55 protein-coding genes, 1 tRNA gene and 2 pseudogenes (2 of these 58 cut by a window edge) are annotated in these 56730 nt (G+C 73.2%); 23 read left to right on the top strand and 35 right to left on the bottom strand.

Translation table 11 applies throughout. The annotated features are described in order from the left end of the window. A protein-coding gene (locus tag SJY06_RS00285; RefSeq protein WP_380163452.1) for a LysR substrate-binding domain-containing protein crosses the window boundary here: on the top strand, positions 1 to 340 show its final stretch. It extends 647 nt beyond the left edge of the window; 340 of the gene's 987 nt are visible here — the last part of the coding sequence; its start codon lies beyond the left edge, outside the window; it ends in the stop codon at positions 338 to 340. Between the two features lie 235 nt (positions 341 to 575). Here SJY06_RS00285 and SJY06_RS00290 read toward each other — a convergent pair whose 3' ends face one another. After that, positions 576 to 701, bottom strand: coding sequence for a hypothetical protein (locus SJY06_RS00290; RefSeq protein ID WP_380163454.1), 126 nt, complete (start codon positions 699 to 701; stop codon positions 576 to 578). Positions 702 to 992: 291 nt separating this feature from the next. Here SJY06_RS00290 and SJY06_RS00295 point away from each other — a divergent pair, with 291 nt between their 5' ends. Continuing rightward, entirely contained in the window at positions 993 to 1541 is a 549-nt protein-coding gene (locus SJY06_RS00295) for a sigma-70 family RNA polymerase sigma factor (protein ID WP_380163456.1), read from the top strand. After that, the gene (locus SJY06_RS00300) at positions 1534 to 2277 is read left to right on the top strand and encodes a hypothetical protein (RefSeq protein ID WP_380163458.1); all 744 of its coding nucleotides are present in this window, start codon (positions 1534 to 1536) and stop codon (positions 2275 to 2277) included. The genes SJY06_RS00295 and SJY06_RS00300 overlap by 8 nt, the downstream gene beginning before the upstream one ends. Before the next feature lie 116 nt (positions 2278 to 2393). Here the strand turns inward: SJY06_RS00300 and SJY06_RS00305 are convergent, their stop codons facing one another. The 3 genes and pseudogenes from SJY06_RS00305 to SJY06_RS00315 all read right to left on the bottom strand — a co-directional run. Next, a complete protein-coding gene (locus tag SJY06_RS00305) occupies positions 2394 to 3113 on the bottom strand; it encodes a class I SAM-dependent methyltransferase (protein WP_380163460.1) in 720 nt (239 codons plus the stop codon). A 47-nt stretch (positions 3114 to 3160) separates the two neighbouring features. Further along, positions 3161 to 3538 (bottom strand): nuclear transport factor 2 family protein, encoded by a 378-nt coding sequence (locus SJY06_RS00310; protein WP_380163462.1) that lies wholly within the window; start codon positions 3536 to 3538, stop codon positions 3161 to 3163. Positions 3539 to 3622: 84 nt separating this feature from the next. Then, positions 3623 to 4093 (bottom strand): annotated as a pseudogene (locus SJY06_RS00315) (methyltransferase domain-containing protein); the annotation flags it as partial. Positions 4094 to 4514: 421 nt separating this feature from the next. Here SJY06_RS00315 and SJY06_RS00320 point away from each other — a divergent pair. Together SJY06_RS00320 and SJY06_RS00325 are read left to right on the top strand one after the other, a co-directional pair. Further along, positions 4515 to 5669 (top strand): MFS transporter, encoded by a 1155-nt coding sequence (locus tag SJY06_RS00320; protein WP_380169656.1) that lies wholly within the window; start codon positions 4515 to 4517, stop codon positions 5667 to 5669. Between the two features lie 360 nt (positions 5670 to 6029). Continuing rightward, positions 6030 to 7553: an IS30 family transposase gene (locus tag SJY06_RS00325; RefSeq protein WP_380163464.1), complete on the top strand. Its 1524-nt coding sequence runs from the start codon at positions 6030 to 6032 to the stop codon at positions 7551 to 7553. A 241-nt stretch (positions 7554 to 7794) separates the two neighbouring features. Here the strand turns inward: SJY06_RS00325 and SJY06_RS00330 are convergent, their stop codons facing one another. After that, positions 7795 to 8127 carry a hypothetical protein gene (locus tag SJY06_RS00330; protein WP_380163466.1) on the bottom strand — a complete coding sequence of 111 codons (333 nt, stop codon included), beginning with the start codon at positions 8125 to 8127 and terminating at the stop codon, positions 7795 to 7797. Positions 8128 to 8552: 425 nt separating this feature from the next. Here SJY06_RS00330 and SJY06_RS00335 point away from each other — a divergent pair, with 425 nt between their 5' ends. Both SJY06_RS00335 and SJY06_RS00340 read left to right on the top strand, forming a co-directional pair. After that, the gene (locus SJY06_RS00335) at positions 8553 to 8738 is read left to right on the top strand and encodes a hypothetical protein (RefSeq protein WP_380163468.1); all 186 of its coding nucleotides are present in this window, start codon (positions 8553 to 8555) and stop codon (positions 8736 to 8738) included. Positions 8739 to 8802: 64 nt separating this feature from the next. Beyond that, the gene (locus SJY06_RS00340; RefSeq protein ID WP_380163470.1) at positions 8803 to 9468 is read left to right on the top strand and encodes a GPP34 family phosphoprotein; all 666 of its coding nucleotides are present in this window, start codon (positions 8803 to 8805) and stop codon (positions 9466 to 9468) included. Between the two features lie 302 nt (positions 9469 to 9770). Here the strand turns inward: SJY06_RS00340 and SJY06_RS00345 are convergent, their stop codons facing one another. Then, a complete protein-coding gene (locus tag SJY06_RS00345) occupies positions 9771 to 10376 on the bottom strand; it encodes a hypothetical protein (RefSeq protein ID WP_380163472.1) in 606 nt (201 codons plus the stop codon). Positions 10377 to 10765: 389 nt separating this feature from the next. Here SJY06_RS00345 and SJY06_RS00350 point away from each other — a divergent pair, with 389 nt between their 5' ends. Then, a complete protein-coding gene (locus SJY06_RS00350; protein ID WP_380163474.1) occupies positions 10766 to 11092 on the top strand; it encodes a hypothetical protein in 327 nt (108 codons plus the stop codon). A 37-nt stretch (positions 11093 to 11129) separates the two neighbouring features. On the opposite strand, the gene SJY06_RS00355 is transcribed toward SJY06_RS00350, so the two are convergent. Further along, entirely contained in the window at positions 11130 to 11630 is a 501-nt protein-coding gene (locus SJY06_RS00355; RefSeq protein ID WP_380163476.1) for a hypothetical protein, read from the bottom strand. 203 nt (positions 11631 to 11833) lie between these two features. On the opposite strand from SJY06_RS00355, the gene SJY06_RS00360 reads away from it, so the two are divergent. Continuing rightward, positions 11834 to 12226, top strand: coding sequence for a hypothetical protein (locus SJY06_RS00360; RefSeq protein ID WP_380163478.1), 393 nt, complete (start codon positions 11834 to 11836; stop codon positions 12224 to 12226). A gap of 125 nt (positions 12227 to 12351) precedes the next feature. Here the strand turns inward: SJY06_RS00360 and SJY06_RS00365 are convergent, their stop codons facing one another. Next, the gene (locus tag SJY06_RS00365; RefSeq protein ID WP_380163480.1) at positions 12352 to 12840 is read right to left on the bottom strand and encodes a hypothetical protein; all 489 of its coding nucleotides are present in this window, start codon (positions 12838 to 12840) and stop codon (positions 12352 to 12354) included. Between the two features lie 472 nt (positions 12841 to 13312). After that, positions 13313 to 13510, bottom strand: coding sequence for a hypothetical protein (locus tag SJY06_RS00370; RefSeq protein WP_380163482.1), 198 nt, complete (start codon positions 13508 to 13510; stop codon positions 13313 to 13315). A 246-nt stretch (positions 13511 to 13756) separates the two neighbouring features. On the opposite strand from SJY06_RS00370, the gene SJY06_RS00375 reads away from it, so the two are divergent. The 5 genes from SJY06_RS00375 to SJY06_RS00395 all read left to right on the top strand — a co-directional run bounded on the left by SJY06_RS00375 (position 13757) and on the right by SJY06_RS00395 (position 25402). Further along, a tRNA-OTHER gene (locus SJY06_RS00375) sits at positions 13757 to 13841 on the top strand. A gap of 306 nt (positions 13842 to 14147) precedes the next feature. Then, on the top strand, positions 14148 to 19832 hold the full coding sequence (locus tag SJY06_RS00380; protein ID WP_380163484.1) for a PKD domain-containing protein: 5685 nt from the start codon (positions 14148 to 14150) through the stop codon (positions 19830 to 19832). A gap of 91 nt (positions 19833 to 19923) precedes the next feature. Further along, on the top strand, positions 19924 to 21903 hold the full coding sequence (gene acs, locus SJY06_RS00385; RefSeq protein WP_380163486.1) for an acetate--CoA ligase: 1980 nt from the start codon (positions 19924 to 19926) through the stop codon (positions 21901 to 21903). A 25-nt stretch (positions 21904 to 21928) separates the two neighbouring features. Continuing rightward, the gene (locus tag SJY06_RS00390) at positions 21929 to 23137 is read left to right on the top strand and encodes an ROK family protein (RefSeq protein WP_380163488.1); all 1209 of its coding nucleotides are present in this window, start codon (positions 21929 to 21931) and stop codon (positions 23135 to 23137) included. Between the two features lie 93 nt (positions 23138 to 23230). Beyond that, positions 23231 to 25402: a PQQ-dependent sugar dehydrogenase gene (locus tag SJY06_RS00395; RefSeq protein ID WP_380163490.1), complete on the top strand. Its 2172-nt coding sequence runs from the start codon at positions 23231 to 23233 to the stop codon at positions 25400 to 25402. Between the two features lie 79 nt (positions 25403 to 25481). Here the strand turns inward: SJY06_RS00395 and SJY06_RS00400 are convergent, their stop codons facing one another. Next, positions 25482 to 26666, bottom strand: a complete 1185-nt coding sequence (locus SJY06_RS00400; protein ID WP_380163492.1) for an MFS transporter — start codon at positions 26664 to 26666, stop codon at positions 25482 to 25484. Positions 26667 to 26886: 220 nt separating this feature from the next. Here SJY06_RS00400 and SJY06_RS00405 point away from each other — a divergent pair, with 220 nt between their 5' ends. The 3 genes from SJY06_RS00405 to SJY06_RS00415 all read left to right on the top strand — a co-directional run bounded on the left by SJY06_RS00405 (position 26887) and on the right by SJY06_RS00415 (position 29586). Next, a complete protein-coding gene (locus SJY06_RS00405; RefSeq protein ID WP_380163494.1) occupies positions 26887 to 27741 on the top strand; it encodes a hypothetical protein in 855 nt (284 codons plus the stop codon). 166 nt (positions 27742 to 27907) lie between these two features. After that, complete coding sequence (locus tag SJY06_RS00410) at positions 27908 to 28720, top strand: hypothetical protein (protein WP_380163496.1); 813 nt, start codon at positions 27908 to 27910, stop codon at positions 28718 to 28720. A 152-nt stretch (positions 28721 to 28872) separates the two neighbouring features. After that, entirely contained in the window at positions 28873 to 29586 is a 714-nt protein-coding gene (locus SJY06_RS00415) for a L,D-transpeptidase family protein (protein WP_380163498.1), read from the top strand. 22 nt (positions 29587 to 29608) lie between these two features. Here the strand turns inward: SJY06_RS00415 and SJY06_RS00420 are convergent, their stop codons facing one another. After that, entirely contained in the window at positions 29609 to 31015 is a 1407-nt protein-coding gene (locus tag SJY06_RS00420; RefSeq protein WP_380163500.1) for an ATP-binding protein, read from the bottom strand. A gap of 25 nt (positions 31016 to 31040) precedes the next feature. After that, complete coding sequence (locus tag SJY06_RS00425; RefSeq protein WP_380163502.1) at positions 31041 to 31703, bottom strand: response regulator transcription factor; 663 nt, start codon at positions 31701 to 31703, stop codon at positions 31041 to 31043. Between the two features lie 221 nt (positions 31704 to 31924). Between SJY06_RS00425 and SJY06_RS00430 the strand changes: the two genes are divergently transcribed. Beyond that, positions 31925 to 32689 carry a PepSY domain-containing protein gene (locus SJY06_RS00430; protein WP_380163504.1) on the top strand — a complete coding sequence of 255 codons (765 nt, stop codon included), beginning with the start codon at positions 31925 to 31927 and terminating at the stop codon, positions 32687 to 32689. Positions 32690 to 32714: 25 nt separating this feature from the next. After that, positions 32715 to 33920, top strand: a complete 1206-nt coding sequence (locus SJY06_RS00435) for an NAD(P)/FAD-dependent oxidoreductase (RefSeq protein WP_380163506.1) — start codon at positions 32715 to 32717, stop codon at positions 33918 to 33920. Here the strand turns inward: SJY06_RS00435 and SJY06_RS00440 are convergent. The 4 genes from SJY06_RS00440 to SJY06_RS00455 form a co-directional block, all read right to left on the bottom strand. Next, positions 33908 to 34102, bottom strand: coding sequence for a helix-turn-helix transcriptional regulator (locus tag SJY06_RS00440; protein WP_380163508.1), 195 nt, complete (start codon positions 34100 to 34102; stop codon positions 33908 to 33910). The genes SJY06_RS00435 and SJY06_RS00440 overlap by 13 nt on opposite strands. After that, positions 34099 to 34512 carry a hypothetical protein gene (locus SJY06_RS00445; RefSeq protein WP_380163510.1) on the bottom strand — a complete coding sequence of 138 codons (414 nt, stop codon included), beginning with the start codon at positions 34510 to 34512 and terminating at the stop codon, positions 34099 to 34101. Before SJY06_RS00445 ends, SJY06_RS00440 begins: the two co-directional genes overlap by 4 nt. A 110-nt stretch (positions 34513 to 34622) precedes the next feature. Next, positions 34623 to 35501: a non-homologous end-joining DNA ligase gene (gene ligD / locus SJY06_RS00450; protein ID WP_380163512.1), complete on the bottom strand. Its 879-nt coding sequence runs from the start codon at positions 35499 to 35501 to the stop codon at positions 34623 to 34625. After that, positions 35498 to 36445 carry a hypothetical protein gene (locus SJY06_RS00455; RefSeq protein ID WP_380163514.1) on the bottom strand — a complete coding sequence of 316 codons (948 nt, stop codon included), beginning with the start codon at positions 36443 to 36445 and terminating at the stop codon, positions 35498 to 35500. The genes ligD and SJY06_RS00455 overlap by 4 nt, the downstream gene beginning before the upstream one ends. 82 nt (positions 36446 to 36527) lie before the next feature. Here SJY06_RS00455 and SJY06_RS00460 point away from each other — a divergent pair, with 82 nt between their 5' ends. Beyond that, a complete protein-coding gene (locus SJY06_RS00460; RefSeq protein WP_380163516.1) occupies positions 36528 to 37634 on the top strand; it encodes a Ku protein in 1107 nt (368 codons plus the stop codon). A gap of 124 nt (positions 37635 to 37758) precedes the next feature. Here SJY06_RS00460 and SJY06_RS00465 read toward each other — a convergent pair whose 3' ends face one another. Further along, entirely contained in the window at positions 37759 to 37986 is a 228-nt protein-coding gene (locus SJY06_RS00465) for a BldC family transcriptional regulator (RefSeq protein ID WP_380163518.1), read from the bottom strand. 269 nt (positions 37987 to 38255) lie between these two features. Here SJY06_RS00465 and SJY06_RS00470 point away from each other — a divergent pair, with 269 nt between their 5' ends. Next, positions 38256 to 38525, top strand: a complete 270-nt coding sequence (locus SJY06_RS00470; protein WP_380163520.1) for a DUF3073 family protein — start codon at positions 38256 to 38258, stop codon at positions 38523 to 38525. Between the two features lie 109 nt (positions 38526 to 38634). Here SJY06_RS00470 and purM read toward each other — a convergent pair whose 3' ends face one another. Both purM and purF read right to left on the bottom strand, forming a co-directional pair. Further along, positions 38635 to 39789, bottom strand: a complete 1155-nt coding sequence (purM, locus tag SJY06_RS00475; protein WP_380163522.1) for a phosphoribosylformylglycinamidine cyclo-ligase — start codon at positions 39787 to 39789, stop codon at positions 38635 to 38637. Then, positions 39786 to 41348, bottom strand: a complete 1563-nt coding sequence (gene purF / locus SJY06_RS00480; protein WP_380163524.1) for an amidophosphoribosyltransferase — start codon at positions 41346 to 41348, stop codon at positions 39786 to 39788. The genes purM and purF overlap by 4 nt, the downstream gene beginning before the upstream one ends. A 58-nt stretch (positions 41349 to 41406) precedes the next feature. Between purF and SJY06_RS00485 the strand changes: the two genes are divergently transcribed. After that, positions 41407 to 42081, top strand: coding sequence for a hypothetical protein (locus tag SJY06_RS00485; RefSeq protein ID WP_380163526.1), 675 nt, complete (start codon positions 41407 to 41409; stop codon positions 42079 to 42081). On the opposite strand, the gene SJY06_RS00490 is transcribed toward SJY06_RS00485, so the two are convergent. Then, positions 42011 to 42424, bottom strand: coding sequence for a hypothetical protein (locus SJY06_RS00490; protein ID WP_380163528.1), 414 nt, complete (start codon positions 42422 to 42424; stop codon positions 42011 to 42013). The two genes, SJY06_RS00485 and SJY06_RS00490, sit on opposite strands and share 71 nt — an antisense overlap. 629 nt (positions 42425 to 43053) lie before the next feature. Here SJY06_RS00490 and SJY06_RS00495 point away from each other — a divergent pair. Further along, positions 43054 to 43410, top strand: a complete 357-nt coding sequence (locus SJY06_RS00495; protein ID WP_380163530.1) for a sterol carrier family protein — start codon at positions 43054 to 43056, stop codon at positions 43408 to 43410. Between the two features lie 12 nt (positions 43411 to 43422). Here the strand turns inward: SJY06_RS00495 and SJY06_RS00500 are convergent, their stop codons facing one another. The 15 genes and pseudogenes from SJY06_RS00500 to SJY06_RS00570 form a co-directional block, all read right to left on the bottom strand. Then, complete coding sequence (locus tag SJY06_RS00500) at positions 43423 to 44070, bottom strand: hypothetical protein (RefSeq protein WP_380163532.1); 648 nt, start codon at positions 44068 to 44070, stop codon at positions 43423 to 43425. A gap of 7 nt (positions 44071 to 44077) precedes the next feature. After that, on the bottom strand, positions 44078 to 46378 hold the full coding sequence (purL, locus tag SJY06_RS00505) for a phosphoribosylformylglycinamidine synthase subunit PurL (RefSeq protein WP_380163534.1): 2301 nt from the start codon (positions 46376 to 46378) through the stop codon (positions 44078 to 44080). Then, a complete protein-coding gene (purQ, locus tag SJY06_RS00510) occupies positions 46375 to 47055 on the bottom strand; it encodes a phosphoribosylformylglycinamidine synthase subunit PurQ (RefSeq protein ID WP_380163536.1) in 681 nt (226 codons plus the stop codon). The genes purL and purQ overlap by 4 nt, the downstream gene beginning before the upstream one ends. Before the next feature lie 153 nt (positions 47056 to 47208). Further along, positions 47209 to 47382, bottom strand: a pseudogene (gene csrA / locus SJY06_RS00515) (carbon storage regulator CsrA); the annotation flags it as partial. A gap of 33 nt (positions 47383 to 47415) precedes the next feature. Next, a complete protein-coding gene (locus tag SJY06_RS00520; RefSeq protein ID WP_380163538.1) occupies positions 47416 to 47649 on the bottom strand; it encodes a hypothetical protein in 234 nt (77 codons plus the stop codon). Next, on the bottom strand, positions 47649 to 48293 hold the full coding sequence (locus tag SJY06_RS00525) for a flagellar brake protein (RefSeq protein WP_380163540.1): 645 nt from the start codon (positions 48291 to 48293) through the stop codon (positions 47649 to 47651). The genes SJY06_RS00520 and SJY06_RS00525 overlap by 1 nt, the downstream gene beginning before the upstream one ends. After that, on the bottom strand, positions 48290 to 50056 hold the full coding sequence (locus SJY06_RS00530; protein WP_380163542.1) for a hypothetical protein: 1767 nt from the start codon (positions 50054 to 50056) through the stop codon (positions 48290 to 48292). Before SJY06_RS00530 ends, SJY06_RS00525 begins: the two co-directional genes overlap by 4 nt. Next, positions 50034 to 52076, bottom strand: coding sequence for a flagellar biosynthesis protein FlhA (gene flhA, locus SJY06_RS00535; protein ID WP_380163544.1), 2043 nt, complete (start codon positions 52074 to 52076; stop codon positions 50034 to 50036). Before flhA ends, SJY06_RS00530 begins: the two co-directional genes overlap by 23 nt. Then, the gene (locus tag SJY06_RS00540) at positions 52073 to 53377 is read right to left on the bottom strand and encodes a flagellar biosynthesis protein FlhB (protein WP_380163546.1); all 1305 of its coding nucleotides are present in this window, start codon (positions 53375 to 53377) and stop codon (positions 52073 to 52075) included. The genes flhA and SJY06_RS00540 overlap by 4 nt, the downstream gene beginning before the upstream one ends. Before the next feature lie 19 nt (positions 53378 to 53396). Next, positions 53397 to 54158 (bottom strand): flagellar biosynthetic protein FliR, encoded by a 762-nt coding sequence (locus SJY06_RS00545; protein WP_380163548.1) that lies wholly within the window; start codon positions 54156 to 54158, stop codon positions 53397 to 53399. A gap of 2 nt (positions 54159 to 54160) precedes the next feature. Beyond that, positions 54161 to 54436 carry a flagellar biosynthetic protein FliQ gene (locus tag SJY06_RS00550; RefSeq protein WP_380163550.1) on the bottom strand — a complete coding sequence of 92 codons (276 nt, stop codon included), beginning with the start codon at positions 54434 to 54436 and terminating at the stop codon, positions 54161 to 54163. A 6-nt stretch (positions 54437 to 54442) separates the two neighbouring features. Next, positions 54443 to 55321 carry a flagellar type III secretion system pore protein FliP gene (gene fliP / locus SJY06_RS00555; RefSeq protein WP_380163552.1) on the bottom strand — a complete coding sequence of 293 codons (879 nt, stop codon included), beginning with the start codon at positions 55319 to 55321 and terminating at the stop codon, positions 54443 to 54445. After that, positions 55318 to 55767 (bottom strand): FliO/MopB family protein, encoded by a 450-nt coding sequence (locus SJY06_RS00560; RefSeq protein ID WP_380163554.1) that lies wholly within the window; start codon positions 55765 to 55767, stop codon positions 55318 to 55320. Before SJY06_RS00560 ends, fliP begins: the two co-directional genes overlap by 4 nt. Further along, the gene (gene fliN / locus SJY06_RS00565; protein ID WP_380163556.1) at positions 55767 to 56573 is read right to left on the bottom strand and encodes a flagellar motor switch protein FliN; all 807 of its coding nucleotides are present in this window, start codon (positions 56571 to 56573) and stop codon (positions 55767 to 55769) included. Before fliN ends, SJY06_RS00560 begins: the two co-directional genes overlap by 1 nt. Further along, a protein-coding gene (locus SJY06_RS00570; protein ID WP_380163558.1) for a flagellar motor switch protein FliM crosses the window boundary here: on the bottom strand, positions 56570 to 56730 show its end. Its footprint extends 754 nt past the window's final position; only the last 161 of its 915 coding nucleotides appear in the window; the start codon falls outside the window, past its right edge; it ends in the stop codon at positions 56570 to 56572. The genes fliN and SJY06_RS00570 overlap by 4 nt, the downstream gene beginning before the upstream one ends.

A 56730-nucleotide genomic window follows, 5' to 3' on the forward strand; every position in this document is an offset into this window, starting at 1 on the left:
ACCCCGCCGTGGGGGGATGGACCACTTGAGCGGCAACTTGGCAGACCAGCTCTACTACTTGGCTCACAACGACTGCGCACTCACCACGCCGGCCAACTGGACGACCACTCTCCCAGCCGCGACGTACGGACTCGTCTACGTGCCGGTCCCCGACCTGTCACCCGCCGTCTGCTCCGTCGCGCTGCGCCGCCACTACCCAGGCCGAATGGCCGTTGCCTTCCGGGACACCGCTGTCACCGCTGTCACCGCTGTCACCGCTGTCACCGCTGTCACCGCCGAGCCAGCGAGACAGCCCGACGCGCCAACCGGGGCGACCCCGACAGCCCAGCAGCGCGCCTGAAGCACCCCCGGTATGGACCGGTGGTGGCATCCACTGCCTCCAGGTGCCGGTGAACGATCTCCTTGCGAGACGGAGGGGTGACCTCCTCGGTGCCGCCGACGGCGCCTGGGCGACGACGGCGTCGCAGCCGGGCGGGTTCGCCTTCGCGGTTGTCCAGCGCTTGGAGGCTGGGCGTCGGCAGCGGGTGTGCGGTGCTGCCTGTCTTCGGGGCCCCTCAGGTCGTCCCTTGGAGGTGTCAGACCTTTGCCACGACGCGGAAGCAGTCGCCCTCCCGGACGAAGCAGAAGTGGTCGACGAAGACCTCGGAGAAGATTCGGATGCGGACGGCGACGGTGGCGCACGCGTCAGACAGCCACTGCACCCTGCCCGCCGACGGCCCGACCGCCGGCTTCTTCCGCGACCGTCGACCCATCTGTTGGTAGCCACCGGGCGGTCTCCTGGCCAAGCAGTGGTGGCACCCCCAGGAGGACTCAGCCTTCAGGCGCCTCGTCCCGTCCTGGCCGTCCCGTAGGAGGATCGCCAGCCGACGCATGGGTCACGGGCGCGCTTCCGCAATCAGGTCGCGGCATGACACAACGCGCCGTGCGGGTTGAGCCCTCTTCAGGGTGAGGGGGTGCACGGTGCAGCCTCACGATCGAACCGGGGGCTGTGGATGTCAGACGAGGACGAGTTCCGGGTGCTGGTGCGCCAGGAGTCCTCTCGTTTGCTGAGGTTGGCCTACGGCGTCTGCGGGCGGTTGCCGTCCGCTGAGGACGCGCTCCAGACCGCGCTGGAGCGGGCTTACGCCTCCTGGCACCTGGTCCGGGCCGCGGACGACCGACCCGCCTACTTGCGTCGCATGGTCATCAGGGAGGCCGTCAAGGAGGCCCGGCGCGGCGCCCGGTACAGCACGCTGGAGGACGCGACGCCCCCGGAGGGCGCGACCCCGATAGTGCCGTCGGAGGAGCGACTCGACCTCGCCGACGCGTTAAAGGCCCTGACGCCGAAGCAGCGGGCGGTCGTGGTGCTGCGCTACCTGGACGACCAGTCCGTCGCGGAGGTGGCCCGGATCTTGCGGGTGAGCGAGGGCACCGTGAAACGCCAGTGCTACGACGCGGTCCGCACGCTCCGACCGCTGCTCCGCCCCACGTCACCCGCGGATGCCCCTGAGGGTGTCGCCGATGGTTTCGCCGAGAGCATCACCAGGAGACGAGATGCGTGACACCGACCAGGCCGCTCACTCCGAGCACGCGGTCGTCCAGCTGCTACAGCGGGCCGACGCCGGGAACACCTACACCTGGGCCCCGGACGTCGAACGAGCCGTGTCCCGGGGCACCGCACGCCGGCGTCGGGTCCGCGCCATCGTCGGCACTACCGGGGCAGCGATGGCCGTGGCGAGCCTCGTTGCGGTTACCGCGGTGGTCAGCGACGGGCTGGGCAACGACGCGGCTGTGATCGCCGCTGACATCGAGGACGTGCCCCTGACGATCTCAGCGCTGGACGCGAGCGTCCCCGTCGAGGAGTTCGACGCGAGCATCCTCGAGGTCCTGCCTGACGATGACCTGCGGGGGGTGGTGGTCTACGACGACCCGGACTACCCCTCCTACCGGGTCTGGCTCCTCAGCACCCCAGACGGCGACGTGTGCGTGGCCGGGGAGTCCTCTGACACCGGCGCCGGTGGTGGCGGGGAGTGCCTACCTCGGGAGCAGATGCTGACCGACGGCGTGGTGTCCGTCAGCGTCTGGCCCGACCGGACGTTCAACATGACCGCCGTCCTGCCGGACGGCTACACCACCGCACGGGTCGACGGCCGGACCTTCGACGTCGTGGACAACGTCGCGGTGGTCCTCACCGACAAGCCCCCAGCCGGCGAGCTGGAGGTCACCGGGCCCGGTGTGCCAACCGTGCGGTGGCCCGTTACCGACTTCTGGGGACCCACTCCCGGCTGGGGCCTCTGACCGATAGCCGTCCCTCCATCGGCGCGACCTCGCCCCGCGCCGTGTTCAAGGCCTCGAAGGCGGCCGCGGCGCGCCGCCAGCTTCCATCCCGGCCGCCATCGACTGTCGGAACGACCTCACGGCTTGCGGAACAGGTACTCCGCGAAGATGCCGTCGGAGCTGTACTCGGCGGTCTCGACGTGGAAGCCGGCCCGCTGCGCCAGGGCTTCGAAGACCCACGTGAAGGTCGAGTGCTCGTCCCGGACGTGCTCCTCGTAGTCGGCGCGGCTCCAGCCGTCCCCACCGTCGGGGCCGCCCGTGGCGCACCAGGCCTCGAGGCGGTCCTCGGCCTCGTGCGGCTCGAAGGAGTAGACGACGTCCCAGACCCGCAGGAGTCCCCCCGGTCGCAGCGTCCGGTGGATGCGGGCCAGGGCCACGCCCTTCCAGAAGTCGGGCAGGTGGTGCAGGGCGTACCGGCTGTAGACGATGTCGGCGGGTGCGCCTTCGTGCTCGTAGTCCAGGAAGCCCGCCTGCACGACGTCGACGTTGTCGACCCGCTCGCGGGCGAGCTTGGCCCGCAGCTCGGCAATCATGACCGGGGACACGTCGGCGGCGATCACCCGGTCGAAGACGTGCGCCGCCGCGACCGCGAACTGCCCCGTGCCCGTCCCCAGCTCGACGACGACGGACTCCCGGCTCAGGCCCCACTGCTGCAGCAGGGCCACCTCACGGTCCGGGGAGGCGTCCTCGATGGCGTCGTACCGGGCGACGTGCTGGGCGTCGAGGTTCTCGCGACCGGCGCTGGCGACCTGGTCCAGACGCCAGCCAGGCGGGCGGAAGGTGTCGGTCCCGCTCATGCCGAGACGCTAGCGCGCACGTCGTTGCCCGGACGATGGCTGACCGGTCAGGCCCGAGCCCGGTAGGGGAGCCGCCAGGCCGGGGGTTCGTCACCGCCGAGGGAAGTCCAGTACTCGCGAGCCCGGAGCACGCGGCCGGAGCGGACGGTCCAGAAGGACGCGACCCGGAAGATACCGACACCCTCCAGAGGGACCTCGACCTCACTGACAGCCGTATCACCGTCCGCGATCACCCGCAGCAGATGGATGGACCAGCCATCGCTGTACTCGGCGTTGATCGCCACTACGTTCGCCCTGCCGTGGAAGACCTCACCGGTGACCGGGTACTCGAGCACGACGTCGTCGTGCAGCAGCTCGCCGAACGCCGTCCAGTCGCGACGAGCGACGCGCTCCCACAACTGCGTGGCGACCTCACCGGGCTCCATGACCGGCCAGTGAACCAGCCCCCGGGCGTCGCCGGATGCCGATGGGCCGCCGGCGCAGATCGCCTCGGTAGAGGCGGCGATATGTCACACCGCCCGGGCGGCGATGGCGGCGTGGGGACCCCGCTCGCCCTCCCGCCCCCGTTGCAAGCGTTCGACCTCCGCGAAACCGGTGGCGGTCAGCCATGCCGCCACCGCGTCGACGGGCCAGCGGTACGCCGTCGTGACCTTGTGCTCGAACGACTCGATGGCTGGGCCCTCGAAGAAGCCCACGACCAATGTTCCCCCAGGCGCCAGGAGCCGTCGGATTTCAGTGAAGACGCCGTGCGCCTGTTCTGGGTCGAGGTGGATGATCGAGTACCAAGTCAGGACTCCGGCCACCGAGCCGTCCGGGCGCCCTATGTCCGTCATGGACCCCACCTCGAAGCGGGCGGCAGGGTGAGCTTTGCGCGCGTGCGCGACGAACTCGGGCACCAGGTCGATGCCTGTGACATCGGCGCCCGCCGAGCTCAGGAAGCCCGTCAAGTGCCCGGGCCCACATCCGAGGTCCAGTACTGGGCCGCTCGCCCGCCCAAGGTGGACCCGTCCTCGATTAGGCGCTGGTCATCGGGATGCACAACGTTCATGGAGCCCAGCTGGTCGATGTAGGGCTGCGCCAGTGAGGAGTACGCATGCTGGACCGCGCCCTGGGAGCTCATGAGGCGCGACCCTACGCAAGCGGCGGGCACTACTGACCCGGCGTCGCTGGCGGTGCAGCGTCGTGTCCCATAGCCCTTGAGCCGTGCGGTTGGACGACCCACCAGTCAGTCCGTGGTGGGGACCGTGTCACCCGCCTGGCCTCGACGCGTCCCGGGAGCCAGTGGAGAGCCCACTGTCCCGGCGGGCGCCTAGGTTCGCGGGCGTGGGGGGCAGCTTCGGTGACGGCGAGGGGGTCGACCCGTCCCGTATCCCAGCCCGGTACTAGGCGTGGTTGAGCGGCTTGGCGGTCTCCTTGACCGGTGTGCAGGTCTTGAACTTCGCCATGGCATGGGTGGCAGCGGGAACCAGCGGACTGCTTGCGGGACTCGTCCTGACCGCCGGCAACCTGCCCCAGGCGCTGTTGCTGCTGACCGGTGGCGCAGTTGCCGACCGGGTGGGGCTGTGGCGCGTCGTCCTGCTCGGCTACGGCGGGATGGTCGCCCTGCTGTGCGCCTTCGCGATCACCGCCGCCGTCCTGGGAAGCCCGGCCTGGCTACTCCTGGGCGCGGCGGCCGTCATCGGGGCAGTGGAGGCGCTCTGGGGACCGGCTTCGGCCGCCGTCCCTCTGGCGCTGGTCCCCCGTGCCGCGCTGCCCCGGGCCCTGTCGGCCCGGCAGGTGGTACAGCAGTCCAGCGGGTTCGTGGGCCCGGCGCTCGGAGGCGTCGTCGTCGCCCTGGGTGGGCTGGTCCTGGCCGCGTCGCTCAATGCGGTGACCTTCGCCCTGGTCTTCGTTCTGGTCCTGCTGCTCCGACCGGCCGGGGCCATGCCCAACACGCCGGGCACAGCCAGTCTGTGGCAGCAGTCACTCGACGGTGTCCGGGTCGTCGCCCGTGACCCGCTCCTGCGCGCCGCGCTCCTACTGCTCTTCTTCGCCGCCGGCATCCTGCTTCCGGTCGTCGGCCTGCTCATCCCCGTGCTCGCGCGGCAACAGGGCTGGCCCGCGTCCACCACGGGCTGGGCCCTGGGCGGCTTCGGGCTCGGTTATGCCGCCGTCGCCCTGACGGTGTCCCTGCGAGGTCTTCCACGGCGGCCGGGGGTGGTGGCCGTGCTCGGGATCGGGCTGGCCGGAGCCGCCGTCAGCGCGCTCAGCGTGGCCCCCGTCCTGGCCGCGCCCGCCGCCACGGTCGTGATCGGCGTAGGAGCCGGCGGCTTCGCCAGCAGCGTCGGCCCTCTAGTGCTCGGCTCGGCGCCACCCGAGTACGCCGCGCGAGTGCAGGCGCTGGCCGCCCTGACCCAAGTGCTACCGGTCCTGGTGACCAATGGCGCGCTCGGCTACACCGCTGACGTGGTGGGAGCAAGGTGGGTCATCGGCTTTTGCGGTCTCGCAACGGCTGCCGTGGCGCTCGTTGCGCTGAAGTCGACCGCGCTTAGGACGGCCGGCGACGGGGGCCCGTAACCCCGTCCCGGACTCACGACCCAAGTCTCAAAAACGAACGGTGGCGGGACACGAGACGGCGTTGTCGACAACCTCCAAGATCCCAGCCGGCGTTCCCACATGACGCCCGCCGAGTTCTACTGATCGACGCAACAGCCCGATCGACGGGTGTCACGGATGCATCTGCACAGAGATTCTCCTGCTGGACGGCGGTTCTTCGCCGCGTTGCGAGCCGGTACCAGTCTCAAGAAGTCCGCCCGGGCGGCTGGGGTTGGGAAGGAAACAGCTCGCCGGTGGACTCGAGAAGCGTTCAACGAGTTGCGCGATGACGGGCTCGACATGGCGCAAGCACAGCGCAGTCTCGGCTTTGTCTCCTCTCTCATGCCGGCCTGGGACGAGGCGCGCCTCGAAGCCGGTGACTACCGCCACCACTGTCGACGACCCGCCGGGACGGAGGCGCTGTTCTGGGCCGCGTTCGATGCCGGCATGACCCCGAGCGTCGCCGCACGCACCCTGGGAGTGGGCCGCTCCACGGCCTACAGGTGGCTGCACCGCCGGTTCCTCGAGCAGCGCGAGGACCAGGTGGGGGTGCGAGCAGCGGCACGAGCCCTGCGCCTGGACGACGGACGGGCCGAGCGGTGGGAGCAGGAGCGACGCCACGGCCTCGCCCGGGCCGAGAGGGCCGCCCGAGCCACCCTCCACGAGGCCGTGACGACCTCGGCACGGCACGCCCAGGCGCTGCTGCAGCCGCGAGCATCCACCGCCACGCAGGCCCGACACGCGCGCTACTGGGACCTCATCGGCCAAGGCCACAGCAACAGCGAGGCTTGCAAGATCATGCGCCTGCACCCGAAGACCGGCCGGAACATCCGAGCCCGCGGCAACCCGTCCGCCCGCCCCCAGGACAGCGTCGGGGCCGGGCGCTACCTGAGCCTGCACGAGAGGTTGCAGATCGCGGACCTGCTCGGCCACGGCGTCACCCTCCGGGCTATCGCCGCCGAGCTCGGCCGGTCCACCTCGACCATCAGCCGCGAGCTGCAAAGGCACCGTGACCAGCACGGTCGCTACAACCCGCACCAGGCCGAGCAGGCCGCCGGACAGCAGCGCCTGCGCCCGCGGCAGTCCAAGCTGGTCCTGGACAGCCGGCTGCGCCAGCTCGTGCAGCGCAAGCTCAACCGGTACTGGTCACCGGAGCAGATCGCCGGCTGGCTACGCACCACACGCCTGCACGACACCGGTTGCACCGTCTGCACCGAGACCATCTACCGGGCGCTCGTCGTCCCCGGCGCCCGCTGCCTGCACGAGCGCTACACAGCGAGGCTGCGCACCGGTCGACGACTCCGACGCGCCCACCACATCACCCGCTCCTTCAAGGACGGCGCGGTCCGGAACATGACCTCCATCCGAGACCGGCCCGAGACGGTCGCAGCCCGCATCGAACCCGGCAACTGGGAGGGCGACCTCATCATCGGGCTCGGCTCGGCCTCGGCGATGATCACGCTGCGAGAGCGCGTGACGCACTACGGAATCATCGTCAACCTGCCCGGCGACCACACCGCACTGACCGTCAACGCCGCACTGCGACAGGTCTTCGACGAGCTCCCGCCGCACCTGACCCGGACCTTGACCTGGGACCAGGGCGTCGAGATGGCACGCCACCAGGAACCCGCCGCAGCGACCGGGCTAAAAATCTACTTCGCCGACCCAAGCAGCCCATGGCAGCGCGGCGCGAACGAGAACTACAACGGCCTGGTCCGGCAGTTCTTCCCCAAGAACACGGACCTGTCCTCACACAGCCACGAGCACGTGACGAACATTACGCGCCTGCTCAACGACCGGCCACGAAAGACCCTCGACTTCCAGACGCCCACGGCCCGGTTCCGCGCCGCTCTCCGAACAGGCTGACCTGCCCAAATAGCCCACCAGCAGCCATCACCAGTACGGTTCACACGGAATAGTTCACTCATTGTTGTTGCGTCGATCATTAAAATTCGCCGCCCGTGTCCCGGTGAGTAGCTCCGGGCGGGTCTGCTGGGACGGCTCTCCGATGGCCAGGCCTTCGTCACACCGCCGACCAGCACGTTCCCGATGGCGGGCCGTCGGTTGCTGGGACGCTTCCTTGGACTCTGCAGGCAACGTGGGAAACCTAGGTGTCTTCGAGGACGAGCGACACGGACAGGCCCGTCGCCAGCCGGGACGCCTGGCGTCGTCGAGCGCTTGCGAACAGGTCGAGCGGAGGAGCGCTGAGTCCCGGGACAGAGATGCGTTTTTGGTGTGACAATTCCAAATAGACTGCATCCGGGGCCTGCACCACGCGCTTCACTTCTCCTGCAAGGAGACGCCGTCGACGGAAGACGCCGACCAGGATGATGGTCCGCCGCGACAGCTTGGCGCCCACCATCCACGCTTGATAGGCACCGACGAGACTCAGCGCTGCCGCAGGCAAGATGGTGGCTGCGGTGCCGAAGATCTGCGGCACCACCACAAGTGGAAGCGCTGCGTAAACGATCGCGCCAGCGACCCGGTAGGGGTAAGGCGCAGTTATGTGCACCGTGCGACTGCTCATCGCAGCGGCGGGGTCCCCTCCTCGCCGGGCGCGACTGGTGAGGCCGTCCACGAGCACACCTCGTCCTCTGCCAGGCGAGCGGAGACGAACTCGTCGAGTGTCACGTGCTGAGGATGCCCGACGTCCGTACGGGACGGACGCCTGATCAGAGGGCTCAGCCTCTTTCTGCCCGTCGTGCCAGGTCACCATCCGCTGCTGAGGGATGACGCGCCTGCCAGGGCTTGGGCTCGTCGGGTGCGCGAGTGCGAAGGCGGACACCCGACGGATCCGATTCCAGGCCGTGGCGGCCCTGCCCCTTGTAGCCTCGCCGGATGCGCAGGAGACCAGTCATCGCGGCTGTGAGCTACTTCCTGGTCGCGTCCGTCTTCTTCGCCGCCGCGTGGGTCCTCGGCCGCGATAACGCGGGACCCCTCGTGGTCGCCATGGCTATCGGCGCCATCGCGTTCCTCACCATGGCGATCGTCAGCGCTCTGGCTGCTTCGCGTTCTCCACGGCAGCCACCGGAAGGCGCCACCTCCGGTTGAGGATCCCTTGCCGGCGTCACCCCGTGGCGGGGCACGCGTCCGCCTCGGCTCCTACAGTGCAGGGATGGACACAGCGGTGGAGGTCTTCCTGCTTCTGACCAGTGACGAAGGCGGCCCGGCGAGTTGGGGCACCCAGACCGGGTGGGCGCTCAGCGCCGCATCGATCGCCGATCTGCTCATCGAGGGACGACTGGTCCTCGAGGACGGAAAGGACCCCCGCGTGCGCGTCGTGGACACGACACCGACCGGCAGCGCGGTGCTCGACCGGGTCATGGTTCGTGCAGCCGAGAAGAACGGTGCTCGACTCTCTACACTCGTGCAGGACCGGAAGCTCAATCCTGAGGACGAGGTCGTGCAAGCACTCAAGGCCGGCGGCGTAGTCGACGTCGTCCCGAGGCGGATGCTCGGCCTCGTTCCAGAGAAGCGCCCCACCCTGGACCCACAACCCGAGCGTGAGATCCGCGATCGGCTCCGCGTCGTCCTGGCCGGCGGGCGCCCCGCGCCGACCGACGCGACGATACTTGCGATCCTCCAGGGCCTGGGGGTGGCGAAGAAGGTGCTCGCCGCGGAATCCATGGGCATGTCGTCGCGTGAGGTGCAGCGCCGGGTGCAGGAGGCCGCCAGCGAGGTCGCCGTCGGGTCGGCGATCAAACGGGCCATCGACAGCATGAACGCGGCCATCCTCACCGCGGTCATCGTGCCGATAGTCGTCTCAGGTGGCAGTTCCTGAGTCCTCACGCACGCCAAGGCATGCTTACAGCACCTCGGCGGAACACGCCTGAACCCCTGAGCACCATTCCCTGTTGGACGGGGAGGGCGCGTACAGCGCCGGCCGTGCCGTCGCCCGGCTCGCGGCCGGTAGCCGATCCCCTGTGGGACGTCCAGACAATTGGCTCTGAGGGCCGCCGCGGCGGCCTCGAGCGCGCCAGTAGCCGGTCGGTTATCGGTCATGGTCCACGTGCTGCTCCACCTCGAACCCTGGCGCAGCGCTCACGTGCACCAGAGAGCCTCACCGCCGTCAGGCCCAAGCGGTCAGGCGTGAGGCAACTCCTTACTGGCAACGCGTTCCCGCCGTCGATAGCTGGAGCGAAACAGCAGCGCCATCACTAGCGTCCACGCTGCAAACACCACGGGGACCGATAGCCACCATGGGACGCCGTAACGCTCGTCGACCGCCGCACCAGCGAAGCAGAGCGCCACGATGACGAGGACGTACGTGTTGATCCACAGCCGCCCCTCGAGGAACCCTTTGTAGGTCCTCGGCCGGTCCCGGAACTCCAGCTCGTAGGCGTTAGGACCGAGGGCCTCCCACACGTCCTGCGCCGCCTCAATCACGTCGTCGTCCTCGTCGCCTCCCAGCCGTCGCACCGTCGTCTGCCACGGTGGCCACGAGCCCCCGGTTTCCGACTCCTCCAGTTGCTGCAGGCGAGACAGCGATGCATCGTCGCGCTCAGCCAAAGCCCAGACCTGAGCTCGCAGCGCTTGGTACTTCTCCGCCACGACGGCGTCGGGTGCTCCACCGAGACGATCTACCCCTGACGAGAGCGAAGGCGGCCGTGCATGCGCCAGCCCCGCCGCGACGAGCGCGTCGGACCGGACCGGAACCTGCCAAGGTCGTCGAGGCGGCACTTCCCGCATGGCACCCAGCCTACGGATCAGCACCTCAGGCCGTAGGCAGAAGGGCGGCCCCGTTGCCGGGGGGCTGTCGCCTCGTCTCGCCGGGGGCGGCCTCGCGGCGTCGTGCCGCTAGGCGATCCCCGGCCGGACACCGCATCCAAGCGGCAACAGCGCCGGATTGCGGGTCGTCGGCCCGCTCTGAGGGCCAGCCGTGTCACTCGGGGGTCGGCTACCGGCGCAGATCGCCCGGGCGGAGGAGTGAATTGCCCGACTGTCGTGCTTGGAGCAAGTTGCCTGAGTCACAATGACCCATGCGCACTGCAGTAGGCGACCCACAGCCGAGGCGGCGCTGGTTGCCTCGGACACTCCTGGCCATCCTGGCTGCAACCGCCCTGGGAACAGTGATCTTCATGACCACCCAAGGGGTTATCGCCTCGGTCCCCTTCATTGCGTGGAACCTCGCGCCGATCGTCGCCATGGCCCTCGCGGTGCCGCTTACCGAGAGGTTCTTCTTTCGGGCGATGTGGGTGATCGCAGCCGGGGTGTTCGTGCTCGTCACCCTCACCACGTGGGCGTTCTTAGACCACATGACCAACGAGTCCTCGACGGACGCGCTGTTGTTCCTCTTCTTTCCGGTCTATGAGTTCCTCATGCTGGGCGTCCTAATAGGCGCGGCCGCGGCGGTACATGCGCTACGTGGCCGCCACCCGAGGGCACAGGCTCCCAGCGCCGCTTGAGGTCTCGGCCGACCATCGACTGCCGGTCAAACCGACCCTACGAGTCGTACAGCGTCTCCTGCAGAGCCGCGCAGCCTGCATTGGCGAACTCATCCTCGTCGACCTGCCGGAGCTCGAGACCCCAGTCCGGGTTCCCGTAGGTGATGGAACCGCGCTGCAGCCCGTCCAGGATGTCCTGCGTCAGGGGCACGGTGATGCTGTTCCACCGGTGGCTGGTGTCGTAGCCGACCACCTCGGCGGTGAAGCCTCCCGTGCCGAGGAGCTCGTTTTCCTGCAGACCCTCCCGGGTAAGGGGAAGGCGCAAGGTGCCCCGAGTGCGTTCGGTCTCCCAGACGTGGTCCGTCCGCGCGTCCGGGTCCCCGTCGGTCTCCACCCCGACCATGTCTGCCGTGCCCCGGCACGTGAGGACTACGGCCTCCAGGTCGCCGGCCTCGTTCCGCGTGATGCCCGTGACACTGCCTGTCTCGGGACTGCAGCCCGACAGCAGCACCATGCCGAGGCACACCAGAAGCATCGGCGCCCGCTTCAGCTCGACCACCCTGGGGTCCCCGCCGGGCTCGATGAGCCGAGCAGTCGCTGCTGCCTCGTCGGTGCTCCCATACCGTCATCGTGCCCTGACGGACGAGCGACGCATCGCCGTTCCGGCAAACATCCCCTCTTGGCGACGACCGTCGTCCAGCGGGGGCCGTCAACCCCGATCCGCTACCGCCGCATGACTGGCTGGTGGGGCACTATCGGCCCATGGTGTCGTTCTTAGCCAACCCCTCGCGTGACGCGGTCACGCCTGAGGGGGCGCTGTGGCACGTCCGGCTCGTGCGCGGCAATGCTTGGCGGGGCTGGCCGGGACAGCGCGAGCTGTTGCAGAAGCGGATCCCGCTGGATCCTGGCGGCATCAACCTCAGGATGGTTCTAGTTGCTTACAGCTTGCCCATCCGGGGCGCGCTGTGGGCCGCGTACCGCCTCCGGCAGCGAACCGACTGGCGCGTCGTCGTGCGCCGGGGCGAAGCAGAGTCGGACAGGGAAGCCGCCCATGAGGAGCGCTTGCCGACGAAGGATGCAGCGGCCGCCCGGGCGATGGAGCTAGTGGTCGCGCTCAGAGAAGGACACTGGAAGCCCCCTTCGCTCGAGTCATGAGGCCGTCCCTGCGCTGCAGCCCCACAGCTTCGCGAACCCCAGCTGCCGATCCCCCGCGGGACGCCGACGTCGGCCGCGTGCTCCCGAGCCGCGCCGCGTCGCCGGTGGACGGCCGAGGACTCGGACTACTCGTTAGGCGTCGACGCCCTTGCAGGGTCCGCTACGCCCAGGCGGTCACGTTCCAGGGCCTCCGCTCGGTAGTGGTTCAGCAGCGCGACCACGCGCCAAGGCGACATGCCGGCAACCCATGCCGGGACATCAACCTCTTCCGGCGCCAGAGAACCCACCTCCTGCAACCGTTCTTGCTCCGGTGAGGTGGGCAGTAGGTAAGTCGACGCCTGCACGAAGTCTCCAGCCCGATTGAGGCGGAAGGGTGCGACCCTCACCCAGGCCGCGTTTCGGCGACCCCAACGGACCCCGTCGCCGTCGAGGCGGACCCGACCGGGGAACAGCACCAGCCAGCCGACCAACAAGGAGAAGAGGCCGGCCGTTCCAAGGCCAACAAGGCCCCAGACCTCCTGCCCTATGCCCTGAAGCCAGAGTCCAGCGAGGACGAAGTACGCGACGTACTTGAAGCCCTGTGCTCTGCGCCACCGGGACAGCTGCCACGTCACGGGTAAGGGCTCGGGAGCTGGAGACATGGGTGTAATCCAACCCGAGGGCTGCTCGCCGACCGGCTCGGATGTCATGACCCTCATGATGTGGCACGGCACCGTCGCTGACAGGGTTTCGGCCAGCGAGGACTGGCCGCGGACCCCCGGCGGGTGCACCGTCGGGCACATGCCTGGAACGGACAGGCGTGCCTTCTGATGGTCAGGTTCGTTGCGCCACGGCCGCAGCGGGATCCTCTGGTGGCCCTGTGCCAACCTGTCGTTGTCGCCCCCGGCGACGAGACCGGGAGCGAGTGCCCGGGAGGGCCGCAACGGGCAAGTGATCAGCGTGCGCGGGGTTGCCGTTCACGCGATAGAGGCTCGGCTCGCACCTATTGGAAGCGTCGGGGGTGACCCCTGGCCCCCACGCACCTGCGTGCCGAAGGGGATTGGCTACCGGTTGATGGCCTGCCCGCGCCGGGCCTGGCGCTCGGGCTCAACCTGCCAGCGGCCGGAGACGTGCGGGTTCGCTGTAGTCGGTCATGGCCCGGCCCAGGAGGGGGACCACCGACGCCGCCAGCAGGCCGCATCCGATCAGGGCGACCACGGGGAACGCGGTCGCGGCGAAGGCACCGATCACGGCGCTGCCTGCGGAGGTGCCCCCGCTGCGGCTCAGCGCGGCGACGCTCAGCACACCGGTCCGCTGCGCCCGGACGACGAGGCTGTGCAGCCCCCCCCGTTACCTTCCCCCCCCTCCCCCAGGGACCGGTTCCCCTTGTCACGTGGCCTGAACACATCCCGAGCCATCGGCCATGACTCGCCCCAATGGCTCAAGTCGCCGCGGTTAGCAGGGATCAGCAGCCGAAGTGACAGCACAAACTGACAGCAACCAAGAGCACTCAGCTCAACTCACCTGGGACCCGATCAGGGTATCTGTGCAGGTCAGAGACTCGGAGACACCTGCTCACACGCGCCAGGGCCGTCTGAAAATCGGAAGGTCGGCGGTTCGACCCCGCCTCTGGCCACACCCCTGACCAGCACGGACACCGCGACGGAGCGGCAGACGTCCGGGCCCGGCATCTAGGCCCGGCCGCAGCGCCAGGCACTGTGCACCCTCGTCAGGACCGCGACCGGTCCGTCTCCCAATCGCCGCCGTCCCGTCGACCCCGTCGGAAGTGCCCGGGTCCCACTTTCGGTGATGTGCGGTCACCTTATGCCTTGACTCGGCAGAAGTCCCCTCCATATGGTCGACGGGCAGGGGGGTCCACGCCGGATGTCGCACGTCGGGGGTTCTCCGATGCTCAACGTCGAGCCATCCGAGAGGTTTGTCCATGCCCATCAGGCACCCACGTCGCGTCGGCCCGGCCGCCGCGCTGATCGCCGCTCCCGCTCTGGTCGCCGCTCTCCTCGTACCCGCGGCAGCCAGTGCGAGCGAGCCCGCACCATCTCCCACCCAGCCCCCGGCCGCGTCGGAGGCGGCGTCGGGACCGACTCCGTCCGACACCGCCACCCCCCGGCCGGGCTCCGCCGAGCCGGCCGAGCCGACCCCGACCGAGTCGCCCGACGCCGGCGACCCGCAGACCGAGCCCGAGGACGTCACCGACCCGCCGAGCCGCGTCAGCGGGCTCGCCGACGACCCGCCCGACCTCGACACGTTCCAGAAGGTCGTCCTCGCGCAGGGCACCGAGATGGGCGAGGTCATGGAGCTCACCGTCGCCCCGGACGGGCGCGTGTTCGTCATCACCCGCGCCGGTGACATCTCGGTCTACGACCCGGAGTCCGGCAACCTCGACATCGTCATGAACAACCCCGAGCTCGGGGTCTGGAGCGGCCTGGAGGACGGCGGGCTCGGCATCACGCTGGACCCCGACTTCGCAACCAACGGCTACGCGTACGTGTACTACGCGCCGCTGCCGGCCGACTACACCAACAACCGGCTCTCGCGGCTGACCGTCACCACCTCCGAGGACGGCGAGACCGACATCGACCCCGCGACCGAGAAGGTCATCCTCGAGGTCGGCACCCAGCGCAACGTCTGCTGCCACTCGGCGGGCTCCCTGCAGTTCGGCGCGGACCGCGTCCTGCACCTGGCCACGGGTGACAACACCAGCTCCTCGGACAACGACGGGTACTCCCCGCACGACGAGCGCCCGGGCCGGTCGGACTACGACGCCCAGAAGTCGTCGGCCAACACCAACGACCTGCGCGGCAAGATCCTGCGGGTCGTCCCGCGCGGCGACGACGACGGCGACGTCGACCCGACGCCCGGCGACGGCATCTCCTACGACATCCCCGACGGCAACCTGTTCGGCGAGGGCGGGCAGTACCCGGAGGCGCTGTACCCCGACGCCGACCCGGACCGCACCCGGCCCGAGATCTACGTGATGGGCCTGCGCAACCCGTACCGCCTGGGCGTGGACGCCGACACCGACACCCTGTACTGGGGCAAGGTCGGTCCCGACTCGCGCGTCAACAACCCCAACCGCGGCCCGCGCCACTTCGAGGAGTTCAACCGCACCGACGTCGCCATGAACGGCGGCTGGCCCTACTGCGGCGGCGAGGTCGGCGACGACCTGACGAACATGGACTTCGGCGGCGCCTATGTGGACTGGGACTTCGTGGCCAACCGGTTCAAGACCAACCCCGACGGCAGCCCCAAGCGCTTCCCGTGCAACGACCCCGACGAGATGGCGGACGTCAACGACTCCCCCAACAGCTCCGGGCTCGAGACCCTGCCCCCGATGACCGACGCCTGGATCCCCTACTCCGACGTCGGCCCGTTCAAGTACCCCGAGGTCGAGGGCTCGACCCCGACCGGCGGCATGGTCTACCGGCAGTCGCAGAACACCGACCCGCACGAGGAGGCGTTCCCCGAGTACTACGAGGGCGTCTACTTCATGTCGGAGATGAGCCGCGGCTGGATCAAGACGGTCCGCATGGCCGAGGACGGCACCATCGAGTCGATCGACGACTTCATGGGCGGCTTCACCGCACCCGGCGACATGGAGTTCGGCCCCGACGGGTCGCTCTACGTGCTGGAGTACGGCAACGGCTTCTTCTCGGGCTCGCCCGCGACCAAGCTGGTCCGCGTCGACTACGCCATCAACGGCCAGGCCCCCGTGGTGCAGGCCTCCGCCGACGTGGACGAGGGCGACGTGCCGCTGCAGGTCGCGTTCTCCAGCGAGGGCACGTCCGACCCCGACGGCGACGCGCTGACCTACGCGTGGGACCTGGACGGGGACGGCGAGACCGACTCCACCGAGCAGAACCCGACCTACACCTACGCCGAGGCCGGTGACTACCAGGCCCGCCTGACCGTCACCGACGCCACGGGCAAGTCCGCGAGCGCGACCGTCCTGGTGACGGCCGGCAACACCCGCCCGCAGGTGACCATGGTCGCCCCGCTGGACGGCGGCTTCTACCGTCCCGGCGACGACATCGACTTCCGGGTCGAGGCCGTCGACGGCGAGGAGGAGGTCGACTGCGACCGCGTGACGGTCCAGGCCGGCCTCGGCCACGACTCGCACGTGCACCCCAACCTGTCGGAGACCGGCTGCGAGGGCACGCTGCGCATGTCCACGGCCGGCAACCACGGTCCCGACGCCAACACCTTCGGCGTCCTGATCGCCAGCTACACCGACGGCGGCGCCAACGACGGGGCGAACGCCCCGCTCACCGGCACCGACTCGATCACCCTGCAGCCCAAGCTGCGCCAGGCCGAGCACTACACGTCCAGCCAGGGCGTGGGCATCACGGGCTACGACGACAAGTCCGGCACCCGTCCCGGCGGCGGCAGCATCGTCACCGGCGTGGGCCAGGGCGACTGGATCATGTGGGACCCGATGAGCCTGTCGGGCATGACGGCCGTCAACGTCACCTACTCCGGTGGCGCCGGCTCCGACGCCGCGGTGCAGGTGCGTGCGGGCGCCCCCGACGGGCCGGTCGTCGCGACCGTCCCGCTGCCGGGCGGCACGCAGGGCCAGTACTTCTACGGCACCGGTCGCGGCGAGATCACCTCGCGTGACGCCGACGCCGGGGGCGAGCCGTTGTACTTCGTGTACACCGGCGGCGGTCAGGTCAACCTCGACCAGATCCGCTTCGAGGGCCGCGGTGTCGCGGCCAACACCGCGCCCGACATCACGTCGGCGACCGCCACGCCCGACGACGGCGCCGCGCCGCTCGAGGTCGACTTCGCAGCCGAGGCGGTCGACCTGGACGACGACGCCATCACCTACGCCTGGGACTTCGGCGTCGCAGGCACCGACGAGGACACGGCCACCGGCGCCACGGCGTCGTGGACCTACACCGAGGCCGGTCGCTACACGGCCACGGTGACCGTCACCGACGCCACGGGCAAGACTGCGTCCCAGGCGGTCGAGGTCCAGGCCCGCGAGGCCTGCGACACCGCTCCCGTGCCCGACGAGGGCTTCGAGCTGCTCTTCGACGGCACCGACACCTCGCAGTGGGAGCAGTCCGGCCCCGGCCGGTTCATCGTCGAGGGCTGCGAGCTCACCTCCGAGGGCGGCCTCGGCCTGTTCTGGTTCACCGGGCAGACCTACGCCGACTTCGAGATGAGGCTGCAGTTCAAGCTGTCCGACGACGGTGACAACTCCGGTGTCTTCGCCCGCTTCCCCGACCCCGGTGACGACCCGTTCGTCGCGGTCGACAACGGGCACGAGATCCAGATCAAGGAGGGCGAGCCCAACGACGAGCCCCAGAAGACCGGGTCGGTCTACAACTTCGACCGCGAGGACGCGCGCAACGCGAACCCCGTGGGCGAGTGGAACGACTACACGGTCCGGGTCGTGGGCCAGACGTACACGATGACGCTCAACGGCGAGGTCGTGAACACCTACACCTCCGACGGGTCCCGCCCGATCGAGGGCTACGTGGGCCTGCAGAACCACGGCGCCAACGACACCGTGTCGTTCCGCGACGTGCAGATCCGCGAGCTCGACGTCGCCGAGCCGTTCGTCAACACCCTCGACGTGACGCCCACCAGCGGCGCCGCGCCGCTGGAGGTCACGCTGAGCGCCGAGGGCGTCGACCGGCAGGGTGACGACATCAGCTACGAGTGGGACTTCGGTGACGGCTCCGACGTCGTCACCGGCGGCGCCGAGGTGACGCACACCTACACCGAGGGCGGCACGTTCACGCCCGAGGTCACCCCCGTCGACGACGAGGGCAACCGGGGCGCCACCCGTTCCGGCGACGCCGTGACCGTGCTCGTCGAACCGACCCCGCGCGCCACGGCGGACCCCCGCTGCGGCGTGCTGCCGCTGGAGGTCACCTTCACCGGCCTGGCCGACGACCCGCAGGGCCAGGACGTCACCTACGCCTGGGACTTCGGCGTCGACGGCACCGACGACGACACCTCGACCGAGCAGGACCCGGTGTTCACCTACACCGCGGCCGGCGAGTACACGGTCACCCTCGTCGTCACCGACCCGGACGGGAACACCGGCGAGCAGACCCTGCGCGTCGAGGTCCTGGCCGACGGCGAGTGCCCGGCCACGGCGGACCTGTCGGAGCTGTTCAACAACGACGGCATCTCCACCGACGCCAACCCCGCCGACGGCAACTTCGACGGCGGCGGCTGGAGCCTGGCCGCGGAGCTGCTGCCCGAGCCCGTGCGCGAGCAGGGCGGCCCGGTCACCATCGACGGCGTCGAGTACGTGTTCGGCAGCCCGGCCGAGGGCGAGCTCAACAACGTCGAGGCCGACGGTCAGACCATCGACCTGCCGGTCGGGTCCTACGACCAGCTGATGGTCCTGGCCACGGCCCACAACGGCGACGTGCAGGCCGACGGCACCCTGACCTACGCCGACGGCACCACGGCGCAGGTGCCGATGCGGTTCACCGACTGGGCGGTCAACCCCAAGTTCGGTGAGCAGATCGCGGTCGACATGCCCTACCGGCACAACTCGGGGGGCAACACCTCGCCGCGGGTCATGCTGTTCACGCAGCCGCTGGCCCTGCGACCGGACTCCGACGTCGCGTCGCTCACGCTGCCCGACGACCCCCGGCTGCACGTGTTCGCCGTGTCCGCGGTGAGCCTGGCGGAGCCGGAGCCGTGCGAGCAGCCCGTCCGCTCCGACACGTTCGACGACGACGAGCTGCTGGACAACTGCCACTGGCAGGTCCGGCGGGCCGACGAGTCGCTGTACGAGGTGTCGGACGGGGCGCTGCGCCTCACGCCCGACTCGGGCGAGTACGCCGACGCGGCGAACATCATCACCCAGGCCGCTCCGGCGGGTCCCTGGACCGTGACGTCGCAGGTGTCGTTCGACCCCGACCAGGAGGGCCAGCAGGCCGGACTGGTCGTGGCCGGGGCCGGTGGCTCCGGGTTCGCCAAGCTGGCGTTCGTCAACAAGGGCAACGGCAACGAGTGGATCGAGTTCCTGAAGTCGACCAGCCCGAGCAACGACAACTTCGACTTCTCGGGCAACTGGCACACCGGGGGCGGCGGCTTCGGCGGCCCGTTCCTGCCCAGGGACTTCCCGACGGAGTTCACGCTCCGGCTGGTGTCCGACGGGACGCTGCTGCGGGGGTACTACTCCCTGGACGGCGAGGAGTTCGTGCAGGTCGGCGACCCGCGCACGCTCGAGGGGATCAGCGCACCGCGGGTCGGCGTCATGGCCGTGCGCGGCGGTGCGAGCGGCACCCCCGAGGCGGCGTTCGACGACTTCCTGTGGGCCGACGAGCAGACCGAGGAGCCCGGCACGCTGACCGTGACCGCCTCGGCCGCCACCAGCTGCGTCGACGACGTGGCCCACGTGACCATGACGGTGGTCAACTCCGGCACGGTCACCGCCGACGTCGTCGTCACCCCGCCGTGGCGCGGGGCCGAGGCGCAGACGGTGCAGGTCGAGGCCGGCGCCGAGGTGGACGTGGTGTTCGACAGCGGGACGAACCGGATGCGTCCGGGCGTGTTCACCGTCGCCGCCACGTCGGAGCAGCCGGTGCTCGAGCCTCAGGATGACCTGGAGGTGAGGTACGTCCGCCTCTACTGCTGAGGCCACCTGAGCACCTGGGTCCCTGAGCACCTGAGCCCGTGGGGTCCCGCCGTCCGGCGGGGCCCCACGGGCGTCTCTATCCTCGACGGCGATGGTCCACAACCCCCGTCGCTTCCCGCCGCCCGCCGACCTGGCCGCGGCCGCGAACGTGACCGCCGAGACCCTGGCCGCGCTGCCGGGGCACCCGCAGGCCTTCTGGGAGCAGCAGGCGCACCGGATCCCCTGGCGCGAGCCGTGGGACACCGTGCACACCTGGGTCCCGCCGGACCCGGACGACCCCACCACGCCGCGGGCGACCTGGTTCGCCGGCGGGCGGCTCAACGCGGCCGAGGTCTGCGTCGACCAGCACGTCACGGCGGGCCGGGGCGAGCACCCGGCACTGCTCTTCGAGGGCGAGAGGGGCGACCGCGAGACCGTCACGTACGCCGAGCTGCAGCGCCGGGTCGCGCAGGCGGCGAACGCGCTGCTGGGGCTGGGCGTCGGCCCCGGCGACCGGGTCGTGGTCTACCTGCCCGTCCTGGTCGAGACCGTCGTGGTCGCGCTGGCCTGCGCCCGGATCGGGGCGGTGCACTCCCTGGTCTTCGGCGGCTTCTCGGCCGAGGCGCTGCGGTTCCGGGTCGAGGACACCGGCGCCGTCGTCGTGGTCACCAGCGACGGGCAGTACCGGCGCGGCGCGGCCGTGGCCGTCAAGCACACCGTCGACGAGGCCGTCGCCGGGCTCGACCACGTGCGCCACGTCCTGGTTGTGCGCCGCACCGGCGAGGAGACCCCGGACGTGCCGTGGACCGACGGGCGCGACGTGTGGTGGCACGACGCGGTCGGCACCGCCGCGACCGAGCACGACGCCCCCGCGCTGGACGCGGAGCACCCGCTGTTCATCACCTACACCTCGGGCACCACCGGGCGACCCAAGGGCGTCGTGCACACCACGGGCGGCTACCTGGTGCAGGCGAGCTGGACGCACTGGGCGGTCTTCGACGCCAAGCCCGACGACGTCTGGTGGTGCACGGCCGACCTGGCCTGGGTCACCGCCCACACCTACGTGCTCTACGGCCCGCTGAGCAACGGGGTCACCGTGGTGCTGGCCGAGGGGTCCCCGGACCACCCGAGCCCGACGCGGCACCCGGAGACCGTCGCCCGGCTCGGCGTCACGGTCTACTACACCGCCCCCACCCTGGTCCGGTCGTTCATGTCGCGCTTCCCCGAGGGGTTCGGCGCCGAGCACGACCTGAGCAGCGTGCGGCTGCTGGGCAGCGTGGGAGAGGCCATCAACCCCGAGGCGTACGTCTGGCTGCACCGCCACGTCGGCGGCGGGCGCGCGCCCCTGGTGGACACCTGGTGGCAGTCGGAGTCCGGTGCCGCGGTCGTCTCGACCCTGCCGGGCGTGCACACCGGCGTGCCCGGGGCGGCCGGGGTCGCCCTGCCCGGCCAGAGCGTCCGCGTGGTCGACGACGAGGGCCGCGACGTGCCGGCCGGCACCAGCGGGCTGCTCACCGTCGGGGGCCGGTGGCCGGCCATGGCCCGCACGGTGTGGGGCGACCACGCCCGCTACCGCGACGCCTACTGGACGCGCTTCGCCGCACGGGGCCTGTTCCTGGCCGGGGACGGGGCCGTGATGGACGACGCCGGCTACGTCCGGGTCCAGGGGCGGGTCGACGACGTCGTCAACGTGTCGGGGCACCGGCTGTCGACGATCGAGATCGAGTCGGCGCTGGTGGCGCACCCGCTGGTCGCCGAGGCCGGCGCCGTCGGGGTGGCGGACCCCCTGACCGGGCAGTGCGTGGCGGTGTTCGTCGTGCCCACCACGCGGCCGGAGGTCGACGACCCCGCCGCCTGGCGCGACGCCGCCGAGGCGGTGCGGGCCGAGCTCGTGGCGCACGTGGCCCGGACCATCGGGGCGGTGGCCAAGCCGGCGCACGTGGTCCTCGTGCCCGACCTGCCCAAGACCCGGTCGGGCAAGATCATGCGCAGGCTGCTCGGCGACGTGCTGACCGGCCGGCCGCTGGGGGACACCACGTCGCTGCAGGACGAGACCGTCGTCCCCGCCATCGAGGCGGTCGTCCGGGGCTGATCCGGCCCGTGCGACCCTGCTCGGCATGGCCCTCCCCCTGGCCGGACGCGCCGAGAACGCGATCCAGGCGACCACCCTGCGGCTGCTGCGCGACGAGGGGACGATGTCGCGGGTCGACCTGACCCACCGGCTGCAGGTGTCCCGGACGACCGTGGCCGCCGAGGTCAACCGGCTCCTGGAGCTCGAGCTGGCGGTCGACGCCGGCCCGGCGGCGTCCCGCGGCGGGCGACGCTCGACCCTGGTCGGGCTGCACCCGGACCTGCGCTTCGTCGGGGTGGACGTGCGGGCCACCGCGCTCGACGTCGCCGTGACCGACGGCCGGCTGGCCGTGCTCGCCCGGCGCTCGGAGGCCGTCGACGTGCGTCGGGGCCCGGAGGAGGTGCTGGCCCGCGCGCTGGAGCTGACCCGGGACCTGCTGGCCGAGCAGCGGGTGCGGCGGCCCAGCGGCGTGGGCATCGGGGTGCCCGGTCCCGTGGACTTCCACGCCGGCGTCCCCGTGGCGCCGCCGATCATGCCGGGCTGGGACGGCTACCCGGTCCGCGACGCCCTGGCCCGCGAGCTGGGCTGCCCGGTGGCGCTGGACAACGACGTCAACCTGATGGCCCTCGGCGAGCAGCAGGGCGGGGTGGCCCGCGGCGCCCGGGACTTCCTGTTCGTCAAGGTGGGGACCGGGATCGGCTGCGGCATCGTCGTGGACGGCCGGCTGTACCGCGGGGCCGACGGCTGCGCCGGCGACATCGGGCACATCCGGGTCCGCGACGACGGCGGCCCCGCGTGCGCCTGCGGCGGGCACGGCTGCCTGGAGGCGGTCTTCGGCGGCACGGCGCTGGCGCGCGAGGCGGTGGCCACGGCCCGCTCCGGCCGCTCGCCCGCCCTGGCCGAGGTGCTCGCGAGCACCGGGGCGCTGACCGCGGCCGACGTCGGGCGCGCGGCCGTGCACGGGGACCCGGCCGCCGTGGCGATGGTCAAGCAGGGCGGTCACGACCTGGGCGTGGTGCTCGCCCACCTGGTCTCGTTCTTCAACCCGCGCCTGCTGGTCATCGGCGGCGGGGTCTCCCAGCTGGGCCACGCCCTGCTGGCCGAGGTCCGCAGCGTCGTCTACCGCCGGCCGCCGCCGCTGGCCACCGGCAACCTGCCGGTCGTGCTGACCGAGCTCGGCGACCTGGCCGGCCTCACCGGGGCGGTCCAGCTCGTCAGCGACCAGGTGTTCAGCCCCGGCCACGAGGCGGTCTGAGCACTTCCGTCATGAATTTGACCACTTTCGCAACTATTGCGTAGTTTCAGCAGTCCCCCCTGACAGTCGACGTTGACTAGAGGAGAGACACCTATGACAGCACCTCGAACCCTGGTGGGCGGTGCAGTGCTCGCGACAGCGGCCCTGGCGCTCACGGGGATGTCGGCTCCTACCGGCACCCCAGCGACGGCGGCCGTCCCGGCCGCCACGGTCGACGCCCCGGTCCCGCCGGACGAGGCCTTCGACAAGGTCACGATCGACCGCACGCCCGGCGAGCCCATCGACCTGGCCGTGCTGCCGGACAACCGGGTCCTGCACACCACCCGCAGCGGCGAGGTCCGGCTGCACGACCCCGAGACCAACCTGACCACCCTCGCGGCCCAGGTCCCGGTCTACCTCCACGACGAGGAGGGCCTGCAGAGCGTCGCCATCGACCCGGACTTCGAGGAGAACAGCTGGGTCTACCTCTACTACTCCCCCGAGCTGGACACCCCGGCCGACGACCCGGCCACGCCCGGCATCAACGAGGGCGACGCCCCGCTGACCGGCACGCCGGAGGAGTTCGCGGCCTTCGACGGCTACATCCAGCTGTCCCGCTTCAAGATGGTGGGCGACGAGATCGACCTCGACACCGAGGAGCAGATCATGCGGGTGCCCGGCAGCCGCGGCATCTGCTGCCACGTCGGCGGCGACATCGTCTTCGACGACGAGGGCAACCTGTACCTGTCCACCGGTGACGACACCAACCCGTTCGAGTCCGACGGGTTCATCCCGATCGACGAGCGGCCCGAGCGCAACCCCGCCTTCGACGCCCAGCGCACGTCGCTGAACACCAACGACCTGCGCGGCAAGGTGCTCCGCATCACGCCCACCGACGGCGGCGGCTACACCATCCCCGAGGGCAACATGTTCGCCCCGGGCACCGACCTGACGCGGCCCGAGATCTACGTCATGGGCCTGCGCAACCCGTTCCGCATCGAGCTCGACCGCGCGACGGGCCAGCTCTTCATCGGCGACTACTCCCCCGACTCCCGCACCGCGGACCCCGAGCGCGGGCCCGCCGGTACCGGTCGCTGGATGGCCGTCGAGGAGCCCGCCAACTACGGCTGGCCGATCTGCATCAGCTCCACGCAGGGCTACGTCGACTACGACTTCGAGACCGAGACCTCGGGCGAGCCGTTCGACTGCGCCGACCCCACCAACACCTCGGTCCACAACACCGGTCTGACCGAGCTCCCGCCCATCACCGACGCCGAGATCGAGTACCAGTTCGGCAACAGCGCGGCATTCCCGGAGCTGGGCCGCGGCGGCATCGGCCCCATGGCCGGCCCCGTGTACGACGGCGAGGCCATCCTCAAGCGCGACCGCACCCAGGGTCGTCCCCCGGTGGCCTGGCCGGCGGCCTTCGCCGGCAAGCCGCTGCTCGGTGAGTGGACCCGTGACTGGATCAAGATGATCACGCTGTCCGACGACGGTGACGAGGTCACCGCCATCGACGACGTGCTCGACGGCCTGGTGTTCGACAACCCGATGGACATGGAGTTCGGCCCCGACGGCGCGCTCTACGTCCTGGAGTACGGCGACGGGTACTTCGCCCAGAACCCCGACGCCCAGCTGTCGCGGTTCGACTACATCGGCACCGGCCCCTCGGCCAACCACAGCCCCGAGCCCGTCATCGAGACCGACGTCTCGACCGGCGACTCGCCCCTGACCGTGCAGTTCGACGGCAGCGGGACCACGGACGCCGACGGCGACCGGCTGCGCTACGCCTGGGACTTCGACTCCGACGGCCGGATCGACAGCCGCGAGATGTCGCCGACCCACACCTACGAGGCCGACGGCCGCTACCGGGCCACCCTCGTGGTGACCGACTCCGGCGGCCGCAACCGCGGCAAGCGCGCGTCGACCTACGTCGACATCGCCGTGGGCGGCCAGGCCCCCGAGGTCACCTTCGTGGCCCCGGTCGAGGGCGACACCTTCGAGTTCGGCGACACCGTCGAGTTCCAGGTGGAGGTGACCGACGACGCGGAGGTCGACTGCAACCGCGTCCAGGTGACCTACATCGTCGGCCACAACCAGCACGGCCACCCCATCACCACCGCCTCGGGCTGCTCCGGCAGCATCACCACCTCGGTCCCCGAGGGTCACGACCCCGAGACGGACGACATGACCGGCGTCTTCGTCGCCAGCTACACCGACGAGGGCTCCGAGGGCGTGCCGCCGCAGACCGGCACCGCCCAGGTCGTCCTGACCCCGGTCGGCTGACCAGCAGCACCCCGCACCACCGGCGCCCGTCCGCCGACCGTCACCACGGTCGGGGGGCGGGCGCCCTGCTGCGTCCGGCTCAGTCGGTGCGGGCGTGGACCAGGCCCAGCGGGCCCGCGAGCAGGACCAGCGCCGCGCAGGCGGCAAGCGCGACCGGGATCCCGACCGGTGCGGCACCCCCGGTGGCGGACCAGCCGGCCAGCGCGCCCACGGCCACCGCCCCCACCGCCGTGCCCCCGTCGAACGAGAGGTTCCACACCGCGCTCGCGGTCGGGGTGTCGACCGGGTCCACCCGGGCGAAGGCGGCGACCAGGGTCAGGTTCTGGACCGCGCCGTACCCGACCCCGGCCACGGCCGCGGCCGGCAGCACGAGTCCGGCCAGGCCCAGGTGCAGCCCGCCCGCCACACCGGCCACGCCGGCCGCCGTGACGACCGCCGAGGCCGGCAGCAGCCGACGGGTGCCGACCCGGTCGGCCAGCAGCCCGACCTGCCAGCGGGACACGGCGCTGGTCGCCCCGAACAGCAGCAGACCGGCGGGGGCGAGCAGACCCAGGGGACGCTCGATGGGCAGGAAGGTCACCAGCCCGCTGCCCGCCAGCGTCACCACGAGCAGCAGCAGGCACGGCAGCGCGACCGCGAGCACCGCCCGGACGTGGCGGGGCGCCGGCCCGGTGGGGTCGACTTGGTCGGCGTCCCCCCGGGCCATCCGCAACGCGGCCGGCACGGCCAGCACCGGCAGCGTCGCGACCAGGGCCACCGGCCAGAACCCGGCCTGCTGGGCCAGGGCCACCGCCCCGGGCACGACGACCACGCTGGTGAGCCCGACCGCCAGGCCGTAGATGCCCGCCGCCTCGCCGTGCCGACCGCGTGGCGCGAGGGTGAACGTCAGGGTCGAACCGACCACCGTGAGCACCGCGAAGCCCGTGCCGCGCACCGCGCTCACGACCAGCAACGGCCCCAGGTCCGTGGTGAGCGCGAGCAGGGGCGAGGGCAGGCCCAGCGCGAGCAGGCCCGCGGCGAGGCTGCGCCCGCTGCCGAACCGGCGCACCATCGCCGGCACCACGGTCTGCGTCGCCACGGTGGCGACCAGCATGGCCGTGGTCACCGAACCCGCCTGCGTCAGCGTCGCCCCGCCCTGCGCGGCCCACCACGGCAGCGCCGACAGCGTGGCGGCGAAGCCCACGAAGCCGAGCAGCGTGACGGCCACGAGCTGACGTATCCCGGGCAGCTGCCACAGCGACGTCCCGGTCGCGGTCCGCACCACGCCCACCTCCTCCGTCTCATCGCGACCGACGCGTCCGCCGATGGGGACGAGCGGCGTGCTGGCGCCTGGTCGCGCCGTCCGGGTGATGCCCAGTCTCCGTTCGCACCGTTCCCGCCCCACCTTCTCGAGCGGGCTGGTAGGAACTCCGCGGGCCCACCCTCCGGTGGGCTCGGGGGGCCGACGAACGGTACCTCCCGTCGCGCCGCCCTAAGGACGGACCATGCCCGCTCACCGCTCCCTCAGCACCTCCCTCCTCGCCGTGACCGGGGTGATGGCCCTGGCCGTCGGAGGGCTGCTCGTCGGCGCGCCGCCGGTCAGCGCCGCCCCCCGGTCCGAGGTGTGCCTCGATCTGCTCGAGCAGCTCGACACCCGCTACGGCGTGACCTACGACCCGGCCCTCGAGGCCGAGGTCAGGGGCCTCGTGACCGACCACTACGACACGTCCGGGGCCCTCTCGGAGCAGAGGACGCTGCTGCTGCCGGCCCTCGACGAGGCGGAGTTCGTGCTGGGGCGCACCGCGGAGGACCTGCAGTGGTCGACCGACCGCCTCGCCACCAGGCAGGCCGACGTCGACAGCGCCGCCGCCGACGTCGCCGTGGCCGAGGCCGAGCTCCAGGTGGCGGTCGACGGCGGGGACCCGACGGCCGTCGAGTCGGCCACGCTGGCCCGCGACCAGGCGGTCGCGCGGGAGGTCGATGCCGTCGGACGTCGGGACGAGGCCGCCGCGGGCACGGCCCGCGCGCAGGACGCCGCCGCGGCTGCGGCCGCGGAGCTCGCTGACGTCCACAGCGAGGTCGACGCCATCGACGCCGAGGTGGCCGAGCTGTACGACGGGATCTACGCACTGTTCCTCGAGCGCTTCGGCGACTCGGACTACGAGCACCTGTCGAGCGTCCTGACCGCCGTTTCGCGCGAGTGCCCCGCCGACGTGGGGAACCCCGACGGGACCGACGGGGCGACAGATGAACCCGTGGTCGACAGGGTCGGCGGCCCCGCCGAGGCGGACCCGGTCGACGACGTGGACCGGGCCCCAGTCGCCACCCCGGTGACGACCCGCGCGCCGTTCACCGGCTGAACCAGGCGACGCCGGGACGCTGGTCAGGTCACGATCCGGCGCACTTCGGCGGTTGCCCTACCGGTGCGTCCCGGCCGCCTGGTATCAATCGCTCATGGCCCACCTCCGGTGGGCTCGGGGGCACCGACGACGGTGGCTCCCTGGTGTCTCGCCCCGAGGACGGACCATGGCTGCTCGCCGCTCGCTGACCCCCTTCGTCGCCACCGTGGCCGCGGCCGCGCTCAGCGTGGGCGGTGTGCTCGTCGGCGCCGCCCCCGTGAGCGCCGCGCCCGCGGCCACGGCCGCCTGCACCACCGCGCTGGAGGCCCTGGAGGAGGAGTTCGGCGACGTCGACCTCGACCCCGACCTCGACGAGGCCGTCATCGACGAGCTGTTCGCCGAGTTCGAGGAGGCCTTCGACGCGATCCTCGCCGAGAACGAGGAGCTGCTCATCGCCTACGAGGAGGCCGTCTTCGACGTCGAGGACGCGTTCTTCGAGGTCGAGGAAGCCTTCGAGGCCGTCGAGGACGCCGAGGACGACCTGGCCGACGCCCAGCAGGAGCTGGACGAGGCGGAGGAGGCGCTGCTCGTGGCCGTCGAGGGCGGGGACGACGCCGAGATCGAGGCCGCGACCACGGCCCGCGACGAGGCCCTCGCCGCCCGCGACGACGCGGAGCTCGTGCGCATCGACGCCGAGGAGGCCCTGGCCGACGCCGAGGCCGACCTGGCCGAGGCGGAGGCGGTGCTGGAGCCGCTCATCGCCCCGGTCGAGGCCGTGGAGGAGGAGCTGGCCGAGCTGGAGGCCGAGCTCGAGGACGCCCTGACCGACCTGTTCGGCGAGGTCGACTACGACCGGCTGCTGGAGCTGCTGCGCGACGTGGCCCTGGAGTGCAACCCCACGGACGCCGGCTCGGACGGCGGTCAGGACGGCGGCGCGTCCCCCGTCGGTGACGCCCCGGTCGCCAAGCCGGTGACCGCCCGCGCCTCGTTCACGGGCTGAGCAGCATCGACGCACGCCCGGTCCGCAGGTGGGGGAGCCCGTCGCTCCCCCGCCTGCGCCGTCGCGCCCGGCCGCTGGTCCTGGGGCTGGGCCTGGCGCTGTCCCTGGCGCTGACGGGGTGCGGCCAGGGCGAGGCCGAGCCCGCCGCGTCGGTGGCCGCGGCGCCGCCCTCGACGTCGGCGCCGACCACCGCGCCCGAGGCCTCGCCGGAGCCGTCCGAGCAACCCTCCCCGGCCGCCTCGTCGACCGCCTCGGACGAGCCGACCGAGGCGTCGGACGACAGCTTCGTGCTGACGGCCGTCGTCGACCGGGTCGAGGTCCACGAGTCGCCCGGCGGACCGGTCCAGCACGAGCTGGACAACCCGCGCGACACCGGCGCCCCCCTGACGTTCCTGCTCGCGGACGACCCGGGCCGCGGCTGGTACGAGGTCATGGTGCCGGTGCGCCCCAACGGAACCACCGGGTTCGTCCGGGCCCAGGACGTCGACATCGCCCGGGTCCCCTACCGGTTGGTGATGTCCACGGCCGACAACGAGCTGACGGTCTACGAGGGCGACGAGGTGCTGCGCACCATGCCCGCGGCCAGCGGCACCGGGGACACCCCCACCCCGCTGGGCCTGTTCTACCTGACGGAGCTGCTCGAGCCGACCAACGCGGGGTACGGCCCCTACGCCTACGGCCTGTCCGGCTTCTCCGAGGTGCTGGACAGCTTCGGCGGCGGACCGGGCCAGATCGGCCTGCACGGCACCGACGACGCCGACAGCGTGGGACAGGCGGTCAGCCACGGCTGCATCCGGCTGTCGGACGAGGACATCACGTACCTGGCCGAGCTGCTGCCGCTGGGCACGCCCGTGCAGATCCTCTGACCGTCCGCCGATCCCGGCGCGCTCAGCCGACCTCGGCGGCCTGCAGGCTGACCACCACCCGGGTGCCCGGCCACGTCGGGTCGACGGCGACCGTCCCGCCCTGCGCCCGGGTGAGCGACCGCACGACCGCCAGCCCCAGCCCGGACGTGCGCTGCGCTCCGCCGGGGCGGGTGGTGACGAACGGTTCGAAGACCCGCGGCAGGACCTCGGGGTCGATGCCCGGCCCGTCGTCCTCGACCACGAAGCGCACCTGGGACCGGGCCGCGTCGACCCGCACCCGGACCGGGGTGCCGGGCGGGGTGTGCGTGCGGGCGTTGAGCACCAGGTTGAGCAGGGTCTGCGCCAGCCGGTCCTCGTCGCCCAGCAGCACGACCGGCGGCGCCTGGCCCAGGTCGACGTCGTCCAGGCCGAGACCGGCCAGCCGCTGCGCGAGCTGCTCCAGCACGTCCGGGGCGAAGACGGGCTCCCGCTGCACCTCGCCGACGTCGTCGCCCCGGGTCACCGCGGTCAGGTCGTCGACGATGCGGCCGATGCGCAGCAGCTCGCGCTGCAGCACCACGGCCGTGTCCCGGGCCGCCACCGCGTCGCCGGGGCCGAACGCCTGGAACATCTCCAGGTGGCCGCGGGCCACGGCCAGCGGGGTGCGCAGCTCGTGCGACACCGCCGAGAGCAGCTCGCCGCGCTCCATCTCGGCCTGCTCCAGCCGGTCGACCATGTCGTTGAACTCCCGGGCCAGCGTGCCGACCTCGTCCACCCGCTCCGGCACCGGGACGCGGGTGTGGGTGCCGCGGCCCAGGCCCCGGGAGGCCTCGGCGAGGTCGGCCACGGGCCGCAGGGCACGACCGACGGCCAGGAAGAGCAGCACCCCGCCGACGAGCAGGCCCACCCCGCCGGCCAGCGCGATCCGCAGCAGGGCGTCGGCGGCGGTGGCCCGCCCCTCGGCCAGCGAGCCGTAGACCACCACCCCGCCGCGCTCGGTGCCGTCGGCGGCGCGCAGCGGCGAAGCCAGCACCCGCACGGGACCCTCACCGGTGCCGATGCTGGTGACCGAGCCGCTCGTGTCCGCGGGCAGCGCGTCGGCGTCGCGCAGCGAGCGCAGCGGGGCCGGGCCCGCCTGGGTGACGAACCGCTCGCCCCCGGCCTGCACCGCCGTCATGTGCCGGTCGCTGCCCGGGTTGCGACGCAGGAACGCCTGCGCCGCCCGCTGCAGCTCCAGCGGGGACGAGACGCCGTCGAGGCCGGCCTGGTCGGCGATCTCCGTGGGCAGGGCCTCGCGGGCGGCGTCCAGCTCGAGCAGCAGCACCTCGTCCACGTCGGCCCGCTCGCCCACCTGGATGAGCCGCCACGTGACCAGCGACACCACCGCGAGCGTCAGCGCCATCACGACCACGGCGATGAGCGCGACCCGGACCTGCAGCCGGTCCGTCACCGCGGCGCCACCGGCCGGGAGCCCGTCATGACCGCGACACCAGGCGGTAGCCCGCCCCGCGGACCGTCTCGATGTGCGCGGCCCCGATCTTGCGCCGCAGGTGCCCCACGTAGACCTCGACGACGTTGGACGCGCCGTCGAAGTCGTAGCCCCACACCTGGTCGAGCAGCTGCGCCTGGGACAGCACCTGGTCGGGGTGGCGCAGCAGCACCTCCAGCAGCGAGAACTCCCGCGTGGACAGGCTCACCTGCGCCTCGCCCACCCGCACCTGCCGGGTCCTGACGTCCAGGGTCAGACCGCCGACGCTCAGCAGCGTGGCCGAGGGCTGGTCGGGCTGGCGCAGCCGGGCCCGCACCCGCGCCAGCAGCTCGCTGAAGCTGAACGGCTTGACGACGTAGTCGTCCGCGCCGGCCTCCAGGTTGGCCACCCGGTCGCTCACGGCGTCCTTGGCGGTGAGGACGATGACCGGCAGGGCGGGCCGCAGCTGGCGCAGCCGGACCAGCAGCTGCTCGCCGCTGAGCCCGGGCAGCCCCAGGTCCAGCACGACGAGCTGGACGTCCGGCTCCTGCGCCTGCTCCAGGCCGTCCCAGCCGTCGGCGGCGGTCATGACCGTGAAGCCGGCGGCCTCGAGTCCCTGCTTGACGAACGTCGTGATCCCCGGCTCGTCCTCGACGACCAGTACCGCCACGCGGACCCTCCCGGCTGCTCCTTGGCAGGTGGCACGGGCGGGCGCCCGTGCGGAAGCCATGATCGCGCACCGCGCCTGAACCCCGGATGAGGGCAGGATGGCGGTGGGCTCAGCAACCTGACGAACCTGTCAGGCGGGCCTCAGGACCGGTTCATCGGGGCGCAGCAGGCTTCTGGGCAGCAGGAGGGACCGCCCGGTCCCCCGGAGCGAAGGAGAGTCCGATGCGTACAGCACCCCTGGTCGTCGCCGCAGCCGTGGCCGGTGTCGTGGCGGTCGGCGTGGCCGCCGCCGTCGCCTCCGACGGTGACGAGGTCCGTCAGATCGAGGCCGTCAGCGTGGGCGACGTGACGGTCGACGACACCGCCGCCACCGGCACCCCCACCGCCGAAGCGACCGGCGGCCCCACCGCCACCGACGGCCCCACCGACGACGCGACCACCGGGTCCCGGCAGGTCGAGGGCCTGGACGAGGTGCGGGGCGTGCTGACCCGGGACGACGACAGCGACGACGACAGCGACTCCGACGACCGGGACGAGCTCGAGGTCGCCGGGGTCGACCTGGAGCTGGGTCCGGAGGGCTGGCTCCTGGGCGCGGGCCCGGTCGCGGACTTCGACGGCGACGGCACGCTGGACCCGGCCCTGCAGGAGCTCGAGGGCCTGCTGGGGCAGGAGGTCGTGGTGCTCGGCCGGCTGGACTCCGACGACGACGACCTGGAGGTGTACGAGCTCCAGGGCCTGACCTTCCGCGACAGCGCCGGCGCCCCGGCCCCCTGGCAGAGCGGTGACGACGCCCCCGCGCTGACCCGCGACGGCATCGCGGAGGCCGCCCTGGACGCCGTGGGCGAGGGCAGCCGGCTGGACTCCGTCGACCGCGAGGACGACGGCGGCGCGGCCTGGGAGGTCGAGGTCCACGACGCCCAGGGCCGTGAGCAGCGGGTCCTGCTCGACGAGGCCGGCACCGTGCTGGACATCCGCCAGGACGACTGAGCCCCGCGGCCGTCACACTGGGCCGGTGGGCGAGGTCTGGGACCTGGTGGTGGTGGGGGCCGGACCCGCCGGCTCGGCGGCGGCCCTGGCGGCGCTGCGGGTCCGGCCCGGGGCCCGGGTGCTCCTGCTGGACCGGGCGGCGTTCCCCCGCGACAAGCCCTGCGGCGACGGCATCGCCCCCCACGCGCTCGACGTGCTGGCCGACCTGGGCCTGCCCGGCCTGGTCGACGACCACCGCCCGGTCCACCGCCTGCACCTGGCGGTGGACCGCGGTCGCGCCGGGCCTGCCGTCGTGGGGGACATGCGGCGTCCGGCCCGGGTGGTGCCCCGGACCGTGCTGGACGACCGCATCCGCGCCGGCGCGCTCGCGGCGGGTGCCGTGCCGGGGCGGGGGACCGTCCGCGCGGTGCAGGCCGGACCGGACGGGGTCACCCTCACGGTCACGGGCCGCGAGCTACGTGCCCGGGTCGTGGTGGCCGCCGACGGCGCGGGGTCGGCGGTGCGCCGGTCCCTCGGCCTGGCCGGGCCGCCCCGGGGCCACCTCGCCCTGGCGCTGCGCGGCTACGCCCCGGTGCGGGCGGACCTGGCCGACGAGCAGCGCATCGTGTTCGCCGACGACGACCGCCCCGCCTACGCCTGGTCGTTCCCCGTGGGCGACGGCCGGGCCAACGTCGGCTACGGCGAGCTGCTGCGCGACGACCGGCCCCTGACGCGGGAGCGGCTGCTGCGCCGCCTGGAGGACCTGCTGCCCGGCACCACCGCCGGGGGCACGGCCTGGCGGGGCCACCACCTGCCGCTGTCCTCGGCCGGGGCGCGGCAGCCGGACGGTCGGGTACTGCTGGCCGGTGACGCGCTGTCCCTGGTGAACCCGATGACGGGCGAGGGCCTCTACTACGCGGTCCTGTCGGGGGCGTGCGCCGGGGCCGCCGCGGTGGCCGCCCCGGGCGCGGGGGCGGGTGCCGCCCACCGCCGGATGCTGCGGCGGCGACTCGGGGCCCACCTGCGGCTCACCGGGGCGGTCGCGGGGCTCACGGCCCGGCTGCCGGGCGTGGTCCCGGCCGGGGTGCTGGCCGCGGCCCGCCACCGCTCCGTGTTCGACGACCTGGTCGAGCTCGGCCTCGGCCGGGGCCTGCTGAGCGTCCCGACCGTCCTGCGGGTCGGCGGCGGGCTGGTGCGGGGCGGTCTGGTGCGGGGCGGGCTGGTGCGGGGCGGGCTCGCTCAGCCGTCGTAGTCGAACAGCTCCTCCAGGGGCAGCCCGAGCAGCCGCGACAGCCGGAAGGCCACCGGCAGGCTGGGGTCGAACCGGCCGGTCTCGATGGCGTTGACGGTCTGCCGGGACACCCCGGCCCGGCGGGCCAGCTCCGCCTGGGTCCAGCCCCGCTCGCCGCGCAGCTCGCCGATCCGGTTCCTCACCGGTAGCGCAGGTGACCGAGGCCGACGGCGGCGACGAACACGACCGCCATGGCCACCGGCAGCACCGCCACGTCGACACCGTTGCCGAGCAGGTCGGCCTGGTCCACCACCAGCAGCGCGAACCCGAGCACCCACCCCGCCCCGAGCGTGACCGCCAGCGCGGCGAGCTGCAGCGCCCGCTGGAGCTCGTCGAGGCTGCTCAGGTACCGGGTGAAGGCCACGACCCAGCCCAGGCCGACGAGCACGTTGAGGCCCACGGCGCCCCAGGTGAGCGCGTCGGCCTGCCACAACCCGCCCGGACCGAACCTGGCCAGGGCCAGCGACGCGGTCCACAGCGTGGTCCACAACGCCAGCCAGGCCGTGCGGGTCACCGCGCGGCGCTCGAAGCCGTCCGGCGTCGTCCCTGCCATCCGACCCACCTCCCATGTCAAGTGTGTTTGACACGGTACGGCCACCATCCCGTCGACGTCAAGCACGCTTGACATGTCGGGGACCAACCCCTGCGTCCGGGCAGCCGCCGTCAGCGGGCCATCAGGTCCCCGTCGCGCCCGACCCGCTCCAGCACCTCGGCCGGGGACAGCTGCACCAGGTCGTCCCCCACCTCGTCCCAGGCGCGCGGCGCGGCCACCCGGGGCTGGTCACGACCCCGCAGGGAGTACGGCGTCACCGTGGTCTTGGCCAGGTGGTTCTGCGACCAGTCGACCAGCACCTTGCCCCGGCGCAGCGCCTTGCGCATGTCCGAGACGACCAGCCGGCGATGGTCCCGGGCCAGCCCTTCTGCCAGCGCCTTCGCGTACGCCCGGGTGCTGCCGTGCGCGGTCCCCGCGGCCGCGGACCAGGGCGCGTACAGCTGCATGCCCTTGCTGCCCGAGGTGACCGGGACGGTGTCCAGGCCGTCGTCACCCAGCCGCTCGGCCACGAGGTGCGCGACGGCGGCGCACTCAGCCAGGCCGGCGCCCTCCCCCGGGTCCAGGTCGACGACCAGCCGGTCGACGCCGCGGAAGCCGCCGCGGGGACCGACGCTCCACTGCGGCGTGTGCAGCTCGATCGCGGACAGGTTGGCCGACCACACCAGACCGGCGACGTCGTCGAGGAACGGGAACTCCACCTGGGTCGAGGACTCGTCCTCGGGCTCGGCGTGCAGCTGCTGCCGCCGCACCCACGACGGCGCCCCGCCGGGCACGTTCTTCTCCACGAACGACGGCGCCCCCACGCCGCGGGGGAACCGCACGCGGCTGACCGGGCGGTCGCGCAGCTGCGGCAGCAGGACGGGGGCGATGCGGGCGTAGTAGTCGACCACCTCGGCCTTGGTGGTCCCGGTGGCGGGGAACAGCACCCGGTCCAGGTGGGTCAGCCGGACCCGGCGGCCGTCGACGTCGACCGTCTGCTCGTCGCTCACGCGTCCTCCCAGGGGTCCGGGGCCGCGTCCTCACGGACGCCCAGCACGACCGGGTGACGGAGCCTGCCCGATCCGGTGCGCTCGCGGTAGGCCACCTCGACCGCGACGACCGGGTGGCACCACCGCACCCCGCGCCGGTCCGGCGCCGGCACCGGGTCGGCGAACGGCGGCGCCGGGGCGGGCACGTCCCCCAGCCGCTGCGCCAGGACCGCCCCCGACCGGGCCGTGATGCCGCTGCCCGCCCGACCCAGGAAGCGCACGTCCCCGGCCGCGTCGGGCGCCCCGAGCAGCAGGGACGCCGCCTGGCCGGGGTGGCCGTCGGCCGGGCGCCAGCCGCCGACCAGCACGGTCCGGCGGCGCCGGTGGGCGTGCTTGCGCCAGTCCGGCGAGCGCACGCCCGGCCGGTAGGGCGAGTCCAGGCGCTTGGCCACCACGCCCTCCAGGCCCTGCTGCTGCGTGGCGCCCAGCAGCGCGGCCCCGTCGTCGAACACCTCCGAGACCAGCGCGCAGCCGGGCAGGTCGAGGCCGGCCAGCAGCTGCCGGCGCACGTGCAGCGGCTCCCGGCAGACGTCGGTGCCGCCCAGCACGGGGACGTCGAACACCACCAGGCGGACGGCACCGGCCGGGTCGCCCGAGGCGAGCGCGGCGAAGTCCGGCCGGCCCGCCACCAGGCTGACCACCTCGGCGTCCAGCACGGTGCCGTCGGCGACCACGTCGACCATCCCGGCCAGCGACGGGAAGCGGGCGGTCAGGTCCAGCCCGGTGCGGGAGTCCAGCCGCAGCGCCCGGGCCGGGCCGCCGGAACCCGACCGCGCCCCACGGGCCGCCGCGCGGACGAGCACCCGGTAGCCGTCCCACTTGACCTCGTGGCCCCACGCCGGGCCGCTGGGCAGCTCGGCGGCGCTCACCGCCACGGGCAGCATCGGGGTCACCTCGACCGTCACCCCGTCAGGTTCCCACCCCGACACGCCCGGCCGGCACCGGCGGGAGGCTGGCGCGACGGCCCGCGGCGCGCCACCCTGGACCATGCGCGCGATGTGGAAGGGCGCCGTCGCCTTCGGCCTGGTCAACGTCCCGGTCAAGCTGTACACGGCCACCAGCCAGCACGACGTCTCCCTGCACATGGTCCACCGGGAGGACGGCGGCCGGATCCGGTACCGCAAGACCTGCACCGTGGACGGCGAGGAGGTGCCCACCGACGAGATCGCCCGGGCGCACACCACCGACGACGGCCAGGTGGTCATGATCGACGAGGGCGACCTGGACTCGCTGCCCGTGAGCAGCAGCCAGGAGATCGAGGTCCAGGAGTTCGTGCCGGCCGACCAGGTCGACCCGATCATGTTCGACAAGACCTACTACCTGGAGCCCGAGGCCCGCGCGGCCAAGCCGTACGCGCTGCTGCGCGAGGCGCTGCGGGAGACCGACCGGATGGCCGTCGTGACGGTGACCATGCGGCGCCGCGAGTCCATGGCCGTGCTGCGGGTCCGCGACGACGTCATCGTCCTGCAGACCCTGCTGTGGCCCGACGAGGTGAGGGCCGCCGACTTCGAGGTGCTTCAGGGCGAGGTCGACGTCCGACCGCAGGAGCTGGCCATGGCGTCGTCCCTGGTCGAGTCCATGGCCTCGGACTTCGACCCCGAGCAGTACAGCGACTCCTACACCGAGGCGCTGCGCGAGCTGATCGCGGCCAAGGCCGACGACGGCGAGGCCCGCCCGGCCCCGGTGGACCGCGGCGACGACGACGGCGACGCGCAGATCGTCGACCTGATGGCCGCGCTGCGGGCGTCGGTCGAGCGCACGGGCTCCACGCGGACCACGGCCCGGACCACGGGGTCCGACCAGGAGCCCGCCGACGGTGACGACGGCCGTGCGGACGGCGAGGCCACGGCAGGGTCCGGCACTCGGAAGCCGGCCGCGGGGTCGACGAGGTCCACCGCGAAGAAGACCACCGTGAAGAAGGCCACCGCGGCGAAGAAGACCACGGCCACGAAGACCGCGGCCAAGAAGACCACCGCGAAGAAGACGGCCGCCGCGAGCACCGCGAAGAAGACCAGCGCGGCGACGAAGACCACGGCCACGAAGACCGCAGCCAAGAAGACCGCGACCAAGCGCGCCGCGAGCAAGGCGTCCTGACCGCGGGCGGGAGCTGCGCCCGCCCCGTTGGAGGGGTGGCGAGGAGCCCGGGCGGTGGGCGCCACCGGCCCCGACGGGGTGCGACCGCCGCAGCGGTCGCACCCGACTGGGTGGGCCGGTGGGCTCAGGCGCCGGCGACCTCGCTCCGCTGGCCGGGGATGCCGGCGCGCAGCCGGGCCACCTCGGAGGCGCGGTAGCGGCGGTGGCCGCCCAGCGTCCGGATCGAGGAGAGCTTGCCCGCCTTGGCCCAGCGGGTCACGGTCTTGGGGTCGACGCGGAACATCGCGGCGACCTCGGCGGGGGTCAGGAGCTCCTCGTCCTCGGGAGCTGCAGTGCGCGGGTTCGTGCTCATGGCTGTTCCTCTCGGGGTCCAGCGCGGTCCGGCAAGGGGGGGAGATGTCGGACACCGCTCATCTTGTGGACAGAATTCTCATCCCGTACGCCCCGTGGCGGAACCGTCATTCGGTTCGTAGGTCCCCGACGAACCGGTGAGCGACGCATCGTCCGATCGGAGGATGGACGCCGTTGCGAGGCCCGCGCGTGCACCCGTCCGACGGGCCGTGTCGGCTCCGGGTGTGGGAACACCCGGGGAGCGGGTACCGTTGAGCCCACGAGGACCGGATGAGTACTCCGGGGGCCCCGCCACGTGCGCCAGCCCCCCGGACCGAGGTGAGGGGGTCGACGCCATGGGGCGCGGCCGTCAGAAGGCAAAGCAGAACGAAGGTCGCTCGGCAGCTGAAGTACTTCAGCCCCGAGACCGACTACGCAGCGCTTGCCAACGAGCTCCACTCCGAGGGCAAGGAAGGTCCGGCGCGTCCGCCGGAGCCTCCCGCACCCGAGGAGGAAGCAGGCGACGACGACTACGCGGACTGGGAGAGCTCCTACCGCTGAGCGTCGTAGGGGCCCGCACGCCAGGCCCTGCACGCCGGACACGCACCGGCCCGGTCCCAGGTCGTCTTCCAGCGCACCTCTGCCCCACGTGCCCATCGGGGCCGTGGGCTCAGCGGTGCGAGCGGACCAGCCGGGCCGATCCGCCGTCGACGCCCTTGGTTCCCCGTGACGTCTCGTCGTCCACGGGGGCCGAGGGGTCGGCGTCGGTGACCTCGCCGCAGACCCACGCCCGCGTGCCGTCGGCCGCCAGCCGGTCGAGCACGCCGCCGGCCTGGTCGCGGTCGACGACGACGACCATGCCGACGCCCTGGTTCCAGGTGCGCTCCCGGTCGGCCTGAGGCACGCCGCCGGCCTCGCCCAGCACGGTCGTGACCGCGGGCGGCGCCCAGGTCGACCGATCCACGTCGGCGTGATGGCCCACGGGCAGCACCCGCGCCAGGTTGGCGGCGATCCCGCCCCCGGTGACGTGGCTGATGGCGTGCACGGCCCCCGGGACCGCCGCCAGCAGGTCCACCAGCAGGCCCGCGTACACCGTGGTCGGCTCCAGCAGCTCCTCGCCGATGGTCCGGCCCAGGTCCGGCACGTGGTGGTCCCAGGCCCAGCCCTGCCGGGCCACGACCGCCCGCGCCAGGCTGTAGCCGTTGGAGTGCAGGCCCGAGCTGGCCAGGGCGACGAGGACGTCGCCGCGACGGACCCGCTCCGGGCCGAGCAGCTCGTCGGCCTCGACCACGCCCGTGGCGGCCCCGGCGATGTCGTACTCGTCCGGGCCCAGCAGGCCCGGGTGCTCGGCCGTCTCGCCGGCGACCAGGGCGCAGCGGGCCATGACGCAGCCCTCGGCGATGCCGGCCACCACGGCCGCCACGCGCTCGGGCACGACGGACCCGCAGGCCACGTAGTCGCTCATGAACAGCGGCCGGGCCCCGCAGGCCACCAGGTCGTCGACGACCATGGCCACCAGGTCGATGCCGACCGTGCCGTGCACGTCCATGGCCTGGGCCACCGCGACCTTGGTGCCGACCCCGTCGGTGGAGGTGGCCAGCAGCGGTCGGCGCATGCCGACCAGGGCCGAGGCGTCCACCAGCCCGGCGAAGCCACCGGCGCCGTCGACCACGGGCCACGACCCGGCGGTGGTGGCGTGCGTGCGGCGGACGGCGGCCTTCATCAGGTCCACGGCGCGGTCACCGGCCTCGGTGTCGACCCCCGCCGCGGCGTAGGTGAGCCCCGGCCGGTCGCCCGTGCCGCCGCCGCTGCCGGTGCCCGTCACGGGGCGACCGTGCCCCGGGCGCCGTCCTGCGACCCCGTGCGGGCCGCGTCGACGCGGGCCGCCTCCACGTCGAAGGCGAACTCCCCCTGGGTGGCCGGCGCCCCGATGCTGGTGCGCGGCGGCGCGATGGGGTACTGCCCGGTGAAGCAGGCCGAGCACAGCTGGTCGGCCGGGCGCTGCGTCGCGGCCAGCATGGCCTCGTGGCTCAGGTAGCCGAGGGAGTCGGCGCCGACGCTGGAGCGGATCTCGTCGACGGCCAGCCCGGTGGCGATCAGCTCGGCCCGGCTGGCGAAGTCGATGCCGTAGAAGCACGGCCACGTGACCGGGGCGGACGAGATCCGGACGTGCACCTCGGCCGCACCGGCCTCGCGCAGCATCCGCACCAGCGCCCGCTGGGTGTTGCCGCGCACGATGGAGTCGTCGACCACCACCAGGCGCTTGCCCTCGATGACCTCGCGCAGCGGGTTGAGCTTGAGCCGGATGCCGAGCTGGCGCAGCGTCTGCGACGGCGAGATGAACGTCCGGCCGACGTAGGAGTTCTTGACCAGCCCCTGGGCGTACGGGATGCCGGACTCGTCGGCGTAGCCGATGGCCGCCGGGGTGCCGGACTCCGGGACCGGGATGACCAGGTCCGCCTCGACCGGGTGCTCGCGGGCCAGGCTGCGTCCCATCCGCACCCGGGCGCCGTGCACGACCGTGCCCGCGATCTTGGAGTCGGGCCGGGCCAGGTAGACGTACTCGAACACGCAGCCCTTGGGCTCGGCCGGCGCGAAGCGGGACGTGCGCAGCCCGTCGGCGTCGATGGCGACCAGCTCGCCGGGCTCGATGTCGCGGATCACGCTGGCGCCCAGGATGTCCAGGGCCGCGGTCTCCGACGCGACCACCCAGCCGCGGTCCAGCCGGCCCAGCACCAGAGGGCGGACGCCGTGGCGGTCGCGGGCCGCGTACAACGTGTGCTCGTCCATGAACACCAGCGAGAACGCGCCCTCGAGGTCGGCCAGCACGGTGCGGGCGGTCTCCTCCAGCCGGTTGCTGGGGTCACCGCCGAGCAGCGACGTGATGAGCACCGTGTCGGTGGTGTTGCCGCGCTCGAACTCGCTGACGCCCAGCCGGGTGCCGTCCGCGCGGGCGGAGGCCTCGTGGGCCACGACGCGCTCGCGCAGGGCGTCGGAGTTGGTCAGGTTGCCGTTGTGGCCCAGGGCCACGGTGCCCCACGCGGTCGGGCCGAGCGTGGGCTGGGCGTTCTCCCACGTGCTGCCGCCGGTGGTGGAGTACCGGGCGTGACCGACGGCGATGTGGCCGGTCAGCGTGCCCAGGCTCGACTCGTCGAACACCTGCGAGACCAGGCCCATGTCCTTGTAGACCGTGATCTGGCGGCCGTTGCTGACCGCGATGCCGGCGGCTTCCTGGCCGCGGTGCTGCAGCGCGTACAGCCCGAAGTAGGCGAGCTTGGCCACCTCCTCGCCGGGGGCCCACACCCCGATGACCCCGCAGGCGTCCTGCGGGCCCTTCTCCCCTGGGAGCAGGTCATGGCTGAGTCGGCCGTCTCCGCGTGGCACGTACCCCAGTGTGGCAGCCGGGCGGCCACCCGTGCGCCACGGCCGTACGCTGCGCGGCATGTCCCCTGGCACCTGGTGGCTCGACGCCCTCGGCTGGGCGGGCTCGGCCGTGCTCATCCTGTCGCTGTCGTTGTCCAACGTCCTGCGCTTCCGGCTGCTCAACCTCATCGCTTCGCTGGTGCTCACGCTGTTCAACGCGCTGCTGGGCATCTGGCCGATGGTGGCCATGAACGCCGTCATCGCCGTGCTGAACGTGTGGCACCTGTCCCGTCTGCTGGGCAGCCGGGACGACGGCCGCACCTACGAGGTGGTGGAGGTGGACCCCCGCTCGGAGTACCTGGCCCACCTGCTGCGCGTCCACGCGGCGGACGTCGAGCGGCACAACCCCGGCTTCGACCTGCCCGACCTGCTGCGTCGGGAGGAGCCGCCGGGCACCTGCCGGGTCTGCGCGTTCCTGGTGCTGCGCGGGGACGAGACCGTGGGCGTGGTCGTGCTCTGCGACGGCGGTGACGGCGTGGCCCGGGTCGAGCTGGACTACGTGACGGCCCGGTTCCGCGACTTCTCGGTCGGCACGTTCGTCTACCGCGGCGACGGCCGGCTCGCGGCGCACGGGCTGCACCGGCTGCTGGCCGGCCACCGCATGGCCGACCGCTCGGACTACTTCACCGCGGTGGGGTTCCGCCCGGAGACGGTCGACGGCCGCGCCGAGCTCGTCCACGACGTCCGCGGTTGAGCAGCGACTCCACCACGACGGCCAGGCCGCCGGCCAGCAGGGCGCCGACCAGCGCCCCGAACGCGGCGAAGTAGCCGAGCACGCCCGCGTCGGTGGCGCTGCCCGCGGGCTCGTCCCCGCCCCCGAGGACGGCGATCGCGATCCCGACGGCCAGGCCCAGCAGGGCGCCGGTGACGAGGAACACCGGGTACCGCGGGGTGCGGTACGCCCGGACCTGGCGGACGGCGGGGGTGCCTGCCTGTGCGGGGGTGCCTGCCTCTGCGGGGGTGCCTGCCTCTGCGGGAGGGCTGATGGGCGGACCGGAGGTGACGCCGTCCGGGTGCTGCTCGTCGTCCGTGCCCACGCCCCGAGGCTAGTGGGCGGCACCCCCACCGGCCTGACCGGCCCCGTCCCGCCCCGTCCCGTCCCGCCCCGTCCCGCCCCGCCCCGTCCCGCCCCGTCCCGTCCCGCCCGCCCCGTCCCGGCCCGCCCCGTCCCGGCCCGCCCCGTCCCGGCCCGGCCCGCCCCGTCCCGGCCCGGCCCGATCGACAACGCCTTGATCCATGTCGATGTCGACCCTCACGAGGCCCTACCCGATCGACAACGCCTTGATCCACGTCGTTATCGACCCCCACAGGCCCCACCCGATCGACAACGCCTTGATCCACGCCGCCATCGACCCACCTCGCCTCGGCCCGACCCACCTCGCCTCGGCCCAACCCACCTCGCCTCGGCCCAACCCACCTCGCCTCGGCCCAACCCACCTCGCCTCGGCCCGCCCCACCTCGCCTCGGCCCGCCCCACCTCGCCTCGGCCCGCCCCACCTGGCCCCGGCCCGCCCCGGCCCACCCCGGCCCACCCCGGCCCGATCGACAACGCCTTGATCCACGTCGCTGTCGCCCCCCGCAGCCCCCACGCGATCGACAACGCCTTGATCCACGTCGTCGTCGACCCCCACGAGGCTGACCCGGTCGCGTCGGGGAGGATGTCGCGGTGGCCCGACGCATCGACGACGCGACCGGGCGGGCGGCCGTGCTGTCCTGGCGGGCCGGTGACCGCACCCGGCCGGTGACGGCCACGGCCGTCCGCTGGACCCTGCAGCGGCTGGCGCTGCTGTCACCCGGGGGCAGCGTGGAGGTCCGGGTGCCGCCGTTCGGGGTGGCGCAGTGCATCGCGGGACCGCGGCACACCCGGGGCACGCCGCCCAACGTCGTCGAGACCGACGCGGCCACCTGGCTGGCGCTGGTCGACGGCACCCTGGACTGGGCCGACGCCCTGGCCGGGGGCACGGTCAGCGCGTCGGGCAACCGGGCGGACCTGGCCGCGGTGCTGCCGTTGCGCGGGCTCTGACGGCGGGGCCGCTCAGTCGCCGCCCGGCGCGAGGAAGACCAGGTCCGGCGTGTCGAGCACGGCCCAGCCGAGCAGCACACCGGCCAGCACCGTGGCGGTCCACAGCGCGACGTTGAGCGCGGTGAGCCACCGGCTCGAGCGGCCCAGCTGCGTGGTGGCCCGGCCGCGCACGGTCCACGTGCTGCGCAGCTCCCGGTAGGCGGCGGTCATGTACAGCCGGTCGACCCAGCGCCGGACGGGTCCCCGGCGGTGCCCGGCCTCGTCGACCCGGGCCTCCTCCTCCGACACCCACCGGGTCCGGGGGAACGCGACGGCGAGGGCGACGAGGTCCACCAGCACCCGCACCGCGATGGCCAGGGCGATCCCGGCCAGCGGCGTGAACAGCGCCGCCACGAGCTGGAACGGGTTCTCCAGCCGCACCAGCGCGACGGGGGTCACCTCCCCCGCGATCCAGGCGAAGGCCAGACCGGCCAGCAGCAGCGGGTAGAAGCTGCGGCGCAGCACCCACAGCAGCAGCACCAGCACGGCGTCGGTGCGGGTCGCGGCCATGACGTCCTCGGGCACGGCCCCGCCCTCGGGGACGGAGGCGGCCCCGTGCGCCGGCCGGGGGCGGACCGCCCCGCGCTCGTCGGCCCCGCGCGTCGGCTCACCGCGCGGCACGGTCACCTCAGCCGAACAGGCGGGGCAGCGTGCCCTCGTGGGCCGTGCCCAGCTCGGCCAGGTCGAAGGTGCCGACCCCGGTGATCTCCAGCTCCGGCCGCCCGGCCGGGCCGCCGGCGTCGTCGGTGACCCCGATCCGCACGTGCGGCAGGCCGCGGGCGGTGGCCACGTCGGTGAAGCGGATCTCCTCGCTGCGGAGCACCGCCACGACCGCCCGGGCCACGGACTCGCCGAACAGCGCCGCGGTCAGGTCGACGCCGTCGCGCTGGAGCAGGCCGTCCAACCAGATCCGGGCCCCCACGCCGTGGCGCAGGCAGCCCTCGACCAGGGCCTGGACCAGCCCGCCGTCGGACACGTCGTGCGCCGCGTCGACCAGGCCGTCCCGGCTGGCGGCCAGCATGACGGCGGCGAGCAGCCGCTCGGCGGCCAGGTCCACCTGCGGCGGCAGCCCGCCCAGGTGACCGTGGACCACCTCGGCCCAGGCCGACCCGGACAGCTCGTCCCGGGTCGTGCCGAGCAGGTACAGCGCCTGGCCGGCCGCGGACCAGCCGGACGGGATGCGCCGGTCGACGTCGTCGAGCACGCCCAGCACGCCCACGACGGGCGTCGGGTGGATGGCGGTGTCCCCGGTGGAGTTGTAGAAGCTGACGTTGCCCCCGGTGACGGGGGTGCCCAGCTCGACCGTGGCCTCGGCCAGCCCTCGGACGACCTCGGCGAACTGCCACATCGCCCCGGGCTCCTCGGGTGAGCCGGCGTTGAGGCAGTCGGTCACCGCGATGGGCACCGCGCCGGTGACGCCGACGTTGCGGTAAGCCTCCGACAGGGCCAGCTGGGCGCCCGCGAACGGGTCCAGCGCGGCGAAGCGGCCGTTGCCGTCCAGCGCCAGCGCCACGCCGCGGCCCGTGGTCTCGTCGACCCGGACGATGCCGGCGTCGTCGGGGGTGGCCATGGCCGTGTTGCCCAGCACGTAGCGGTCGTACTGGTCGGTCACCCAGGCCCGGCTGCACAGGTTGGGCGAGGCGACCATGGCAAGCACCTGCTCGCGCAGGGCGGACCCGTCCTGCGCCCGGGGCAGGTCCTCGGCCCGGTCGGCCTGGCGCGCGTCCAGCCAGTCCGGACGGGCGTAGGGGCGCTCGTAGACCGGGCCCTCGTGGGCGACGGTGCGCGGCGGTACGTCGACGACGGTCTCGCCGTGCCAGGTGATCTCGAGCCGGCCGGTGTCGGTGACCTCGCCCAGGACGGCGGACTCGACCTCCCACCGGTCGGTGATGGCCAGGAACTCCTCGAGCCGGTCGGGACGGACGACGGCCATCATCCGTTCCTGCGACTCGCTCATGAGGATCTCCTCGGGGCGCAGCGAGGGGTCGCGCAGCGGCACCTGCTCCAGCGCGACGCGCATCCCGCCGTCGCCGGCCGAGGCCAGCTCGCTGGTGGCGCAGGACAGGCCCGCCCCGCCCAGGTCCTGGATGCCCTCGACCACGCCGGCGTGGAACAGCTCCAGGCAGCACTCGATGAGCAGCTTCTCGCGGAACGGGTCGCCGACCTGCACGGCCGGGCGCTTGGAGGGCCCGGTGTCCTCGAACGTCTCGCTGGCCAGCACGCTCACGCCGCCGATGCCGTCGCCCCCGGTGCGGGCCCCGAACAGCACGATGACGTTGCCCAGGCCGGTGGCGTTGGCCAGGTGCAGGTCCTCGTGGCGCAGGGCACCCACGCACAGCGCGTTGACCAGCGGGTTGCCCTGGTAGCTCGGGTCGAAGTAGACCTCGCCGCCGATGTTGGGCAGGCCGATGCAGTTGCCGTAGCCGCCGACGCCGGCCACGACGCCGTGCACGACGCGCGCGGTGTCCGGGTGGTCGACCGCACCGAAGCGCAGCGAGTCCATCACCGCGACCGGGCGGGCGCCCATGGCGATGATGTCGCGGATGATGCCGCCGACCCCGGTGGCCGCCCCCTGGTAGGGCTCGACGAAGCTGGGGTGGTTGTGCGACTCGGCCTTGAACGTCACGGCCCAGCCGTCGCCGATGTCGACCACGCCGGCGTTCTCGCCGATCCCGGCCAGCATCGTGGTCGAGCCGTTGGCCAGCGCCGCGGGGGTCGCGTCGCCGAAGCGGCGCAGGTGCACCTTGGACGACTTGTACGAGCAGTGCTCGGACCACATGACCGAGTACATGGCCAGCTCGGCCGAGGTGGGGCGACGGCGCAGGATGTCGCGGATCCGGGCGTACTCCTCGGCCCGCAGGCCGAGGTCCGCCCACGGCTGCTCGACGTCCGGGGTGGCCGCGGCCGTGCTCACGCTGTCGACGTTCACGCCAGCACCCCCGCGACGGCACCGGCCAGCACCGAGGTGAAGACCGTCAGCCCGTCGGTGCCGGGGCCGTAGCCCCGCTCGACGGCGTGCTCCGGGTGCGGCATGAGACCCACGACCCGGCCGCCGGCGTCGCTGATGCCCGCGATGTCGCGACGGGAGCCGTTGGGGTTGCCGCCCAGGTACCGGAACACCACCCGGCCCTCGCCCTCGAGCCGGTCCAGGGTCGCCTCGTCGGCCACGTAGCCGCCCTCGCCGTTCTTGAGCGGCACGACGACCTCGGCGCCGGTCTCGAAGCCCGACGTCCACGCGGTCGCCGTCGTCTCGACCCGCAGCCGCTGGTCCCGGCAGACGAAGCGCTGGGCCTCGTTGCGGACCAGGGCGCCGGGCAGCAGGTGCGCCTCGCACAGCACCTGGAAGCCGTTGCAGATGCCCAGCACGGGCGTGCCGCGCCCCGCCGCCTCGATGACGGCGGTCATCACGGGGGCGAACCGGGCGATCGCGCCGCAGCGCAGGTAGTCGCCGTAGGAGAACCCTCCGGGCAGCACCACCGCGTCCACGCCGTGCAGGTCGGCGTCGGCGTGCCAGAGCCTCACGGGCTCGGCGCCGGCCAGCCTGACGGCACGCGCGGCGTCGCCGTCGTCGAGGGAACCGGGAAAGGTGACGACTCCGACTCGCACCCGGCGAGCCTAGTGGCCGGTGGGACCGCTCTGCTCCGAGGTCGTCCCGTCGGCCCCCGGCGCGGGGGCGGACCCGGGCTCGCCGCGGCGCGCCGCCAGCGACAGCAGCTGCTCGACCTGGGGGGCCGAGGGCTCGGACCCGGCCCGGCTGGCCTCGGCGTTGGCCGCCTTGACGGCCGCGTACACCTCGGCGCGGTGCACCCGGGTGGTGCGGGGGGCGTCGATCCCCAGCCTCACCCCGCCGTCGCCCTTGACCTCCAGCACGGTGACGACGACGTCGTCCCCGATGACGAGGGACTCCCCGGTGCGGCGGCTCAGGACCAGCATCCCCGAAGACTAGGGGGAAGGCCGGGGGACCTGTCAGCGCGGGCCGTCCTCCCGCCGCCGGCGCGGCTCGCCGTCCAGCGGGACCACGGGCAGGTGCTGCACCGGCGAGGGCCGGGTCGCGGCGGACCACAGCCACCAGCCGGCCATGGCCAGCAGCATGGCGACCAGCCACACCCCCAGCGCCTCGTGCAGCGGGCGTGTGCCCTCGGCCACCTGCAGCAGCACGGGCGAGGACATCACCAGCCCGGCGAACGGGACGAACCTCATCAGCGGTCCTCCATGGAACGGGCCTCGAGCTGGCGCTGCATGACCGCGCGGCGGACCTGCTCGGCCTCCTTCTCGGGCAGGTCGAACTGCAGCCGGACCTGGTGCCGGCCGGCGGCGAGCACGTCGACCCCGATCAGCGAGGCCTCGGTCCGCACGGGGCGGGAGGGCAGGCCCACCTCCGCGACGACGGTGTCGCCGACCTCGGCGGGCAGCTTGGCCCCGGCGTCCAGCAGGACGCGGGCCCCGCCCTCGCTCAGGTCCGCCAGCAGCCCGGGCACGGTCCACTCCTCGCCGGAGACCACCACGCGGGCCGCGACGTCGGCGCGGGCGTAGCGGCGGCGCTGCAGCTTCTGGAACGGGCCGAAGGGGCGCAGCACCCACAGCGGCGGGTTGCTGCGCTCGTGCTCGACGAGCTCGCAGGCCACGCTCAGCAGACCCCGGGGCGGGATCGCCCAGGCGAGCGTGACGACCTGGCCCTGACGGTGCCGCTCGGGCCGGCCGGGGACGGTGACGGCCGCGATGACGATGTGCTCGCCGCGCAGGTCCTCCACCCGGCTGGGCAGGTCGTGGTCGACCTCGGGCACGGCGACGAGGACCGGGGTGTTGATGCCGGGCAGGGCGCCGGCACGCGCGTCGACGCTCATCCGGACTCCGCCCAGCGCAGCGCGTCGAGCAGCACGCCGGTCCAGGTGCCGACGGTGGCCGGACGGCCGTCCAGCAGCACGACGGGCCAACCGGTGTGGACCAGCGGCGCCGAGGCGCGGGCGCAGCCGACCAGCGACAGCAGCAGGGGACGGGAGCCGCAGGCGTCGGCGACCCGGCTGGTCACCGCGGCCTGCCGGCGCACCGAGGAGTCGGCGTCGACGGCGAGGACGACCAGGTCCGGCGCCACGGCGCGGACCAGGTCGGTGCGGCCGGTGCCGGCACGGCGGGGCGTGACGGTGTCGCCCAGCGTGTCGTCGGCGACCTCGACCACCAGCGGCATGCCCTCGCGGCGGGCGCGGGCCCGCATGAGCGGCAGCCGCCGGCCCTCGCCGACCGTGGGGGTGCCCCCACGGGGGCGGGTACCGGTCTCGTCGCTCCAGCGGGCCACGAAGGTCGTGCCGAGCTCGTCGGCCACGTCCTGGGCGGCCCGCCGGACGCGACCCGGTGAGCCGACGACGAGGACGAGGTCCCCGGCGCCCGCGCTCAGCACGGGACCGTCGCCGACGTCGGCCCGCAGGTCCGTGCCGTCCGGCTCGGCGACCTCCTCGGCCAGGGCGGTGGCCAGCATGGGCAGGGCCAGGCGCAGCGACGTGCAGCCCGAGGTGGCGACCTCGGCGGCGGCGACCGCGGCCACGCGGGGGTCGGCGCCGACCAGCCGGCCGAGGGCGACCAGCTCGGGGGCGGACAGCACGGCCGGGGCGCGGTCGGCGTCGGTGGCCACGGCGGACCCGGCGGCCGTGGTGGCCGTGGTGGCCTCGACCGGGTCGACGGCGCTGCCCGGGAGGACGGTGCCGACCGGGTCCACGGTGCCCATGGGGTCGGCGGTGGTCGTGAGGCTTCCGGTCACCTCGGTGGTGTCGGTGCGGGTGCGCCGGGCGTCGACCGTCTCGGTCGTCGCGCCGGTCACGTCGACCGTGCGCTCCGCGCTGACGGTCTCGGACCCGGTGACGGTGCGCCGGGTGCTGACGGACCCGGTCTCGACCGGCCGGCCCCGGCGGGGGCCGATCAGCACGGTCCCGGCGACGGGTACGGGGCTGACCGGGGTGACCGGCGGGGACGGGACGACCTTGATGGGGGCCAGCGCGGGCAGCGGGGCGGTCCCCACGGGGGACGCCTCGCCGTCGTCGTGCAGGACGACGGGCTGCCAGGGCGCGAGCCCGGCCCCCGGTGCGGCCGTGGGCTGAGGGTCCGGCACGGTGACCTCGAGGCCGCCGTCGATGCCGTCGACGCCGAGCAGCTGCGCCTGCAGCGCCGCCAGCATGTCGTCGAAGTCGTTGCTCTCCGTCGACAGCGGCCGGCCCGGGCGACGGGCGCCGAGGCCGGCCTCGTCACCCGAGGACGCCCCCGCCGCGGCGAGCGCCGCGCCCGGCCCGGGGGCCGCGCCGTCGGCGCGGTCCGCCCCGTCGGCGGCGGCCAGCAGGTCGGCCAGCACGTCACCGCCCGAGCTGCTGGTGCTGGTGCTGGAGGTCGTGCTGCTGCTCGTGGTGGTCGCGGTGCTGCTGGTGCGCCCGGCCGACTCCGTCACCGACCCCGTGGACACGTCGATGGTCAGCTCGAAGTGCTCGCGGGAGAAGAACCCCGCGAACCCGCCGCTGCGCACCCGCTGGGCGCTGACGACCTTGACCTGCTCACCGTGCTCGGCCCGGGCCTGCTGCAGCAGCGGCTCCAGGGCCGGTCCCTCAAGGTGCAACTGCCGTGGCATGGCTCACCGTCCCGATCGCTTCGACCCGAGGCGCCTGGCCCGCCTCGGTGTACGACAGCACCGCGAGGGCCGGCGTGGCGACCCCCACCAGGCGGTGCAGCGCCGAGCGGAGGCCCGGTGCGCAGACGAGCACGTAGTCGACGCCGAGCGCGTCGACCCGGTTGATGCAGGCGGCCAGGGCGTCGAGGAACCGCTCCGTGGACCCCGGGTCGAGCTGGACCACGGGCCCGTCGTCCCCGGGCCGGACGTGCTCGGCCATCTCGTGCTCCATGAGCGGGTCCAGGGTGATGACCCGCAGCACGCCGTCACGGGTGAACGCGTCGGCCACGGCGGGACCGAGCCCGGCACGGGCGGCCTCGACGAGGCCGTCGACGTCGGTCGAGGTCCGGGCGCGGACGCTGAGCGCCTCGAAGACGCGGACCAGGTCGCGGATCGGGACCCGCTCCTCCAGCAGCCCGCGCAGCACCCGCTGCACCTCGCCCAGCGTGAGCTGCGAGGGCACGAGCTCCTCCACCACGACCGGGTGGGAGCGGCGGACCGACTCCACGAGCGCCTTGACGTCCTCGCGGGACAGCAGCCGCGGCGCGTGGCTGCGGGCCACCTCGCCCAGGTGGGTGATCAGGACCGAGGCGCGGTCGACGACCGTGGCCCCGGCCAGCTCGGCCTGGTGCCGCATCTCCACGGGCAGCCACTTGCCGTGCAGCCCGAAGACCGGCTCGACCGTGGTGGCCCCCGGCAGCCCGCCGAGTTCGTCGCCCAGGGCCAGGACCTTGCCGGCGGGGGCCTGGCCGCGGCCGACCTCCACGCCGGAGACGAGGATCGTGTACTGGCCCGGCGCCAGGTCGAGGGAGTCGCGGGTGCGCACCGGCGGCAGGACGAGGCCGATCTCCAGGGCCACCTTGCGGCGCAGGGCGCGCACCCGGTCCAGCAGGTCGCCACCGGCGCCGACGTCGACCAGGTCGATCAGGTCGGTGGCCAGGACGACCTCCAGCGGGTCGACGGCCATCTCCTGCTCCAGCTGCTCGGCGGGGTCCGCGGCGGGCAGCGCCGGCAGCTCCTCGTCGGCCTCGGCGTCGGAGCGCTCGACCCGCATGGACCGGACGGCCAGACCGAGCAGGACCGCACCGATGACCAGGAACGGCAGCACGGGCAGGCCGGGCACCAGGGCGAGCAGCACGAGTGCACCGCCGGAGATGAACAGCGCCCGGCTGCTGCGGAACAGCTGGGCCGCCGCGTCGGTACCCATGTCGCCCTTGGTGGTGGCACGGGTGACGATCAGGCCGGTCGCGACCGACAGCAGCAGCGCCGGCATCTGCGACACCAGGCCGTCGCCGATGGTCAGCAGCGAGTAGGTCTGCAGCGCCTCGCCCCAGGCCATGCCCCGCTGGGCCACACCGACGCCGAAGCCGCCGAGCAGGTTGATGACGGTGATGATGATCGAGGCGATGGCGTCGCCCTTGACGAACTTGGAGGCGCCGTCCATCGCGCCGTAGAAGTCGGCCTCGGCCGTGACCTCCTCGCGGCGGGTGCGGGCGGTGTCCTCGTCGATCAGGCCGGAGTTGAGGTCTGCGTCGATGGCCATCTGCTTGCCCGGCAGGGCGTCCAGGGTGAACCGGGCCCCGACCTCCGCGACGCGGGTGGCGCCGTTGGTGATGACGGCGAACTGGATGACCACCAGGATCAGGAAGATGACCAGGCCGACGACGAGCGAGCCGCCGATGACGAACGCGCCGAACGCGTTCACCACCTCGCCCGCGTAGCCGTCCAGCAGCACCAGCCGGGTCGAGGCCACGTTGAGGCCGAGCCGGAACAGGGTCATCACCAGCAGCAGCGCCGGGAAGATCGAGAACTCCAGCGGGCGCGTGACGTACATCGCGACCATCAGCGTCAGGATGCTCAGGCCGATGTTCAGGACGATCAGGCCGTCCAGCAGCATGGCCGGCAGGGGCACGACCAGCAGCAGGATGATGCCGACGACGCCGACGGGCACGGCGTAACGACCGATCTCAGACGCCTTCACAGAACCTCTTCGGGTGTGGTGGATCCACCGGTGGCCGCTCCGTGGCCGTCCTGTCGCCGTCCTGGCACATGCTGTCTCGGCACGACGGGGCCCGGACCTGAGCCCGGGACCGAGCCCGTTCCCGAGCCCGTCCCGGCGGCGGCCGGGGCCCGGCGCCGTCGGGTCCGGCGCGCCCGGCGCAGGGTGTCGCCGTCCGGCACGTCACCGGTGCGGCGGCTGTCGCGGTGCAGCCCGGTGGCGCTGCCGCGCACCCGCAGCGACATGACGAAGGCCAGCACGTGCGCGACGGCCTCGAACAGCTCGCCGGGGATCTCGTCGCCGACCTCGCAGCCGGCGTGCAGCGCCCGGGCCAGCGGGACGTCCTCGACCATGGGGATCCGGTGCTCGGCGGCGCGCTCCCGGATGCGGCGGGCCACGCCGTCCACGCCCTTGGCCAGCACCTGGGGCGGACCCGCGCCGGCCTCGTAGCGCAGCGCGACCGCGTAGTGGGTCGGGTTGACGACGACGACGTCGGCCTGGGCGACCGCGGACATCATCCGGTTGCGGCTCATCTGCAGGTGCTTGGACCGGCGGGCCTGCTTCATCAGCGGGTTGCCCTCGGTCGACTTGTTCTCGTCGAGGACCTCCTGCCGGGTCATCTTCAGGTCCTTCATCGACTTGCGCTTCTGCACCGCGAAGTCGGCGGCGGCCATCACGACGCCGACGACCACCGACACCTGGATGAGCAGGGCCAGCGAGGTCATCAGGGTGTCGACCGTGCCGCCGAGGGTCAGGGCCCCGGAGCCCATCAGGGCGGGCATCATCCGCGACACCGCCCACCAGGCGACCAGCACGAGGGCCGTCGCCTTGATCAGGGTCTTGGCGCCCTCCCACCAGGTCATCGGCCCGAGGATGCGCTTGAGGCCCTTGAACGGGTCCAGCCGCTTGAGGTCGGGCTTGAGCTTGGGCCAGGCGAAGTGGATCCCGCCCTGCAGCGCGAACGCCGCGATCGAGGCGACCACCGCGGCACCGACCAGGGGCACCAGCAGCAGCATCGCCGCACCGGTCGCGTCGACGAGGATGTCCATCGCGACGGCCGGGTCGGGGTCCTCGATCATGGCCGCGGCCCGCGCCAGCACGCCGGCGAGCTCGCGGTGGGCCGCGGCCAGCACGGCCGGGGCGGTGACGGCCATGGCCGCGATGGACGCCCAGGACGACAGGTCCTGGGTGCGGGGGCTGTTGCCCTGGTCCTTGGCCTCCTTGAGCTTGCGCGGGCTCGGGGCCTCGGTCTTCTCCTGCCCGCTGTCCTTGCCGCCGGACATCAGCGCCCACCCCCGACCATCAGCCGGCCACCTGCACGAGCGTGCCGCCGATGCGCTCGGCGGTGGCGGCCACGACCCCGGGCATGGCCACGAAGGTGTAGCCGATCAGGGTGATCGTCAGCAGGATCTTGACGGGGAACGCGGTGGCGAAGGCGTTCAGCTGCGGCGCGATGCGGGTGGCCAGGCCCAGGCCGACGTCGGCCAGGAACAGCACCGCGAGCATGGGTGCGGCGATCTGGATGGCGGACAGCATCATGGTGCCGATGCCCTCGGTGACGGCGGTGGCGAAGGTGGCCGGGTCGTAACGGGCCCCCAGCGGCATGACCTCGAAGCTGCGGAAGAAGCCCGTCCACACGATCAGCCAGCCGTCGGTGACCACCAGCAGCGTGCTGGCCAGCAGCCCCTGGAACCGGCCGATGATCGACGTCTGGGTCTGGCTGAGCGGGTCGAAGGCCTGCGCGAGCGCGAAGCCGGCCAGGTTGTCGACGATGTCGCCCGCGACCCGGAAGGCCTGGAACAGCAGGAAGCAGACGAAGCCCAGCCCCAGGCCGACGAGCAGCTGGACGATCGCGGCCCCGAGGTAGGGACCCAGCTCCAGCGGCGGCAGGTCCTCGCGCAGGCTCGGCAGCAGCGGCAGCGCCAGGGCCACCGACAGCAGCGCCTTGACCGGGCCGGGCACCGACCGGCCCGCGAACGGCGGGGCCACGATCAGCCAGCCGACGACCCGGAGCGAGCCGAGCAGCAGCGCCGCCAGCCACTCGGTGGGGACGTCGACGACCACGCTCAGCCGCCTCGGACGAGGTCCGGGATGCGCTCGTAGAGCTGCGTGGTGAACACGGTGATCTCGGTGATCATCCAGCTGCCGAACAGCAGCAGGCAGACGCCGACCGCGATGAGCTTGGGCACGAACGCCAGGGCCGGGTCCTGCATCTGGGTCACCGACTGCAGCAGGGACACCACGAAGCCCACGACCAGGGCGGACAGCAGCACGGGGGCGGCCAGCTTGGCGCCGACCAGCAGCGCGGCCAGCGCGATCTCGATGACGACGGTGTCGGTCACGGCGGTCTACCCGTAGCTTCCGACGAGCGCGCGCACGATCATGCCCCAGCCGTCGACGAGCACGAACAGCAGGATCTTGAAGGGCAGCGAGATGATGACGGGCGGCAGCATCATCATGCCGACGCTCATCAGCGCGCTGGACACGACCAGGTCGATGACCAGGAACGGCACGAAGATGACGAAGCCGATGATGAACGCCGAGCGCAGCTCGGACAGCACGAACGCGGGCACGAGGGTGGTGATCGGCACCGCGGCGGCGTTGGCCGGCAGGTCGAGCTCGGCGGCGCGCGTGATGAGGGCGAGCTCCTCGGGCCGGGTGTTGGCCAGCATGAACTCCCGCACGGGCTGCAGGCCCGTCGTGAAGGCGTCCGTCACCGTCGCGTCGCCGGCCAGGTAGGGCTGCACGGCGATGTCGTTGACCTCGGTGAACGTCGGGGTCATGACGAACAGGGTGAGGAACAGCGACAGCCCGATGAGCACCTGGTTGGGCGGGGTCATCTGCAGGCCGATGGCGTTGCGGGTCAGCGCGAGGACGACCGCGATCTTGGTGAACGCGGTGGTCATCAGCAGCATCCCCGGCGCCACGGACAGGCCCGTGATGGCCAGGATCAGCACGATGGCCGAGGCGGGCGTGCCGTTGGGGCCGTTGACGTCCAGCGACACCGAGCCGCCGGGCGCGGTCTCCGCCGGGTCGACGGGCTGGGTGGGCGCGCTGGGCGGCGTCGGGGCGTCGGGGCCGGTGGCGGCCTGCGCGCCGGCCGCGGTGCCCACCAGCAGGGCGACGAGCAGCGCGAGGACGCCCGAGGCGACCAGGACGCGGTGCAGCAGCGGCGCCGGCGACGGCGACGGCTTCGGGGCCCGCAGGCTGCCGGGGCCGGCGCTCACCGGCGGACCGTCCACTCCCGGACCGTGCCGACCACCTGGCGCCAGACGGCCGGGTCGACCAGCGAGCCGTCGGTGCCGGTGCGCGGGGCGGGCACCGGCCCGACGGGGACCACCGCCACCGGGGCGCCGGTGGCCAGGGTCGGGTCGGCGGGGTCCAGCTCGACGCGCTCGACGACGGGTTTGGGAGCCGGCAGGGCGGGCTGCTCGGCCAGCAGCCGCACCCCCTCGTCGGTGACGCCGACGAGCAGGACGCGGTCGCCCGCGTCCACGCTCACGACGCTGGCCCGGCGCCCGACCGAGGCGCGTGCGAGCACTCGCAGCCGGACGACCGGGGCGGCGCCGGCGGCTCCCTGGCGGGCCTTGACCACCTTGACCAGGACCCAGACGGTGCCGAGGACCGCGACCAGGCCGCCGATGCTGCGCAGCAGCAGCTCAGCGGTGTCCATCAGTGGACGTCTCGGTCCGGCTCGACGATCTCGGTGATGCGCAGCGCGAAGTCCTCGTCCACGACCACGACCTCGCCGCGGGCGAAGAGCTGGCCGTTGACCAGCAGGTCCGCCGGGCTGCCGATGGGCCGGTCCAGCTCCACGACCGACCCGGCGGCCAGCTCGAGCAGCTCCTGCACGGTCAGCCGGGTGCGACCGATCTCGGCCGTGACCTCCATGTGGACCCCGCGGAGCAGCCCCATGCTGCGGCTCACGCCGTCGACGGGCAGGGCGGGCGCCCGGTCGGCGCCGGCGGGGGCAGAGGCCCCGGGGGCGCGCCGCGGGGCGGGCAGGTCGGCGACGGGCTCCGGGGCGGCGGCGACGGGGTCGGCGACCACGGCCACGTGGACCGCGTCGGCCGGGTCGTCGCCGAGCCGGGCCAGGTGGGCCCGCTCGCCGGCGGCCTTGAGCTGCTCGGCCAGGGTGGGCCCGGACACCGTCTGAAGGTCACCCAGCGTGCAGGGGCCGATCGACGCGGCGGCGGCCTCGAGGGCCGGTCGGCAGGACTCGGCCTCCACCTGCACCCCGCCGGACAGCGCCAGCAGGTCCGCCCCGGACAGCAGCACCGCGACCGTGCCGTCGCCGGCGCCCGACCAGCGGGCGGTGACCGCCATGTGCGAGTCGAGGTCGTCCAGCTCGGACAGCGGTGCGGTCACGGGCTCGACGGGACCGCCGAGCGGCAGGACGCCCGCCGCGGCGCGCGCGGCGTCCAGCGCCACGTCCGCCCCGATGGTGGTGGTGGTTCGTGCGGTCGAGGAGCTGGTCACGAGCGGTCCTTCCGAGGGTCGACGATCAGGCAGGCGAGCCGGTTGCGGCGGTTGGCGGGGACGGCGCGGGCGAAGGCCCGGTCGCCGGCGACCAGGAGCAGGGGCGAGTCGGCCGGGTGGCCCAGGCGCACGACGTCGCCCACGGCCAGGGCCAGCA

It is taken from the genome of Jannaschia sp. R86511, assembly GCF_042466345.1.
GTDB lineage: Bacteria > Actinomycetota > Actinomycetes > Actinomycetales > JBBAYJ01 > Aquipuribacter.

Excerpts from the sequence above, each read along its gene's own strand:
- SJY06_RS00360 (WP_380163478.1), top strand. The coding sequence starts at position 11,834 with ATGGTGTCGTTCTTAGCCAACCCCTCGCGTGACGCGGTCACGCCTGAG.
- SJY06_RS00350 (WP_380163474.1), top strand. The coding sequence starts at position 10,766 with ATGACCACCCAAGGGGTTATCGCCTCGGTCCCCTTCATTGCGTGGAAC.
- SJY06_RS00460 (WP_380163516.1), top strand. The coding sequence starts at position 36,528 with ATGCGCGCGATGTGGAAGGGCGCCGTCGCCTTCGGCCTGGTCAACGTC.
- SJY06_RS00345 (WP_380163472.1), bottom strand. The coding sequence starts at position 10,376 with ATGCGGGAAGTGCCGCCTCGACGACCTTGGCAGGTTCCGGTCCGGTCC.
- SJY06_RS00305 (WP_380163460.1), bottom strand. The coding sequence starts at position 3,113 with ATGAGCGGGACCGACACCTTCCGCCCGCCTGGCTGGCGTCTGGACCAG.
- SJY06_RS00390 (WP_380163488.1), top strand. The coding sequence starts at position 21,929 with ATGGCCCTCCCCCTGGCCGGACGCGCCGAGAACGCGATCCAGGCGACC.
- SJY06_RS00560 (WP_380163554.1), bottom strand. The coding sequence starts at position 55,767 with ATGGACACCGCTGAGCTGCTGCTGCGCAGCATCGGCGGCCTGGTCGCG.
- SJY06_RS00530 (WP_380163542.1), bottom strand. The coding sequence starts at position 50,056 with ATGCCACGGCAGTTGCACCTTGAGGGACCGGCCCTGGAGCCGCTGCTG.
- SJY06_RS00295 (WP_380163456.1), top strand. The coding sequence starts at position 993 with ATGTCAGACGAGGACGAGTTCCGGGTGCTGGTGCGCCAGGAGTCCTCT.
- SJY06_RS00520 (WP_380163538.1), bottom strand. The coding sequence starts at position 47,649 with ATGAGGTTCGTCCCGTTCGCCGGGCTGGTGATGTCCTCGCCCGTGCTG.
- SJY06_RS00325 (WP_380163464.1), top strand. The coding sequence starts at position 6,030 with ATGCCGGCCTGGGACGAGGCGCGCCTCGAAGCCGGTGACTACCGCCAC.
- SJY06_RS00395 (WP_380163490.1), top strand. The coding sequence starts at position 23,231 with ATGACAGCACCTCGAACCCTGGTGGGCGGTGCAGTGCTCGCGACAGCG.
- acs (WP_380163486.1), top strand. The coding sequence starts at position 19,924 with ATGGTCCACAACCCCCGTCGCTTCCCGCCGCCCGCCGACCTGGCCGCG.
- SJY06_RS00470 (WP_380163520.1), top strand. The coding sequence starts at position 38,256 with ATGAGTACTCCGGGGGCCCCGCCACGTGCGCCAGCCCCCCGGACCGAG.
- SJY06_RS00430 (WP_380163504.1), top strand. The coding sequence starts at position 31,925 with ATGCGTACAGCACCCCTGGTCGTCGCCGCAGCCGTGGCCGGTGTCGTG.
- SJY06_RS00445 (WP_380163510.1), bottom strand. The coding sequence starts at position 34,512 with ATGGCAGGGACGACGCCGGACGGCTTCGAGCGCCGCGCGGTGACCCGC.
- SJY06_RS00525 (WP_380163540.1), bottom strand. The coding sequence starts at position 48,293 with ATGAGCGTCGACGCGCGTGCCGGCGCCCTGCCCGGCATCAACACCCCG.
- SJY06_RS00310 (WP_380163462.1), bottom strand. The coding sequence starts at position 3,538 with ATGGAGCCCGGTGAGGTCGCCACGCAGTTGTGGGAGCGCGTCGCTCGT.
- SJY06_RS00540 (WP_380163546.1), bottom strand. The coding sequence starts at position 53,377 with ATGTCCGGCGGCAAGGACAGCGGGCAGGAGAAGACCGAGGCCCCGAGC.
- SJY06_RS00340 (WP_380163470.1), top strand. The coding sequence starts at position 8,803 with ATGGACACAGCGGTGGAGGTCTTCCTGCTTCTGACCAGTGACGAAGGC.
- SJY06_RS00465 (WP_380163518.1), bottom strand. The coding sequence starts at position 37,986 with ATGAGCACGAACCCGCGCACTGCAGCTCCCGAGGACGAGGAGCTCCTG.
- SJY06_RS00485 (WP_380163526.1), top strand. The coding sequence starts at position 41,407 with ATGTCCCCTGGCACCTGGTGGCTCGACGCCCTCGGCTGGGCGGGCTCG.
- SJY06_RS00300 (WP_380163458.1), top strand. The coding sequence starts at position 1,534 with ATGCGTGACACCGACCAGGCCGCTCACTCCGAGCACGCGGTCGTCCAG.
- SJY06_RS00410 (WP_380163496.1), top strand. The coding sequence starts at position 27,908 with ATGGCTGCTCGCCGCTCGCTGACCCCCTTCGTCGCCACCGTGGCCGCG.
- SJY06_RS00380 (WP_380163484.1), top strand. The coding sequence starts at position 14,148 with ATGCCCATCAGGCACCCACGTCGCGTCGGCCCGGCCGCCGCGCTGATC.
- SJY06_RS00405 (WP_380163494.1), top strand. The coding sequence starts at position 26,887 with ATGCCCGCTCACCGCTCCCTCAGCACCTCCCTCCTCGCCGTGACCGGG.